Here is a 57212-nt window from a genome sequence, read left to right as displayed (position 1 = left end):
CAGCGACTTCAGGAGTTGCGCGCGTTCGACCGTAACCTTCATTGCACTACTCGCCCGATCCCCGAGAAAACTGAAGCGTTGGAGAAGCCGGGCGGCAGGACGCGCGCCACGGCACCGAAGACCCCTGAAAGCCGGATCATCCAGCCGATATGACCAAAGCCGTCAGGGTCGCGCAAGGTGGCGCGTAAAGCCATCCGTTTCAAGGGATTGGGGCGTGGTTCCCCACGATTTACAGGCAGAAATAAAGGCGGCCGCCGGGGCAGGGCAAAGGTCGCCGCCCCAGGCATGGCCGGGGGCGGCGGGAGGTGGGGGAGGAGACCTTAGGCGTTTATTCCTGAAGCTGGCGCTTCAGCGATTCCACTTCCTCGGACAGCGCGTTGTCCTTGGAAACCAGTGCCTCGATCTTGCGCACCGCGTGCAGCACCGTGGTGTGGTCGCGACCACCGAAGCGGCGGCCGATCTCGGGGAGCGAGCGCAGGGTCAGCGTCTTGGCGAGATACATCGCCACCTGGCGCGGCCGCACCACGTTGGCCGTCCGGCGCGAGGACAGCAGGTCGGAGCGGCTGACATTATACTGCCGTGCGACCACGCGCTGGATGTCCTCGATCTTGATCCGCTTCGGCTCCTGCGGCCGGATCAGATCGCGCACCTCGTGCTCCGCCATCTCCAGCGTCACCGGCCGGTTGTTGAGCTTGGAGTGCGCCAGCAGGCGGTTGATCGCACCTTCGAGGTCGCGGCCGTTATGGGTGATGGCGCGCGCCAGATAGGTCAGCACCTCCTCCGGCACGTCGAAGGTCGCATGATGGGTGCGGGCGGCTGCGACGCGCGACTTGAGAATGCCGTGGCGCAGCTCCTCGCCGAGCGAGCCCATCTCGACCACGAGGCCGCCGGCCAAGCGCGAGCGGACGCGATCATCCAGGCTTTCGAGATCCGACGGCGGACGGTCGGCCGCGATCACGACCTGACGGCCGGCGTCGATCAGCGCGTTCAGCGTGTGGCAGAACTCGGCCTGCGTCGACTTGCCCTGCAGGAACTGGAGGTCGTCGATGACGAGCACGTCGATGCCGCGCAGCGCTTCCTTGAAGGCGAGCGCCGTCTGCGTCTTCAGCGCGGCGACGAAGCCGTACATGAATTTTTCCGCGGTGAGATAAAGCACCTTGCGCTCGTTGCCGGAATTGCCGGCCCAGGTTACCGCCTGCAGCAGATGCGTCTTGCCGAGGCCGACGCCCGCATGGATGTAGAGCGGGTTGAACATCACGGGGTCGCCGCGACGGCCTTCGGCCACCTGGCGCGCGGCGGCATGCGCCAGCGTGTTGGAGCGGCCGACGACGAAGCTCGCGAAGGTCAGGCGCGGATCGAGCGGCGAGCCGCCGAGCGCGTCATGATTGGCGGAAACCGGCGCAGTCGCGGTGGAGCGAAGCTCGGGCGCAGGCGCGCGGCGCGTCTCGACCGGCGCCGGCGCTTCCTTCGGCTGCACCACGGGACGCACCGCGGAGCGTACGGTGAGATCGATGCGATGCACTTCCGGCATCTCGGCCTGCCAGCACGACAGCACGCGCTCGGCATAATGGGCCTGGATCCAGCTCTTCAGGAAGCGGGTCGGGACCGAGAGCCGCACGCTCTCGTCCTGCACGCCTTCAAGATCCATCCGCGCAAACCAGCTCGTATAGACGTCCTCGCCGACGTTCGAGCGCAGCCGATTCTTCACGCGTGACCAGCGATCCTGTTCCGATGTCGTCATCATCTAAAAGACTTTTCTCATGAGATTAGGTTTCATGGTGGGCGCCATGCAGAGTTCCTGCCAGGACTTCTGCACGGCGCGACCTCAAGCGAGTCCATCTCCAGGCAAGGCTCGACCGTTCGGCGGAAACGCCGCGGGTCAGATCAGCGATGTCAGGGATGGAGGGGTCGCGAGGTCAGCGCGTACTCTGCGCGCCGTCACACGTGGGAGGCTGGTCGCAGGACGGATTGGAAACGGCATCGTTGGACGATGAAACTTCAGTCAATACCGCGTTGAATCCGTAGGACATGATACCTCCCCGTCCTGCCGTGATCGCTCACGGCAAGGTCCTGCGTAAAAGAACTTCCGCGCCGTTTGAGTCCAGTCGCGGATGTCCTGCCCGTCTGTTCGTGTCGTTCGCTCGGCTTCGCCATCGCGCGTCGGGGTCGTCTCAAGACGTATCTCATGCGCTTGCCGCCAGCGGAATCGCGAAGATCCCGCTTGGAGACGTCAAGACAAAGAGCTACCGTTCCCATATTGCTATGGGTTGGGACCGACAATCGCTTTTTGAAGCGTCGCCTACGTGCACACCGCCGCCGATTTGCACGCTCGCCCCGTTTCCTAAACCGCGCTGGTCTCAAGATCGTGGGCGCCGCGAACGACTTAAGGAATACACTAAGCGGAAAGACTCGCAACGAAATTGATTCACACTTGAGGCATCAAAAAACTTGACCAGCGTTAACGCCGCGCGCGAGTTGTTCACAGCCTTGAGACCAAGTTTTTGGATTCGTGCACAGATTCGAAAATGCGGCGGCTCATGTGACAACGACTCCGCGACCGCCAAAAAATTTTTACAAAAGCGTCACGCACGCGCTGCACGGACGATTTTTCCAAATGCTTTGCGCCGCTATGTCGATAAGTGGTTAGCGAGTCATCGTTTTTTGAGTCGCGTTTCGCAGGGTAACTCCACGCGAAACATGTTCCGTGGAAACTACGGTGTGCAGAACTCTCGCGCGTGCGAATTCAACTTGAGCCCATGCCGCAGGGGTTTTTCGCAGCGCAGTGAAAGTTTCCGCTGTTGCAAAACGTCAGCAGTAGAACTACGGACGCAACGTCGCGGCGACGACAACATTCTTCCAACTGAAGAACTGGTCGCGCAAAGACCGCAAGCGTGAATTGTGACAGCCAACAAAAAGCCCGGCGTGAAAGCCGGGCTGATTGAGACTTGCGATGAAGACTTGCGATGTTCGCTTCAACCGATCGAATGATGCGATCGGTGTGCCGCGACCAGCTTGCTTGGCGCGCTTACTTGGCGAGCTTGGCGATCTGCGCGGTGAGGCGCGAGACTTTGCGGCTGGCGTTGTTCTTGTGAATGATATTGCGCTGGGCGGCGCGCATCAGCGCGGGCTCGGCACTGGCCAGCGCCTTGACGGCGGCGGCGCGGTCGCCGGTCTTGATGGCTTCTTCGACGGTGCGCACCGCACCACGCATCTGGGTACGGCGCGACTTGTTGACGGCGGTGCGGCGGGCGATCTTGCGCGTCGCTTTCTTGGCGGAGGTAGTGTTGGCCATGGTCTCAATGTCCTTTGCGGGTACCGGTCGCGTCTTGGTCGGGTAGCGCCGGCAGCTTGACCGCGGAATCGACGCTCGGATTTAGGGTGTTCGGTTGCTGGGCCGTTCCCGGAGCATGAGCGATGAGCCTTTCGGCTATCTCTGAGGCCCCAAAAGAGCCTGCAACTGCTCAAAGAACAGCGGCGGCAGGATTGCGCCCGCCGCCAGTTGGCGCCCTTATAGAGGGGGTCTTTGGCACCGTCAACGCTTTAGGGCTGGAAAAGCAGGCTCCTGGCGCGCCAGGAGGGGCCGTAACGCCCTGATGAGGTTGAATTTCTGCCGTCTCTTGGCTATTGGCTGACGGCGTTTGAACAGTGTTTCCTTGGGTCGTCCGATCGGGTGACCATATTGGGTGGGGCATGATCCGCGGCTTTTTCCGACTGATTGGCTTGTTGCTGCTGGCCGGCGGGTTCTTCTTCATGGTCTATGACGGCGCCCGCTGGGTGGCCGATCAGACCCTGCGCTTCACCCGGTTCGGCCAGTTCTGGAACGACATCAACCAGGCCAGCCAGTCGGCCTTCCGGACCTGGGTCGAGGCCAAGGCGCCCTGGCTCTGGACCTCGGTGATCCGCCTGGTGCTGGACCAGCCGGTTTTCGCCGTCCTCGGCCTGCTCGGCATTTTGCTGATGATCGTGTTCCGGCCGCGCAAGCCGCTGATCGGCTATTCCCGGGATTGAACTTCAATTCCCGCCGGGATTGATCTTCTCAATTCCCGCCGGGATTGATTGGACCAGCGCGCGTAACAACACTGCTGCATCCTGCGTAGAGACCTATATTCCCACCTGATCGCGAGCACGCCGCCCGAGCAACGAGCTCAGGCGTGCGACAGCTCGTTTCACGGAGACCCGATCATGCTGTTCATGCGCAAGTCCACCGCATTGCCTGATGCAGCCGACGCGCTGCCCGGCCGTGCGCAGGCCATTCCCACCGCGAGCATCCATTTCGTCAACGGCGCGAAGTTGCAGCCGCCTTATCCCGATGGCCTCGAGCAGGCCGTGTTCGGGCTCGGCTGCTTCTGGGGTGCCGAGCGCAAATTCTGGGAGCTCGGTGACGGCATCTATTCCACCGCTGTCGGCTATGCCGGCGGCCATACGCCGAACCCGACCTATGAAGAGACCTGCTCGGGCCGCACCGGCCACACCGAAGTGGTGCTGGTCGTGTTCGATCCCAGGAAGATGCCTTACGAGAAGCTCTTGAAGACCTTCTGGGAGAACCACAACCCGACGCAGGGCATGCGCCAGGGCAACGATGTCGGCACACAATACAGAAGCGCGATCTACACGTATTCCGATGCGCAGAAGAAGGCCGCCGATGCGTCGAAGGCGCTCTATCAGAAGGCGCTCAGCGCAAAGCGCCTGGGGGCGATCACCACCGAGATCGCACCGGCCGGCGCGTTTTATTTCGCCGAGGACTATCATCAGCAATATCTGGCAAAGAACCCCGCCGGCTATTGCGGCCTCGGCGGCACCGGCGTGTCATGCCCGATTGGTATGGGTGTGAGTGTGTAAGTGTAAGTCGTCGAAGCGACGCTGTGCTTACCCTCCCCTGGAGGGGGAGGGTCGATCGCGCGAAGCGCGAGCGGGGTGGGGTGATCTCTCCACTCGGGCACTGTTGGTCGCGGATGGACCGTCACCCCGCCCCGTCTCACATCTCGCTGCGCTCAATTTGAGCCGACCCTCCCCCTCCAGGGGAGGGTGCGACCGCCGCCGTGCACGCTCCCTCAACGCTTTATTAACCATAACCGGTGCAAGACTTGAGCTGTCTCGTTCCGAGGGATGGCTCCGGTGCCGGTTGCACGCGCGTTTCGATGGTCGATCCTGACAGTCTCCTTGGCAGCGTCCGCCGCGCTGACCCTGGGCGGCTGCATGCAGACCGCCGGCCCCGTCGCCTATGTGCAGCCGCGCCCCGATCTCGACGCCATGGCCTATGGCCAGCCCTACAGCGCACCGCGCCCGGTCGTCGTTGCCAACAGCGGCGGCGGCGCCATTGATGCGCTCAGCAATTCCTTTGCCTCGGGTCCCGCACCCGTTCCGGTCGCCTATGGCGGACCGGTGATGGCCGCGCCCGTGCGCTACGATGCCTCCTATCATCTCGATGCCGGCGACAAGCTGCGCGTCGTGGTCTACGGCCAGGAAGGTCTCACCAACAGCTACGCCATCGATGCCGGCGGCTCCATCACCATGCCGCTGATCGGCGCGGTGCCGGCGCGTGGCCGCACCACGGCGGGCCTTGCCGGTGAAATCGCCGCGCGCCTGCGCAACGGCTATATCCGCGAGCCTTCGGTCGCCGTCGAGATCGAGTCCTATCGCCCGTTCTTCATTCTCGGCGAAGTCGCAGCGCCCGGCCAATATCCTTACGTGCCGAACATGACGGTCGAGAGCGCGGTCGCAATTGCCGGCGGCTTCTCGCCGCGCGCCAAGCGCGACATGGTCACCGTCACGCACACCGAAGGCGGTGGCGCCATGCGCGCCGTCGTGCCGCTCGGCACGCCCGTCAGCCCCGGCGACACCGTGTTCGTCGGCGAGCGCTGGTTCTAGTTTTCTGTCATTCCGGGGCGCGCGAAGCGCGAGCCCGGAATCCATTCCTCCACCATCTCTGACGCCTGATGGATTCCGGGCCTGCGCCGCTTCGCGACGCATCCCGGAATGACGGAGGAGAGAGGCGCGCTCTATGTCAGATGCTTGGCGAAAAACGCCATGCTGCGCGGCCAGGCGATGTCGGAGCTCGCCTTGTCGTAGCTCGGCCGCTCGTCGCAATGAAAACCGTGCTGGGCGCCGGGATAGATGAAGACCTCGACGTCAGGCCGCTTCGCCTTGACGGTCTCGACGTCGGTGAGGGGAATGCCGGCATCGTTCTCGCCGAAATGCAGTTGCGTCGGCACCTTCGGCGTCTCGTCGGCAAAGCGCACGACGGCGCCGCCGTAATAGCCGATCGCAGCCTTGAGGCCGGACAGCCGCGTCGCCGCGACAAAGGCGATGCTGCCGCCAAGGCAAAAGCCGATGATGCCGACCGGACCGACGTTCTTCACTGCATCGATCGCGGCCTGAGTGTCGCGCAGCATCGCCGCCCAGTCCGGATTGGCGACGAACTTGCGCGCTTCGGCGATTTCATCCGGCGTATAGCCGGACTGGAAGCCCGGCGTGGTGCGGTCGAAGATCGACGGCGCGATCGCAACATAGCCTTCGCCGGCGAGGCGGTCGCAGACCGAGCGGATGTGATGGTTGACGCCAAAGATCTCCTGGATCACCACCACCGCGCCCTTCGGGTGACCTGCGGGATCGGCGCGATAGGCGCCCAGCTGGAAATTGTCCGACGCCGTCAGTTTGATGTCTTGTCCCACGCGGGTTGTCCTTCTTGGTTGATCGTTGATGCGGGGGCTCGCTGTGACACCTCACTCCCACATCCAGTTGTCGCCGTAATCCTCTTTCCATCCCGCCAGCCGTCCATGCCGGAATTGCAGGAACAGGCGGTGGCGGGACGGCACGAGGCCGCTGCCGCCGAGGTCGCGAAGGGCGAGATAGATCTCGTTGCCCGGCCGTCCCTTGACATATTGCAGGGGCTGTCCGAGGGCGCGCGCGGTCTGGTCCGCATCCATGCCGAATGCCAGAGGCGTGTTGTTCGACAAGGTCTCGACGAAGGGACGGCGCAGCGGCACCGTGCCGAACGGCTCGGCCTGCGCGGACGCCGCCAGTGAGAGAAGCGCTGCGCCCGCCGCCAGGATTATCCGTCTCATCGTCCTGATCCCTGTCCGACCGTTGATGCCGGCAAGTTCTTCAGGAAAGGCACCACCGCGTCAACAAAAGCCTTCGGCTGATCGATGTTGACGGCGTGTCCGGCCGCGGGGATCACGACCTTTTGTGCGCCGGGGATTTTTGCCGCCATGTAGTCCGACGCCGCCAGGAACGGGGTGTCGTCGGCGCCGACCACGATCAGAGACGGAACGTTTATATCAGGCAACAGCTCCATCACCGCGGCATCGCGCTGGGTCAGCATCCCCCGCGCGGCCAGCGCCAGCCCCTTGGCGTTGCGATGGCTCGCGGTGGCGCGCTCGCGCGTGGCCGCTTTCAGCACATCGAGGCCTTCGCGATCGAGCTTGTCGGCCGTGGCGAGCGCACGCGCGTTCCAGGCTTCGCGCGCGTCGTCCTTCTTGAAGCCGGGGCCTGTGTCGATGATCAGCAGCGCGCGCGTGCGTGTCGGATGGGCGCGGTAGAACGCCAGCGACATGTAGCCGCCGAGCGACAGCCCGCCGATGACAGCGTTGATGGCGCCGACCGCATCGAGGATCGCCGCCATGTCGCCGACGGTCAGCGCTTCGCTATAGGCTTTGGGATCGTCAGGGTAGTCGGACTGGCCGTGCCCGCGCATGTCCCACAGGATCAGCTGATGGTCGCGCGCGAGCGCCTCGACCTGACCGTGCCACATTGCCGAGGTCGAGGAATAGCCGTGCGTGAGCAGCAGCGGCGGCCCGTCGCCATGAACCTCGTAGTAGATGCCGACGCCGTCCCGATCGATCCTTGGCATTGTTTCCGCCTCTTTCTTCTTGTTGTTTATTCTAACCACAACGATGGTGCACCTTCTCCCACAAGGGGAGAAGGGAAGTCCGCGTTCGCGGAGACACCTTAGCTCGCTAAGTTACCTCGAAGAAACTGCCTCGCTGCGATCGGATGTGCGCGTAGCGCGTCGTCTTGTTGTGTCCAGTCGCTAACGTCAGCGCCGTTGTCGCAACGCACAACAGTCAGATATCGAGATAGTTTCGATCGATTCCAAATTGCATTTGCCTCTGCGCGCGAACGCGATCATTCTCGCGCGCAAGACGGACGCCAGCCCGGTGGGCGTCCGTCATATCAAGTTGCCGCCGTAAGCGGCTTCATGCACCGGCAGGGGAAGACGCCTATGCCAACGCTCACGATCAACGGGCGGAGTATGTCCGTGGATGCGGCGAACGACACGCCGCTCCTTTGGGCCATCCGCGAACAATTGCAGATGACCGGCACGAAATTCGGCTGCGGTGCCGGCCTGTGCGGTGCCTGCACCGTGCACGTCAACGGCGAAGCCGTGCGCTCGTGCCAGACCATGGTCGGCGACGTCGCCGGCAAGAAGATCACCACCATTGAAGGCCTTTCCGCCAAGGGTGACCATCCCCTGCAGAAGGCATGGATTGCCGAGCAGGTGCCGCAATGCGGTTACTGCCAGTCCGGGCAGATCATGCAGGCGGCGTCGCTGCTGGCGAAGAACGCCAATCCGACCAAGGAAGAGGTCGTGGCACATATGGACGGCAATCTCTGCCGTTGCATGACCTATTCGCGGATCCAGAAGGCCATCATGCGTGCGGCCACCGAGATGCGCACCGCATCCGCCGCCGGCAACGACCGGAGGCCCACATGAACAAGCACGTGAAGAACATCACACCCGAAACGACCGACCTCAGCCGCCGTTCATTCCTGGTCGGCACGGCCGCGACCGGTCTCGTGCTCGGCTATGCCGGCGTCCCCGGCATCGGTGAAGCGCTCGCTGCAGCGCCCGCCAATTTCGAGCCGAGCGTCTGGTACGCGATCTCGCCGGACGGCCTCGTCACCGTGACCTGCGGCAAGGCCGACATGGGCCAGCACATCGCCTCCACCATGGCGCAGATCGTCTGCGAAGAGCTCGGCGCGAAGTGGAGCGACATGCGGGTCAACCTCGCCTCCAACGATCCGAAGTTCAACGATCCGGTGCTCGGTGCGCAGATCACCGGCGGCAGCTGGTCGACCATGATGAACTTCGACGCGATGAGCCGGGCGGGGGCCGCCGGGCGCATGGCGCTGACGGAAGGCGCGGCGGCCGCCATGGGCCTGCCGCCTTACTTCAAGGACGAGCTGGTCGTGCGCGACTCCATGGTCATGCATCCAAAGTCCAAGAAGTCGATGAGCTTCGCTGACATCGTCAAGAGCGGAAAGGTGACCAAGACCTTCACGCCGGACGAGTTGAAGGCGATCAAGCTGAAGACGCCGGATCAATACACCATGATCGGCGTGTCGGTGCCGCAGATCGACATTCCCTCCAAGACCAACGGCACGGCCAAATACGGCATGGACGTGATGATTCCGGGCATGGCCTATGGCGCGATCGTCACGCCGCCGGTGCGCTACGGCGCCACGGTGAAATCGGTCGATGACAGCGAAGCGAAGAAGGTGCCGGGCTTCATCAAGGCCGTCACTCTCGACGACAAGACCCAGACCACGACGGGCTGGGTGGTTGCGGTCGCGAGCACCTATGCCAACGCCAAGAAGGCCGCGGCGGCGCTGAAGATCAGCTATGACGGTGGTCCGAACGCAAAGCTGTCGAGCCAGTCGCTGCTCGATGAGGCCAAGCGGCTTCAGAAGCTCGACGATTCCGGCCAGTTCTTCGTCAAGGACGGTGATGTCGGAGCCGCCCTCGGTTCGGCGGCCAAGGTGCTGGAGGCGGAATACACCACCAGCATCAACATCCACGCGCCGATGGAGCCGATGAACGCCACCGCGGAGTTCAAGGGCGAAATCCTGCACATCTATTCCGGCAACCAGTTTGCGACGCGCTCCGGCGCGATTGCGGCGGGTGCTGCCGGGATCGATCCGAAGTTCGTCGTCATGCACCAGATGTGGCTCGGCGGCGGTTTCGGCCGCAGGCTCGATGCCGACATGATGGTGCCGGCGGTGCAGGCGGCAAAGGCCGTGGGCAAGCCGGTGAAGGTGATCTACTCGCGCGAGAACGACATGACGATGGATTTCTCGCGTCCGCTCACCTATCAAAAAGTAAAGGCCGGCGTGGACGGCGACGGCAAGCTCGTTGCGCTCAGCCACGACGTTGTCTCGGCCTGGCCGACCCAACGCTGGGGTATCCCCGACTTCCTGTCGCCTTCGGTCGACAAGAAGGGCCCGCTCGACGCGTTCACGGTGAACGGTTCGGACTTCTTCTACACCGTGCCGAACCACAATGTGCGCGCGATCAAGAACGAGATGGCGCACAACGCCACCCCGTCGGGTCAGCTCCGCTCGGTGGCGCCGGGTTGGACCTTCTGGGCGGTCGAAAGCATGATCGACGAGATCGCGGCGGCGACCGGCAAGGATCCGGCGCAATTCCGCATCTCGCTGCTCGACGGCGCCGGCAAGAACGAGGGTGGCGCGCAGCGGCTGCGCAACACGCTGCTCGCTGCAATGGGCCTCGCCGGCTACGGCACCAAGAAACTGCCGAAGGGTGAGGGCATGGGCGTCGCCTGCGTGTCGTCGCAGGAACGTGCGACCGCAAGCTGGACCGCTTGCGTTGCGCACGTCGCTGTGGCGCCCTCGGGCGAGGTGACCGTGAAGAAGCTCACGGTCGCAACCGATGTCGGCACGCAGGTGCATCCCGACAACATCCGCGCCCAGGTCGAGGGTGCGGCGCTGTGGGGCCTGTCGCTGGCGATGTATGAGAAGGCGACGCTGAAGGACGGTGGCATCGAACAGACCAACTTCGATGGCTACAGGCCGCTCCGCATGAGCCAGATGCCGGAGGTCGCGGTCGCCGTGATCGCCAATGGCGAGAAGGCCACCGGCGTCGGCGAGCCCGCGGTGACGGTGGTGGCACCCGCCATCGGCAACGCCATCTTCAACGCCTCCGGCGCCCGCGTCCGGGCGCTGCCGATCACGGCGGAAGCCGTGAAGGGGGCGATGAAGGCGTAGACTGGGCTGCAAATGTGACGCGAGACGATCCGCCGGAGGGCCACCTCCGGCGGATTTTCTTTTTGGGGAGCCGCTTCCACACCCTCGCTGTCATGCCCCGCGAAAGTGGGGCATCCAGTACGCCGCGGCCTCTCGATTCCTGCCGCCGCGTCTCGGCGTACTGGGTCGCCCGGTCCTAGTGCGCAATTGCGCACTTGGCCGGGCGACGACAGCGGGGCTGAAATCCCCTTTGTCATCAGTGACTCGTCTACTGTGCATGGGGTTGTTTTCGCCGTTTGGCCGGAATCATGATCCGTAAAATTGCGCGCAATTCCGGTAGGTTCCGTTGAGCACACCTCTTAAGGGCCGGAGAACCTGATCCGGCTTAGGCTGACGCCAAATACACTCCCGTGCTTTTGGGGAAGCCATGAACGCGCCAGCCAAATCCGCCGCCAAACGCCGGCTTCTGCTCGCCTCCGACCGGAGCGATGCGAGCACGGAGCTCGCCAGCATCCTCAAGGCGGTCGGCGATGTCTCGACCGTGACGACGCAGGAGATCCCGGAGCAGCCGTCGCGCGATCTCTCCGGCCTCGTCGTCGACATCAACCTGCGTTCGCCCGAGAGTGTGCAGCGCGTGCGCAACAAGCTGCGCGGCGACGCCTATCGCGCGATGCCGCGGCTGTTCGTGCTGGCCGACGCGCTGCATCACGGCACCATGCAGGCCTGGGCGCTTGGCGCCACCGACACCATCTCGCGGCCGCTGCAGCCCGAGGCGATCCTGCAGCGCATCCGCGCCGCGTTTCCGGACACCGCGACCTATGACGCGACCGATCGCGGCAAGACACTCAACCGCGGCGTCGAGGCGGCGCATGCGGTGCTGAAGAAGATGTTCGAGAAGCTGCCGCTCGGCGTGCCCTTGACCTTCGACGACGTCATCGCCGCCGAGAACAAGATCCTGAAGGCGATCAAGCACTCCTCGCTGCGCGAATGGCTCACCACCGTCGGCTGCCACCATGTCGGCAGTTACAGGCACTGCTTGTTCGTCACCGGCTTTGCGGTGTCGTTCGCCCAGCATCTGGGCATGCGCGAGGACGACCAGCGTCGCCTGACCCGCGCCGCCCTGCTGCACGACGTCGGCAAGGCCTTCGTTCCCTCCGCGCTGCTCGACAAGGCCGGCAAGCTCACCGACGAGGAAATGGCCGAAGTCCGCCAGCATCCGCGCCGCGGCTATGATGCGCTCGCCGCGCAAGGCGGTTTCCCGCCGGAGATGCTCGATGTCGTGCTGCATCACCACGAATTCCTCGACGGCAGCGGCTATCCGAACGGCCTGTCGTCGAACCAGATCAGCGACATCGTGCGCCTGACGACGATCGTCGATATCTATGCCGCCTTGGTGGAGAAGCGGGCCTACCGCATGCCCTTCACGCACGAGCGTGCCTTCACGATGATGGAAGGCATGGGCGGCAAGCTGGACCAGCAGCTGCTGCAGGCGTTCCGGCCCGTGGCGCTGGGATCGTTCTGACAATTTAGCCCGTCATTCCGGGGCGCGCGAAGCGCTAACCCGGAATCTCGAGGTTCCGGGTTCGGTGCTCTGCACCGCCCCGGAACGACAGTGGTCACCCCACCATCTTCCGCAACTCGGCCTTCGCCACCTTCTCCAGGGTCGAGCGCGGCATGTCGTCGACGAGCCTGATCTCGCGCGGCACCTTGAAATCGGCAAGGCTCTTGCGGCAGGCCGCCATCACGCGGTCCTGAAGGTCCGGCGGCGCGCCCGCAACGCCGCCATGCGGGATGATGAAGACGACGGGCACTTCGTCCAGCATCGGATGCTTCTTCGCCACCACGGCCGCCTCGCGCACGCCGGGAACGACGGCGATCACCTGCTCGATCTCGGACGCCGCGACGTTTTCGCCGCCGACCTTCAGCATGTCCTTGGCGCGGTCGCCGAACTTGATGAAGCCGTTCTCCAGCCGTTCGACGCGGTCGCCGGTGAGGAAGAAGCCGTGCTCGTCAAAGCTCTCGCGCGTCGCCTTCTCGTTGTGCAGATATTCGGCGAACAGCGTGAGCCCGGGGATGCCCTTGATCGCGAGATTGCCGGTGTCGCCGACCGCGGTCGGCCGCCCGTCATCGTCGGTGATGCGGATCTGATATTCCGGCGCGGCACGCCCGATCGACATCGGGATGTTGGGCTGGTCGACTTCACCGATGATGCCGTGGGTAATGGTCTCGGTCATGCCCCACCAGCCGATGATCTTGACGCCGAACGCCGCAAAGGGTGGCGGCTCATTGATCGCCGAGCCCCAAAGGCGGAATTTGTGATCTTTCGGGATCTCCTGCTCGAGCAGGGCTTTCATGCAGAACGGAATCGTCGAGGTCCAGGTCGACCCGTGCTCGCGCGCCACGCCCCAGAATCGGCTCGCGGAAAAGCGCGGCTGGATCACGCAAGATCCTCCGACCCACAGCGTCGCCAGCATGGAATAGGCCAGCGCATTGGTGTGGAACAGCGGCAGATAAGTCTGGTGCACGTCGCTTGCATGCAAATCCTCATGCGCGGCGTTGATCTTGGCGCCCCACAGCGCATTGGCGTGGGTCCAGAGCACCGCCTTTGGGCGCGATGTCGTGCCGGACGTGTACTGCACGCTGCATGGCGCGAGTGGATCGGTCGCGCGCCTGGGGCGATCGGCGCTGTCGGCGAACAGCGCATCAAAACTGTCGCCGCGCGCGACCGCTTGCGCGGTCGCAGCGCCTGCGTCGTGTGACGTTACCGCCATCCAGCGAATGTTGCGGCAGTTCTGCGCGACGATCTCCGCATAGGCCGGTTGCGTGATCGCTGCGACCGCGCCGCAATGGTCGGCAAAATATTCGATCTCCGCCGGCGCAGAGCGGGTGTTGGTGGTCACCGCGATCGCGCCGAGCTCGACACAGGCAAACCAGGCCAGCAATGCCTCGATGCAATTGTCCAGGTGAATGAGCACGTACTCGCCCGGCCTCACGCCGCGCTTGACGAGCCCCGCCGCGAGCGCACCGACCCGCTCGTGAAACGCGCCATAGCTCCAGAGCCGCGCCGGCGCATCGAACGGCGCCCAGATCAGGAACGGATGATCACGGCGCACCTCGGCGCGCATCTTGAGCAGCCATGGCACGTCGAGCCCGTCGAACGGGCTTACGACACCGGCGTTAGTTTGTTGGATGGCCATGAATCCTCCCGTGCAGCCTGCATCTTGATGGCGGCTGGCTCTTGATGATTGCGTCTTCCTGCCACCGGATGGCGCCGGGCGCAAATCGGGAAACCCATGCGGTGGTGCGTGACCCGCGCGCTCACTCTCCGTCATGGCCGGGCTCGACCCGGCCATCCACGCCTCGCCGCACGAAGAACGTGGATGCCCGGGACAAGCCCGGGCATGACGATGGAGCGTGTGGCAGGTTGTGGGCTCGCTAATCCTCGTACGACGAAATCTCGATCAGGCTCCCGTCCGGATCCCGGCAATAGACCGAGCGCAGCGTGCCGCGGGCGCCTTGCTTGCGAACCGGGCCTTCCTCGATCGCGACGCCGTTTGCCTGCAAATGCGCCACGACTTCGTCCGGTGTGGCCGAGGTGAGGAAGCAAAGATCCTCGCTGCCGGCCGTCTGGTGGTCCGCGGTGAACCACTCCGCCTTGTCGGCGTCACGCGGGCGGACATTGATCTTCTGTTGACCAAATTGAAGCGAGGTCCGCGGCGCTTTGCCGCCGCCGGGGTCGAACACCCTCACTTCCATGCCGAGGATTTTGCGGTACCACTCGGTGGTAACTGCGACGTCGGCGACGTTGATGACGAGGTGATCGAGCGCCTGAACCTTCACCGGCATGCCTTATCCTTTCGTCGCCATGCGGCTCGCGCACTTTCCGCAAGTAGCAAGCTTTGTTACAACGCCGCCGACGCCGTTTTCAAGACAACCGGTCTTCAAGAACAACGCCTTCAAGAACAACACTGGGAGAATCCTTGAGATGATCACTCGCCGTACTGCGCTCGGCCTGCTCGCCGCCACTCCGCTTGCAGCCAGCCCGCTGTCGAGGGCTTTTGCAGCGGATTATCCGTCGCGGCCAGTGAAGTTCGTGGTGGGTTATCCGCCAGGCGGCGCCACCGACATCCTGGCGCGCTTGATCGGCCAGCGGCTGTCCGAGCGGCTCGGCCAGCAATTCGTGGTGGAGAACAAGCCAGGTGCCGGCAACAATATCGGCACGGAATCGGTCGTGAACGCCGAGCCGGACGGCTACACCGTGCTGCTGGTCAATCCGGCGAACTACATCAACGCGACGCTCTACGCCAACCTCAAGTTCAACTTCGTCCGCGACATCGCGCCGATCGCCGCATTCCAGCGCACGCCGAACGTGATGACCGTCAACAAGGACGTGCCGGCCAAGACCGTCGCCGAGTTCATCGACTACGTGAAGGCCAATCCCGGCAAGGTGAACATGGCCTCGTCAGGCAACGGCACTTCGGTGCATCTGTCCGGCGAAATGTTCATGGCGATGACCGGCTGCAAGATGCAGCACGTGCCTTATCGCGGCGCTGCGCCCGCGATCACCGACATGCTCGGCGGCCAGGTGCAGGTGATCTTCGACAACATGCCCTCGATCATTCAGCACATTCGCTCCGGCTCGCTTCGCGCGCTCGGCGTCACCACGGCACAGCGCTCGCCGCAACTGCCCGACGTGCCTACCGTCGGTGAGACCGTGAAGGACTACGAGGCGAGCGCGTTGTTCGGCATCGGCGCGCCGAAGAACATGCCCAAAGACCTGATCGCCAAGCTCAACAATGAGATCAACACGCTGATGAAGGAGCCCGAGATGACCAAGCGCCTGGTCGAGCTCGGCGGCGATCCGCTGGTCGAGACGCCTGAGGCGTTCGGCCAGCAGATCGAGGCCGAGACCGCCAAGTGGAAGAAGGTCGTCGAGTTCGCGGGCCTCAAGGTCGAGTAGCGATCTCGTGATTGAACTGGAATGGAGCCCTGCCGAAAGGCGGGGCTTTTTCTTTTGCGGGTTCATGCTTGACGACGTTCCGTTTGCGCTTATAGTAAACCGTATGGTTAAGTATCAGGATGAGACGCTCGATCGCACCTTTGCGGCGCTGTCTGACCCGACGCGGCGCGCATTGCTGGCTCGTCTTGGCGAAAAAGACAGCCTGTCCGTGAGCGAGCTGGCGGCGCCGTTCGCAATCTCGCTGCCGGCGATCATGAAGCATCTCGACGTACTCAATGATGCGGGCCTGATCGTGCGCGAGAAGACCGGGCGCACGGTGTCCTGCCGGCTCACCGCGCAGCCGATGGAGCAGGCGATGAACTGGCTCAATCGCTACGCACAATTCTGGTCCGACAGTTTCGACCGCCTTGCCGCCTTTGTGGAGGACAAACCATGGTCAACACAGCCGCCAACGCCGCCGAACGGACAATCGAAGGTCCGAGCCTCACGCTCACGCGCCGGCTCCGGGCGCGGCCGGAAAAAGTCTTCGCCGCCTGGACGCAAGCCGAGCAATTAGTGCAATGGTTCGGGCCGCCGAACATGAAGCCGGCGACGCTGAGCGCCGAGCTCGATGTCCGCGCCGGCGGCCGTTACCGCATCTCGTTCACGCGCGACGACGGCGAATATTTCGAGGCCGGCGGCATCTATCGCGAGGTCGTGCCGAACGAGCGGCTGGTTTTCACCTGGGCCTGGCATTCGACGCCCGAGCGTGAATCGCTCGTGACGATCACGCTGAAGCCCGACAGCGCCGGCACGCTGATGATCTTTCATCATGCCCAGTTCTTCGACGAAACCGCGCGCGACAATCATCAGCGTGGCTGGAGCTCGTTCTTCGACAAGCTCGAGAGCTTCGTCGCCTGAACCCTGTCAGAGGAGGATGCCATGCAGCAGCATCAAATCGTCTCGCGCGAGCAATGGGTCGCAGCTCGCAAAGCTCATCTGGCGCACGAGAAGGCGTTCTCGCAAGCCCGCGAGCGGCTGGCCGAGGAGCGCCGCGCATTGCCCTGGGTGAAGGTCGACAAGAACTATGTGTTCGACGGGCCGAATGGCAAGGTGACGCTCGGCGATCTCTTCAAGGGGCGTCCGCAGCTCGTGGTCCAGCACGTGATGTACGCAGCCGATTGGGACGCCGCCTGCAAGAGCTGCTCTTTCTGGGCGGATGGCTTCGAGCGCATGGTGCCGCATCTGGCGGCGCGCGACACGACGATGGTCGCGATCTCGCTGGCGCCGGTCGCAAAGCTCGAAGCGTTCAAGAAGCGGATGGGCTGGAGCTTCGACTGGGTGTCGTCAGGCGGCAACGACTTCAACTATGACTACGAGGTCTCGTTCACACGCGAGCAGATCGAAAAGGGCGTGCCGAAGTACAATTTCGGCACCACGCCGTTCTATGGTCCGGAGCTGCCGGGCATCAGCGTATTCTATCGCAACGAGGCCGGCGAGATCTTCCATACCTATTCGTGTTTCGCCCGCGGCCTCGACATGATGAATGCGGCCTATCAGTATCTCGATCTCACCCCGCTCGGCCGTCACGAGGAGGGCCTGCCCTATCCGATGGATTGGGTCCGCCTGCGCGACCAGTACGAGCCGCAAGCGAACGGCGCGTGCTGCCACGGGTGAGGGGGCGATAGGTTCACAGGGGTCGTCCTGGCGAAAGCCAGGACCCATACCGCGGAATCTATCGACGGCGCGTGATCTCAGTACCGAAGCCCCAGTCTTCGCCAAGCTCCTTCTTGGGGTAATGGGTCCTGGCCTTCGCCAGGACGACATCGGAGGATAAGGCTCGGTCTGCGGCCAGCTACTTCTTCGCGTCAGCCTCTTCCGTGCCCTTGCAGGAGATCAGCATCGTATAAGCCCGCGCGTTGCCGGCGATTTCGGGGGTCTTCAGCTCGCCCTTCGGCTCGGCCGTCTGGTAGGGCACCACCGAATTGTCGAGGAAGTCGCGCAGCGCTCCGGTCTTGATGGCGAAATTGATGTTCTCAGGGATGTCGCCGGTCAGCGCGGCAATGCGCAATCCGGGGATCTTTCCGGTGACCACGCCCACGATCTGACCGCTGGTGTCGAACAGCGGGCCGCCGCTATTGCCGGGCTGCACCGGCGCGCTGATTTGCAGGAAACGCGTGTCGTTGCGCATGCCGCTGAGCGAGCTCACGATCCCGGTCGTCACGGTGAAGTCCGACGTCAGCAAGCCGTGATAGGGAAAGCCGATCGCGACGACGGAATCGCCGGAGTGGAAGGAGCGATCGCGGATCCGGGCAAAGTCCTTGAATGTCGCCGTCACCGTCGGCTGCAACAAAGCCAGATCGTTGTTCGCATCGGCAGACACGACGCGCAACACCATCGCGGCTTCGCCGGTGAGATTGCCCTTGAGCTCGCTGCAACCGTCGATCACGTGGTTATTGGTGACGATGTGTCCGCTCGCGCTCACCACGAAGCCGGTACCAAAGCCGCTGCTACTCCTGGTCCCTTTGCCGGACTTGCCGGCTGGCGGTTGGCCTTGCTTGTCTGCGGTGGCCGCCGGCTTCGCCGCGCCCTTGGTGAAATCGCCGGCCTTGTCGAGCCCGTCGGCCTTCACCTTGGTCACGCAATTGGCCAATGCGGCGATCGCTGGCCCGGTCGACCTTAGGTCGAAGTTCAGGACAGCATGGCCGGCTGTCGCCACCATCAGGCTCGCCTTCTGAAACGTACGCACGACGTTGAGCGGCATGACGGCCGTGAGCATGTCGGGCCGGAACGCCGTTGCGAACAGCCTGGCTTGCTCCTGCCCGTCAAAGGTCACGTCGATCGCGGCGTTCTCGCCCGTGTTGAAGTGGTAGCTGGGACTCGCGAAGGCGAGCGACCATATGCCGGCGGCATTTTGGCTCACGACGAGGATGACCCCGTTCGCATAAGGCGCCGTCGCTGCGCAATGGGAGAAGGCGCCCGTCTCGTCGTTGCTGAAGGCGCCGCCGGTCCAGCCGCCGACATTGACGGTGCCAAATGGTCCTTTCGCATGCGCTGATCCAACAAGGCACACCAGCAGCAGAGCTGCAGCGACAGACGACCTCAACCACATGACTTTCCCCCGGAACGCTTGGGTCGCATCTTACCTGCGTGAGCCCGTGTGGCGCAACCGGCAGTTGTTCGCACAGGTCCTGCCCCCCGGCAAAGCGACTTTCAGGCTTGCCTTTGCTTTGTAATGCGGTATACTTTGCGATACAAAGTGACCGGGCAAGCCGGTCCGTGAGCGTGGGTGGAGCGGAGCTTTGGCGTTGCCGATGCGCGATCTCGACAAGGCACTGGCCGACATCGTGGCGATCCGCAGTCAGATCGCGGCCGGCACGGCGTTCCGCGGTTACGGTCCGGCGACGATGGCCGCGACCGGCGCGGTGGCGCTCATGACCGCGATCCTGCAGTTCTGGCTGCTCGGCGATCCCACAAGCGAACCGCTCGGCTTCTTTCTCGGCTGGTTCTTGGCGGCGACGGTGTCCGGAGCGATGATCTGGATCGAGATGCGTGCGCGTTCGCGGCGCCATCATTCGGGTCTTGCCGACGCCATGATCCACCAGGCCGTCGAGCAGTTCCTGCCCGCGGGCGTCGCCGGCGTTCTGCTTGCGGTGGTGATGTGGAAGTTCGCTTCCGAGACGCTGTGGCTGCTGCCGGGGCTATGGCAGATCCTGGTGTCGCTCGGCATTTTCGCGTCGGTCCGCTCGCTGCCGCGCAGCGTCGCGTTCGCCGGGGCCTGGTACTTCATCTCGGGCTTTGCCGTGGTGGTGCTGGCGAGCCGCACTCATATGCTGTCGCCATGGACCATGGGACTGCCTTTCGTGATCGGCCAGTCGGTGATGGCGGCCATTCTGTATTTCGCGTCCGGAGACAATGATGCCGAAGACTGACAGCGCGCCTTTCTCCTATGAAGGGCTCGACCGTGTGATCCACGAGAAGGCGAGGCTTGGCTTGCTGACCTCGCTGATGGCGCACCCGAAGGGGCTTGCGTTCGCCGATCTGAAGCAGCTCTGCGGCCTCACCGACGGCAATCTCAGCCGGCACCTCGCCGTCCTCCAGGAGGCAGGCCTCGTCGAGGTGACCAAGGGTTATGAGGGCAATCGCCCGCACACGACGTGCCGCCTGACCAAGACCGGTCGCCGCCGCTTTCTCGACTATCTCGCCGTGCTCGAACGGCTGGTGCGCGACGCCGCCAAGGCCGCCGGCCGCGAGACGCCGCAGCTCGGTCGTCTCGGCATTCTCTCGACCTGATCGTCCCCTTTTTTTGACCGGAGACTTTGCGATGCAAAGTGACGTCACGTCCCCCAACGAGAAGCTTCATGTCGGCATCATCATGGACGGCAACGGACGATGGGCGACACGGCGCGGCCTGTCGCGCGTCCGCGGCCACGAGGCCGGCGTCGAGACCATTCGCCGCATCGTCGAGGCCGCACCCAAGCAGGGCATCGGCACGCTGACGCTCTACGCGTTTTCGACCGACAATTGGCGTCGGCCCAAGGCCGAGGTCGCAGCACTGATGACGCTGCTGCGCTTCTATCTCGCCAATGAAGTGCAGAGCCTGGTGAAGAACGGCGTGCGGCTCAACGTGATCGGCCGTCGCGACCGCCTGCCCGACGGCATCGCCAACGCCATCGCGCGTGCCGAGGAGGCCACAGCTCATGGCAGCACGCTGCATCTGCGCATCGCCGTCGACTATTCGGCGCGCGATGCGATTCTGAACGCCGCGGCGAGGGCCGCTGCGCTGACCAGCCTCACCCGCGAGGCCTTCTCGCAGCTCGTCACCGGCGAGGCGGGCTTGCGCGACGTCGATCTCATCATCCGCACCTCGGGCGAGAAGCGGCTGTCGGACTTCCTGCTCTGGGAAGGCGCCTATGCCGAACTGCATTTCACCGAGCGGATGTGGCCCGAATTCGACGCCGGCGATCTCGCCGCCGCGCTCGCCTCCTTCCATGGCCGCGAACGTCGCTTCGGTGGCCTCCAGGCGATCATGCCCGAAGAGGTGCCTGCCCTTTCCCGAGCGTGACGCTGAGGCGGCGCAGAGCAAGCGCTTCCGCCACGATTTCCTGCGCTGTCATCAGGTTCGGTCGGGCGGAGGCATGCTCAAAAACCGCTGCATGTTTCCACAGATCGTGCTCTACTGCGATCCGCGACAGGAGTATGCGGCGATGCGCTCAGTCCTTGACTATTGCACCGGCGGAACGGAGCGGCAGGTTGCGGCCGGCACGCACCTTCTGACCGAGGGCGGCGCCTCCGGGCATCTCTATGTGCTGATGCAGGGCAAGCTCGAGGTGCTCAAGGGCGAGATGGTGGTCGCCACCGTTGCCGAGCCCGGTGCGGTGCTGGGCGAGATGTCCGTATTGCTGGGCGTGCCGCATACGGCCACCGTGCGGGCCTGTTCCGACGCGGTCGTTTACGAGTTCGAGGATGCTGCCTCGCTGCTCAAGCAGAAGCCGGAGCTCGCGCTGTTGCTCGCGCGCATGCTGGCGCAGCGGCTCAACGTCGCCAACACCTATCTCGCCGACCTCAAGCGGCAATATGCCGGCCACGGCACGCATCTCGCCATGGTCGGCGAGGTGCTGCAGAGCATGATCAACCTGCCGCCACTCGAGGTCTCGCCAGGCTCGGATCGGCAATCCGACCCAAGGATGTGAGCCATTCCGGCGGCTCCTCGATATAGGATGCCGGCCGCTTCAGCGGCGCGTTGAGATCGATCCACTGCGCTTCGCCGGCCGCCAGCCAGAACGCCTTGTTGGCATCCAGATCCAGCACGATGTGCGTCGGCGGCCGTCCCGGTTGCAGGCCGGCGTTGAACACCCAGGTCTGGCCTATCAGGTCGTACCATGAGCCGTCCCTGATGAAAGGCGATTGGTGCACATGGCCCGAGATCACCATCGCGGGCTGATATTGCATGATCCACTGCACCAGCTCGACGTCGCCGAAGAAGCGCTTGCCGCCCCAACTGGTCGGTGAATTGGCCGGCGGCGCGTGATGGGCCCAGATCCAGCGCTGCGGACGGTTGAGCGAGGCATCGTGCAGCTGGTCGGCAAGCCGCTGCTTCACCAGCGGTCCGTCCCACCACGGGCACACCGTGAACAGCGTGTCGCCGATGGTGAGATTGTCGCCGTCGCAGACGATGCCAAGCTCGCGCACCTCCGAGATCCAGCGCGAGATTTTCTCGCCCTCCGCATTGCGCTCGTCGAGATCGTGATTGCCGGAGCAGAGAATGACCCTGGTCTTTGCTGCGATCAGCGCAAGATACTTTTTCACCACCACGATCTGCGCGCGGAAATCCACCATCGAGCCGATGTCCAGCGCATCGCCGGCGAAGATCACGAGGTCGAATTGCGGCGCCGCGCTGACCAGCCAGTCGAGCTGCGGCAGCGAGTAGTGCAGATCGGCCACGACCAGGCAGCGCATTGAAAATCCGTCGAAGGGAGCGTGAAAATGTCAGGGAATTCCAAAATCTTATAGCGCAGGAAGCAGGACCTGCCACTGCATCAATCAAGGCAGCATGCTGCGGCGCATGACGTCGCGCAAGCGTCGTTAGCGCCGCAGGGCTGGACCAGATCGTTGAATTCTGCTGTCGTCAAGGGCCTTCAACGCCGGTGATCGCATGCCCTCCTTCAAGACCATTCGTGCCCGCGCCGAGAAGCGCAAGGGCGGCCCCAAGGCGCTCGACAAGCTGATGCCGGACAAGCCGGACCTGAAGCGGCTGGCCAAGCTTGGTGATGACCGTATCCTCGCCGAGATGACCAGGCGGGTGTTTTGCGCAGGCTTTGCCTGGAGCGTGATCGACGCGAAGTGGGACGGGTTCGAAGACGCTTTCCTGCGCTTCCAGCCGGCCAAGCTTTGCTTCCAGCCTGAGGATTATTGGGAGGGCCTGCTGCGCGATGCGCGGATCGTGCGCAACGGCGCCAAGATCATGTCGGTGCGCGACAACGCCGCCTTCGTGCAGGAGATCGCCAAGGAGCATGGCAGCTTCGGCAAGTTTCTGGCGAAATGGCCGCCGTCCAACGAAATCGGCCTGCTCGATCTGCTCACCAAGCGCGGCTCCCGGCTGGGCGGCAACACCGGCCAGATGCTGCTGCGCTTCGTCGGCTGGGACGGCTTCGTCACCTCGAAGGACGTCGTCGCCTGCCTGCGCGATGCCGGTCTCGACATCGCCGAAGAGGTCAAGTCGAAGGGCGATCTCGCCAAGGTGCAGGCTCAGTTCAACGCCTGGGCCGAGGAGACGGGTCTGCCGTACACCCATCTGTCACGCATCTGCGCGCTGTCGGTTGGCGAAATCAGCAGCGAGTAGCTGACCAGACGGTCAGCGCTCACACGATCGTGGAGATCGTGTGTTCCGCTCTGTCCGCGCGGCAGCCGCCATGCGCGATCACGAATTGGGATTTGCAGGAACATTTGTACGCAGCACCCGTTCGGGAGTTTGAGCCAGGCGATCAGGCGCAGGGAACACGTGCGCTCCGGCCAAAACCCTGGTTCATGCCACGAAACGCGAATGACAGAACGGAGCAGCCCATGAAGCTCACATCCGAACAAGTGAAGCAGACCGTCGACCAGCTCGGCGCCCAGGTGCTGCCCGACGAGCATCCCGCCATGTCTCAACTCAACAGCATGTTTGGAGAGCATACCTTCTTCGTCGACGAGATGGGCTTGAAGGTGCTTGAGCCAACCCCCTCGCTCAGCGCGGAGCGCGAGACCGGCGAAGTCGTCAGTCTCGCCGATTGGAGCGATGCGGATCTGACGCGGCTGATGGCGCACGAGCCCGAGCCGACCGGTGTGATCGTCGTGTTCGAGCATGTCAGGCACTGACACCGCACGATTGCTTCGCCGCGCGCATGCGGTCCGCGCCGCATGCCGTGGCCTCACCCGCGCCGCTCCGGCGCATAGTCGAGCGGCAGCACCGTCGTCGCCTTGATCTCCTGCATGACGAATGACGAGGACACGTCCGCGAGGGTGATCCTCCCGATCAGGCGCTGGTAGAGCCGGTCATAGGCGGCAACGTCCGGGATGACGGCCTGCAGCAGATAATCGACATCGCCGGTCATGCGGTAGACGCCGATGATCTCCGGAATGTCGCGCACGGCGTTCGAGAATTGGGCGAGCCAGGTCGCGCTGTGTTCGGTGGTGCGCAGCGCGATGAAGGCGGTCAGGCCGACGTTGATGCGGCTCGCATCGAGCAGTGTCACGCGGCCCTTGATGATGCCGTCATCCTCGAGCCGCTTGATGCGGCGCCAGCAGGCGTTGCGGGATAGCCCGGCCCGCTCGCTGAGCTCGTCCAGCGACAGGGCCGCATCATGCTGAATCAGGTTGAGCAGCTTGCAATCTGTTTCGTCCATTATCCCAATAATAGAGGATATTTTCGTCCAAATTCAACCGAATTAGCGCATTTGATGTGAGGTCTGGGACTTATTCCTGGTCCGAATCCCCTAAACATGGAGGCCAACCTCGCTTTGGAGCCTCGCATGCAAGCCACCCTGCACCGGCTGTTCCTGTCCCACCCGCAGAGTGTCGATGAATCCTATGGCGAGCATTTCCTGTTCGCGCTCGGCTTCGCGGCCCGCCTGTTCGGCGCCGCATTGGCGGCCCTGGTGCACGCCGTCATCCCCTGCCTGTTCGAGACCACCGCAAGCCGCATGATCCGGCAGATGCACGAGCGCATTGCGCGCCGCGGCCACGCGCTACAGCCGGCCGAGTAGCCGGCGGCCGGTTTCTGCCGTCATCCGCTCAGCGACCACTCCCGACAGTCGCAACTCATTCGAACGAATATCGGCCGAGAAATCGTGCGTCTGTCGCCCATTCATAGGCAAGCGCGCCGACGAAAACGCCGAGCGCTCCCATCAAGCCGATCAAAATAACAGTCAACAGGACACCGCTGAACTCGATCACGGAGTAAAGCTTGAACAGTGTCCAGCTGTGGCCGAAGACTCCGAAGGCGAAGAACGCCGCCTTTGCCGAAGCCGGACCGAATGGCAGTCCGGGGCGCAAGCTCACATACATCAGGCCGGCCCACAGCCCGACCATGAAGAGGGTCGCGTATTGCGGCGCCGTCACAGGGCGGGCGAACAGAGCCGCTGCCTGACCAAGGCTGCCCTGCAGCAGCAGAGCCCCGATGCTGTAGGCCGATGCGAAGCCGCAGGCTATGAGAAGAATGGCGAGCCAAGGCTTGCGGCTCGCACGCGCCGGTTCTGGATGGTCTCGACCTAGCGCCAGGCCGATCAACCACCCACCGAGTGCCAGTGCCGCAAGGTCCAGAGCACCATTCAGAAGCGCCTCGCCTGCCGTAGTGCCGAAAAGCGTAGCACTATTGAGGAAACAGAACGCCCACAACAGCCCGAGCAACACCCCGAAGGTGAGACCATTCCATCCGCTCCGGCCCGGCCAGCGCCGTTGCACCATCGCAAAGAACACCGCCATGAGAATGAGCGTTGCCAGTGCGTACACGAGTTGGGCTGCCTTGTGCGTGCCGGAGACGACGAACCAGCTTCGTTGCAGGCTTTGAGCCAGACCTTCCGGCGGGTAATAGTCCAGCGACGGAAGAACGAGCCTGATAGCGCCCCAGACGGCCATCGTCGCAATGATGGCAGCCGCCGTACGCCAAATCTCTTGTCTCACCGGCATGACCGCCCTCCGCCAGCATGTCTCCTGGCACGCTGGCTCCTGCCGCGTCTTGATTCGAATCAAGGACGTTGTTTCCGAGACGAGGAGCTGACGGGGTGCACTGGCCGATCATTGGTAGCCGCCTCTCACCGCAATCTCGTTGCTTCCACTGACGCGACGATCATAACCGGGCTTTGCCTCGGCGATCGCTTCGCCGTGGCGCTATGATGCCGCGGCCGCGCATACGGTCCGGTCCGACAGCAAGCGACGAACTGCGATGTTGCCCTACGGAGCCGAAAGCACGTTGCCGAAATATGCCAATTCTGGCATATTTCGGTCATGAAGGAGGTGCGATGGCACGGCAGCAACCGATCCGATGTTGAAGCATTTCCGGTCGACGCCCGCCGCGAGGCTGGGTAATCAATTGTTTCTGGTTCAGATCGGCGAAGAACCGTCCGACTGGAAGCCGATGACGTCTATCGGCCCTGGTGTTCGCGAGATCAGGGTACGTCAAGCGTCGGGCGCATATCGCGTCATCTATCTGGCGACCATTGGCGATGCTGTTCACGTCCTGCATGCGTTCCGGAAAAAGACACAAGCAACGGCCAAGCGCGATATCGACCTCGCCAGGGCACGACTCAGACAGATCAGGTGACCACGATGGCAAAGTCCGTATTTCACGACCTGTTCCCAGCGGAAGAAGCGGCCGAGCTTGAAATGCGCGCCAAGCTGCTCTCCGGGATCAATAAATGGCTGAGCAGGTCCTCTCTGACGCAAGTCGAGGCGGCGAAGCGCCTCGGCATCACTCAGGCTCGCGTGTCGGAGATCAAGAACGGAAAGATCAACCGGTTTAGCCTGAGCATGCTGGTTCGGCTTGCGGAGCGCGCAGGGCTGCGCCCCGGAATCAGATTCCAGAAGGCAGCATGAAGGCGCTGCCTGCGCCCACCATGAGGCCCGAGGAGGTGATGCGCAATCTCGCGCACATGTCGTCTCGTCACGTGCGGCTTTCGGCGGCTTGATGCGGTCTTCGCGAACGATCGGCCATGATATCGCGCGAAATCGTAAAGTGGCGCGCCATTCAGAACAAAACAGCGAACTCATATGTAATTGAAATACATATGTAATTTCTAGTCTAGTCCTTGAAGATTGCCCTACGTCTCGAAATGTATCGCGCGGATGGTCGCGTGAATTAAATTAGAGTTGAAGGTCGGCGCAGTTGGCCGAGATCCTTCAATACGGGACAATAAGCACCCAGGACCCAGATCTGATCGCCGGATGCGTGCAAACGACAGAACTCTCCTGCCGCATGCTCACCGTTCCTGAGTTGCTGCAAAAGCCTATCGTACTCGCAAGCATGGCTTTCAGTAGCGGGAGCAAACATAGAGTAGGAACGACCGGTCACTTGGTCGTCCAAGTAACCCATCAGCTGGAGAAACGATTGGTTGGCGCAAAGCACGATGCCGTCGAGATCGAGTTCGACGATCGCCTGGGACCGCTCAAGCGCTGCCAATTTGTGTCTAAGCAGCGCCGGCGCGACTTCACTCATCACTTATCGCCTCGTCGTCAACCATATCACTTAGGCCGCTCGCACCGTCTCCAGGAACTTTGCCACCTCTGATCGAAGTAGTTCAGATTGCTGAGAGAGCTCTCGGGAGGCATCTAGTACGTGTGACGCGGTCAACCCCGCTTCGCCAGCAGCGCGACTGACCTTTTCGACGCTTGTCGATACGCTCTGCGTACCATGCGAGGCTAACTGCGCATTCCTCGAAATCTCGCCAGTGGCTGCACTCTGCTCCTCTACGGCTGACGCGATAGCCGCGGACACCTCCGTCATGGAACGAATAACGTCGGTAATCTCAGATATCGCTTTGACCGACTCGGATGTCGAACTCTGAATATCCGAGACTTGGCTCGCAATTTCAGCCGTAGCCTTGGCCGTCTGCTCCGCCAGACCCTTGACTTCGGAGGCTACCACCGCGAACCCGCGACCAGCCTCACCCGCTCGCGCGGCTTCAATCGTAGCGTTCAATGCAAGAAGATTTGTCTGGGACGCGATGTTAGTAATCAGATCAACAATTGTCCCGATTCTCTGTCCAGCCGAAGAGAGTTGGTCGATCTTCCTAGCGGCATGCTCGGTGCCTTCGGCCGCCTTGCCGGCGATAGCAGCCGAATCGTTCACTCGCCGGCTGATCTCCGCAATCGAGCTCGAAAGCTGCTCGGCTGCCGCAGCCACCGCGTTTACGTTGGCGGTAGATTCTCCCGATGCGCTTGCAGCCATTCCCGACTCATCCGCCGTTAGGTTCGTCGCGCTCTGAAGGCTTTGAGCAGACGCTTGGAGTTCTGTCGCCGCGGATGCAACGATACTAACGACCCCACCGATCGCGCCCTCGAAATTCGTGGCAATCGTGTTGAGGGTATGGATGCGATCACGGCGGCCCGCCTCGATATAAACGGAGATAGCGATGTCCATATCAAGCATCGCGGCCCGGAGAATCGCCTTTTGAAGACTTGCTCTCTTTGCCCGTGTCTGGGTCTCAAAACGACCCACGGGCATCTTCAATGCGATTTCCTCGAGCAGATCCGACGCGAGCGCGTTGTAGCCTCCGATGTACCAACGCGGCTCAAGCCCCAGCTTGTTGTGAACTTCGCCAATCTTGTTGACAGACGCTTCATACGTTTCGTCGAACGCGCCGTCGAGAATGATTGCCCAATGCTTAAGTTGCATTTCCTTTGCGTGCATCATGTGCGCGCGATTGCGAAAGAACGCTGACGTCGATGGGTACTTCTCCAAGTGATCGTAAAATCCATCGAGAATTGATGGCATAACACTCAATACAAAAGCCTTTCCGCTCCTGAGCGCGGCAACGGCCTTGTCGTCGATTCGATGAAAGCGGATGCGCTCGGCAATCGTAGAATTGCTCATTCTATCGCTCCTGATGATGCGGAATTTTGCCGAGAATCGAGCGGCACGTTGCTTGCGCCTCTTCGATTTCGTCGATCATTTGCGCGTCCCGCTGAATGTATAGTTCGTTTTTAAGGGGAAGGGATTTTCGGGTCGCCTGGAGTTCGACCATTCTCGAATGCAGAAGCTCAAGCATCTGCTCAAGATCAACGAAGTTCTCACACAACTGAAATACGGAGGCGCGACTAGTCTTGACTTGCTCAGTCGGAAGGCTCGACGCGCGTCGTTCGCTACATGCGAAAGGTATTAGTTCACCCATGGCGTCCTCAGAATGTTTCTTACAAAAAATGGGGCAATCGCCAGTAGAAGAATTTAACCTGAATTCGTTGCCGGATCACAAAAGTGCGTATCGGAATCTTGCACCCCGTAGTTGCGCGGTGAAAAATTGTTCATGTTCTACTCGTCGTACTTTGCGACAAGACTATGCACTCGGGCGCGGTCGGGCTGACATCGGCTTCCGTGGCCGACGCAGCTCGTACTCCGCGGCATTTCTCTTCGCAGTGATTGCATTCGCCGACGGTGTGCGTGAGCTGTCTGGCACGCGCGCATAGCCCGCCGGCTTCCCCAGCAAGCCAATGCCATCTCGCAGCGAGATCAAACAACTCGGCTTGGACAACTGGTGGGAGAGATGCAGCACGAGCGTGCTTTTCAGTTTCATCAGCAATCAGTCTGAGGCGCGCAATTGTCGGGATCATGGCGTTTCTCCGAATGAGCAAATGATCATCGCGAAGAAGGTTTGAAGCAACTCCGGTCATTTACGTATCTCCGAAACGTAGTGAACGGTTGGCTTTACGAATCCGCAATCCGACGTTGTCACGACAATTTACGACGGACACTCTTGCGCAGCACCGGCTTGTCACGTAGGTCGATCCCAACAATTGGGGAATCGCCAACCCAGGCCAACGATCTGGCGAACGACTAAACTTTGCACGACTCCCAAGGCATGTTGGATATCATCCATTGTCAGCCTTCGTACATATCGGAATTTTGCAAACCGCTTCGCCGACGCGAAACCTCGCTATACGGGGTCACAATACCGCCGGACGACGAGTCATGTCTTATGCGATGCTGAAACAATCGCCGCATCGCAAATTGAAACGCTATGCTGAACCCGCCAAAATAATGCTTGTCAGGTCAATTCTGCTGATGCCCGTTGCATGTTAGCAGCCATGTCCGCGGTAACGATGCTCTGCTCTTCAACCGCTGCAGCGGTAGAAGCAATAAACTCATTAACCCCTTCTATCGCAGTCTTGATTGCAGTTAGGGATTCTGCGACATCACCAGCAACAGAATTGAGCGCATCGATCTCCGACGAAATCGTGTCAGTTGCCTGCTTTGCTTGATTGGCAAGGTTCTTGACTTCCGAGGCTACCACCGCGAAGCCTCGCCCAGCTTCGCCTGCGCGGGCCGATTCGATTGTGGCATTGAGGGCGAGCAGGTTGATTTGCCCGGTAATGCCGGCAATTAAGTCGACTATGCCCCTCATAGATTGGGCCGCCGCATTTAGCCGGTTCGCTTGACCGTCAGCTGCATCGACGCGACTGACTGCGAACTTAGAGTTCTCGCGCGACTTCGCCATGGTCTCGGAAATTTCGCGGATCGACGCGCTCATTTCCTCGCTGCCGGCCGCGACCGCGTCGATTAGCCCGCGCGCATTCTCGGCCTTCTTGCGGCCGATCGCGAGAGCAGTCGTATCGGTGGCATATTTGACGACTTTGTAAGGTCTACCGTTGAGATCGAGTATCGGGTTGTAGGAGCCCTGGATCCAAACCTCGCGGCCGCCCTTGGCAATGCGCTTGTATTCGGCGGCCTGGTATTCGCCTCGATTGAGCGCCTCCCAGAACTGGCGGTATGCGGCTGAGTTCTTTTCGTTCGGCTCGACGAACATTGAGTGGTGCTGGCCCTTGATCTCGGCCATCGAATAGCCCATCGCGCTCAGGAAATTCTGGTTGGCGGCACGGATCGTGCCGTCCATGTTGAACTCGATCACCGCCTGCGACTTCTGGATCGCGGCGAGCTGGCCGTCATTGTCGGCTGCCTTCATCTTCTGGGCGGTGATGTCGGTTGCGAACTTCACGACCTTGAACGGCTTGCCGGTCTCGTCGAGAATCGGATTGTAGCTCGCTAGAATCCAGATCTCGCGGCCACCCTTGGCGATTCGCTTGAATTCGGCCGCTTCGAACTCGCCGCGGTTCAGCTTGGTCCAGAGCGCCGCATAGGCCGCGCTGGCGCGATCCTCCGGCGTCACGAACATGCTGTGATGTTTGCCCTTAATCTCGTCGAGCGAATAGCCCATCGCGCCGAGGAAGTTCTCGTTGGCGGTGATAATGGTGCCGTCGGTCTGAAATTCGATGACGGCCTGCGCGCGGTTGACCGCAGCGATCTTGCCTGCATCTTCCATGGTCTTGATCTTGTACGCCGTGATGTCGGTAGCGAACTTGATGAAGGAGACCACCTTGCCGTTCTCGTCGAGCAACGGCGCGTAGGAGGCGTGAACCCAGACCTCCTTGCCGTTCTTGCCGAACCGCTTGTACTGCGTGGTCTGAAACTCGCCGCGATTGAGGCTCGCCCAGAAATCACGGTAGCGCGCGCTCTCGCGCTCGGCCGCGCTGACGAAGATGCTGTGATGCTTCCCTTTGATCTCCGCGAGCGAATAGCCGCTCATCTTCAGGAGATTTTCGTTGGCGTCGAGAATGGTGCCGTCGAGGGCGAATTCGATCACCGCCTGTGATCGGTCGAGCGCCTCGACTTCCGCGACGGCGTGCTTGACCTTCTTGTTTTGGAATATGGACATAAGTCGTGCGCCCTTTCCAACCAATTTCCAATCGAACAAATTGATCTTGACGCTATCTTGCTGAGCGAGCCGGCCATGAGGCGTGAAACGGATGGTGCGCTCACATCCGGATACCGATGCGTCAGGTCGATAATTTCGCCCGGATATCTGTTTAACTCTCAATCGTGGTGATAGTAGCTCGGGACTGTTAGCGAAGCAGAAACGTTTCTATCGAAATTTTGCAGAATTTTAGAAATAGCCAGAAAAATCAAGAAGAGCCTTCTCGATCGTTGAACGCTCCCCGCGATTGCTCTCCTAAAGTCCGCGGTTCGGTATTGCGTCGATCCTCTTTCGCAGCCTCTAGAGCCATTCGGGACCATTCTCTAGCCGCTGCTTGCCACTCCAGTATTGAGCGAACTTCACGGGACCGCTCCGCGTTTTCCTCACAGAGCCGTGCGTATTCCCGAAATTGCTCGAACCGGGTCAGCATGATGTTTAATCTTATCAGTTAGTCTGCGTTGCTCGTTGACACGGATCAACTCTGAAGCATCGCAGCATGCAGTGGATGCGTGTTACGGGTTCGTTGCCCGACGGTCAGATTCCAGATGATAGTTTTGGGTCCGGCTTGCGGTGCCCTGTCGTATGCGGCTCGATGAGATTATCGTGATAGTGCTTCAATCAATTCGAACTTAAGGCCTTCCGTAATCGTCAGCGGATCAAAATGCATCCACAGCAACATTGGGATTCGCCGCAAAGACAATCGCTCGTTGAACGGACCGACCTTTCGTAAACTGCCGAGCATGTCGGACATTTGGTGATGATCATCGGGGAATCGTAACTTCGATTCGTTTGAGGGCGTCAGGAGCCGAATACCGCAGGCCGGGAAAAAGTGGCAAGAGCCATGCAAATCCGAATTTTAAGGCAATCCCTCGCTCAAATTCGATAGCCAACTTGGTTAATTTTTTACTTTCCTCTGAGAAACTAAGGCAATTGAGCCTTGGAGGTCTCCCATGAACATTTCCGGCATTGCCTCGTCGTCGACTTTGAACGCCGTCTCGGGTGCGAGCTATGGCGGCCCGCCACGGCAGAAAATGTCGAACCTCTTTGATTCAATCGATACCAGCGGATCGGGAAGCATCACGCAGAGCCAGTTCTCGCAGGCCTTTCAGACCAAAAACCCTCCCGCCGTCTTCCAGAAGCAGGGAGCGGACGCGATTTGGTCTTCCCTGGATCCATCGGGTAGCGGATCGGTGTCGAAGCAGGACTTCGTTTCAACCATGTCCCAGTTGATGGCGTCCCTCCGCGCGGAAGGTACATCACAAGGTGGCTCGGCGTCGTTGTCAGCCAGTCTTCAGTCGCTAAATCAAATCGATTCCGTTTCGCCAAACAGCGCGCCGGGCAGCCTGGTCAACTACAGCGCCTGAAGCTCGATCGGCTCTGTACCTCCGAAGGCGCCTTCGGAGGTGACGACAAGGCAGCGGACGCCAAGCTGCTTAAGCCAGGTTACGCCTTGCTCGCCTTTGAGCATCGCAATGGTGGAGAGGCTTCCGGCGACGAGGCATCGATCTGAGATGATCGTTACTGACGAAAGCCCCTGAACAGGCCATCCCGTATGTGGATCGAGGATATGGCAGTACCGCCGTCCCTCGTATTCCAAGTATCTTTCATAGTCTCCACTGGTCGCGAGCGCTCCGTCGGTGATCGCCACCTTTGCGATCACCAAGTTCGGTTCGCGCGGGTGACGAATACCAATCATCCATGGCGATCCATCTCGTTGGGGCCCGATCACACGTATGTCCCCGCCCAAATCAACAAAACCGTGACGCGCACCGAGCGCCAGGCAGATTTCGGCAGCCCGATCAGCAGCAAACTCCTTTCCGAGACCGCCGAAATCGAGTTCTTGCCCGGCTTGCAAGAATTGCAGTCGCCCATCTGACAGCAAAACCCTGTCGAGCCCGATGAGAGGCAAGACCTCGTCGATCATTTTCTGGTCCGGCGGTCGCGAAGCGGAAAAATTCCAGACCCTGCGAAGGACGCCGGATGTGATGTCGAACCGGCCATCGCTCTTCGCGAGGCAGGCTTTGGCATAATCCACGAGTGCGGCGGTCTCCTCGTCGATTTCGACGCTCCCCCCATACGCTGCAGCCGCATTGATTCGAGAAAGCTCACTGTCGGCGCGGTAGCGCGAGAACCGTCGCTCAATTCGGACGACTTCGCCTTCTGCCACTTCGGCGAAACGCTCAAATTCGGCGACGGTATCAGCGTCAAAATGCACGCTGCAATCCGAACCCATGGCAAAGAAGCTATGGCTGAAGAGTGCCATGGCTCAGTATCGCCGTTGCGCGACGGCAAGCTGCTCGCCCGTCTGCAATCCCTGCGGGGTTTTCACCCATGAAAAGCCCTGGTCTCCCATTTCGTCGCCTCGGTCAAGAGCGCACGCATGTATGAACGATCGGAAGGCGCGTCGGTCAAAATCAGACGGAATGCTTGCCAGATTGAAATCGATCCCGTCGCATTTCGCAATAGAGTAAATCCGATAGCGATCGCGAGTACCTTGGCTCTTGATGGGCGCCGAGAGCGAGCGCTGTGTGGCCGAAAAAAGCCGTCGTTTACAGATTTCCAGCGAGGGCTATGCGACTATTGCGAACCACGTGCAATCTTGCGCCACGGATTATTGGTCGTGATCCGAGATTATTGACGAAGTGCACAATTGAGGGACGGATGAAAACTTGTCTTGTTAAACGGCCATCTACGTGAAGCTCATCGTAATCATCGCCGCCAACGCGCACATTGATGTGGACCGGCGCGAAAGCGCCGGGCAACGTGGCGGATGCGAGCAGAACCATGCGGAAGAGTTCGAGCGCCGACTAGCTGTCGCTTTCCGCTATGCGCCTGGTTCCGACCAAGAGGACACGACACTTACTACCTTCGCTGGCTATTTGGTGGAAGAACCCGCGATTTACGTATTTGGCAATTAGCTCAGATTGAGCTCGATCATCGATAAGCGCCGCCCCTTCGACGATGTTTTGCAAGCGGTAAGCGTAGATGTCTTTCCGATTTTAGGGGCGAATACTTCCCGGCGTTGCCGGTCGCGTTGTCGATTAGAAAGACGAATCGTGCAAGCAGCGCGCCCGAACTAATCCCGGTGACGAGATCGAAAGCAGGCCGATTGCCAGCGTCCCCCAACCGGCAAGCAGACCTGAGCCGAATGCACCGTCCTCGGCACCGCCTGATATTGAGAAAGTTCAGCGCACTCGCGGACGGACTAGACAACTCTAAAGCGGAATCTCGGCGGGCTTGCCGAAGGGCGAAGTCGGGAGACACTTCGTCTCCCCAATATCGGATCCCATGAAATCCTTCGGGTTTAATCCTCGCGTCGGCTTGGGCAGCTGATCTTGGCGCAAGCCGATCGTCGCCTAACCAAATCTGTGCGTTCTCGAAATTTCCTTGAGGCAGATTTTCCAGTGTATGCGCGGTACTCTAGACGACGAGACATTCCGGCAACAGATGAAGGATTGCCGCCGCATTTATTGACTCTTCTTTGCTGAATTCCGATAGGCATAAGTAGTTCACCGGAGGTGTCCTCCGCCTCGTCTAAAACTAGTTTGCGACGCTCGTCGAAGTTAGCGTTGGCAATGCCTGGCAGTCGCAAAAAGAATAATCCGCCTATTCTAATCTGCAAGGAATGCAGACGCGCAATGGACTACCTCGCGACACTCCCAAAGATTGCAAAGCTGCCAGCAGTGCATGCCTACAGGTGCCTGCCTTGCCGAAGAGTGGACGCGATCAATCTAGAGTGAGCTCAATGGGACGTTTGCGAAGCCAGATAGCCATCACAGCTGGCTTGCCTTGATCCGCGCCATTTGGAGACCGCGAAAGATAGCGGAGTGCTGAGCGAACAAAGCGTTCTTTGCCTCCCCTCCTCGCACTGGTCGATGACAGCTGTGGTCTTTATCACGAAATTTGCGAGCTGATTCAGGAGTTCGGTAATATGTCGGTCCGCAACTTCCCCGAAAAACCGACAAAGCTGGCTCGGTACGTTGCGGAAAACGACTCAGAACAATCGCGAAATTTTGACCAAAGCGGTTACGGACCGACGTCGAGCCGAATGAAACGCCAGAATGCGTCCCGTTTTGTACTCGCCCTTCTGAGCCGCACTCTCAACAAGCCAACAAACCGATTGCGAAGAACAGGCGGGCCACGGCGCCTTCCGCGGCGCCTGCATTTTCAAGCGCATCCTTCCACTAGCCTTCAACTTAGCGGTCCATTGGCCCCTGTCAGTCAAATGTCAGCTAAAATCCGGCATATTGGAACAACACCAGATCGAACGGTGTTCGTGTCGTCGGTGTCTAGCCCATTCCCAAGCGTGAATCGCGAGAAATGCAGGAAATGGCAGAATGGAGTGCAAGGATGGCCTCGCGCGCATCGCTCGGAGCCAGTCTGACAGGCGCAGCGATGACTGCGATGCTGGTCGCGTTTTGCACCTCGCCAGCTTCAGCGCTGAACGACGAAGATTGGGATACCTGCGCACGTTCCGCTGACCTATCATCTGATCGTCCCATCCGAGGATGCACGGCGATCATCTCCGCAGGCGAGCGGATTCTCGCCCAATTGGTCGCCGCTTACAACAATCGTGGGCTTGCCTTCAGGGCGAATGGAGATCTGGACCGCGCCATAGGGGACTACGATCAGGCTATTCGCTTGATGCCCGACCACTACGTCGCCATTAGCAATCGCGGCGTGGCGTTGATGGCCAAGGGCGAGTTAGACCGCGCGATCGCGGATTTTGACCAGGCGATTCGACTGAAATCGGACTATCTCGCAGCCTTTGGTGCCCGAGCAGCGGCGAATAGCCGTAAGGGTCTGTTCGACCGCGCTATCGCCGACCTCGACGTGGTCATCAAAGCAGATCCCAAAAATCAGGCTCTCATCCGCGAACGCGGGACGGTTAAGTCAAAAATCGGCGACGGGGTCGGTGCGGAAGCGGATTTCCGCCGAGCAGAGGCCCTGGGCTCCGGCAATACGGCCCCAGTTCGCCCGAAGTGACGCGCGCCCCCGATCTGACATGAAAGGCCGAAAGATCGGCAAAACTTCATCGATAGGGGACGTCGATCACGCCAAATTCCGAAACCGGCACGATCCAATAGACGACCCTAGACCCGACGAAGGCCGCCTTCAGTCGTTCGAGCAGTTCAGCCGCGGCTTGTACCTCAAGGATCGTCCGCACTATCAACTCGTCTGCATGTCCTTTGACCCGCTCGGCTGATGTCTGCAGTCGAACATCGGGACCATGTCCCGCAGCGTCCGATGCGGTGAAACCGGAAACAAGATCGCGTTGTTCGCTCAGATAGTCGAACAACTCGTCCCGGAATGATCGGCCGGCGATCAACGTCAGGCAGACAAATTCGGCACTCATTTGGCCCCCTTCACAATACCACCAAACCGGCGATAGAGGATTGGCAGAAGGATCAGCGTCAATGCCGTCGACGACAACAGCCCGCCAATCACCACGATCGCGAGAGGCCGCTGGATCTCTGATCCCGGGCCGGTCGCAAACAACAGAGGGATCAAGCCCAAAGCCGTGATGCTCGCCGTCATCAGCACCGGCCTGAGCCTGCGCTGGGCGCCGTCAATGACAATGCGCCCCTCCGGCACGCCATGAGCACGTAGCTGGTTGAAATAAGAGACCAGCACCACGCCGTTGAGCACCGCAATTCCGAGCAGCGCTATGAACCCGACGGACGCCGGAACCGAAAGGTATTCGCCGGTAAGCACTAGGGCAAACACGCCGCCAATCACGGCGAACGGGATATTGACGAGGACCAGCAGCGCTTGTCGGATCGAACCGAAGGTCGTGAAGAGCAGTACAAAGATCAGCCCGATCGCCACCGGCACCACGATCGAGAGGCGCGCCGCCGCGCGTTGCTGATTTTCGAACTGGCCGCCCCAGGTCAACCTGTAACCCTCCGGCAGGGGCAGCTCCGTGGCGACCTTCTGCCGGGCCGCTTCGACGAACCCCACCATGTCACGGCCACGCACATTGGCTCGCACAACGCTCATCCTATTCCCATTCTCGCGATTGACCAAAACGGGACCGTCGATGCGCTGAATGCGGGCGACTTGTGAAAGCGCGACGTGCTGACCCGAGGCGAGGGTTAGCGGCAGGCTGGCGAGCAGTGTCGGAGCCTCGCGCGTCGTTTCGCTGCCCCGAACCAGGATCGGCGTACGGCGCCCCTCTTCCAGCACCGTGCCGATCGTGCGTCCCTCGATCTGGGTGCGCAACGAATTGGAGATGACGTCTACGGTCAGGCCGAGCCGTCCCGCCTCCATCCGATTTACGGCGACCGTGTAATATTGGGCACCCTCGTTGAGTGTCGTGTAGACATCCTCAGCGCCGTCGATGCTAGACAAAATGGCGGACAGCTTGCTCGCAATCTCATTGAGCTTAGCGATATCAGGTCCGAAGATCTTCACTGCGACATCGCCGCGGACGCCGCTGATCATTTCCTGTACGCGCATGTCGATCGGTTGCGTAAAGCTGAGCGATAGCCCCGGGAAATTGGCGAGCACCTGCCGTAGCTCTTCAATCAGGGCAGATTTCTCGATTGTCTTCCGCTCTTCTGCGGGCTTCAGAACCAGGAACGTGTCGGTCTGGTTAGGTCCCATCGGATCAAGTCCGAGCTCGTCTGACCCGGTCCGGGCTACGATACTTTTGACGTCAGGGACCTTCGCGAGGATGGCTGACTGAAGTCGGGCGTTGATCGCAATCATTTCGTCCAGCTTGATCGATGGCAGCGCCTCGACGCTGACGATGATGTCGCCTTCGTCCATCGTCGGCATAAACGTCTTGCCGAGCTGGGTGTAGGCATAGCCGGCAGCAACGAGGGTCGCTATCGCCGCGATGATTACTTTACGCTCATTGTTCAGAGCCCAAGCAAGTGCAGGTGCATAAACCCGCGACGCGATCCGGATCAGCCACGGTTCGTGGTGCGACGTGCTCTTGAGGAGAAACGACGTGGCTACCGGAATAACCGTGAGCGCCAAGAGAAGCGAGCCACCGAGCGCAAAGATGATCGCGAGCGCCACAGGGATGAACAACTTCCCTTCAAGCCCCTCCAGCGTCAGTAGCGGCACGAATACGATCATGATAATCAGCACGCCCGAGGCGACCGGCTGGAGCACCTCGGAAACAGAGCGGTAGATGATATGGACGAGCGGGGCCGCTTTTCCCTGCGGTTCCTTGCTGAGATTGCCAACGACGTTCTCGACAACAACCACAAGCGCGTCGATCAGCATGCCGATAGCGATGGCAAGGCCGCCCAAGCTCATCAGGTTTGCCGACATGCCGACTATGCGCATGACGATAAGGGCGATCACGATCGCGAGCGGCAGGCTCAAAGCGATTACCAAGGAGGCGCGCCAGTTACCGAGAAACAGTAGGAGGAGGACGACGACAAGGACGGTTGCTTCACCAAGTGCGCGGATAACGGTACCAACCGCGCGGTCAACCAGCCGGCCACGGTCGTAGAAGACCTGGATGTTGACACTCCTAGGAAGCGATTGCTTGATCTCGTCAAGCCGCGCCTGCACATCGGACACGAGTTGGCGCGCATTGGCGCCCCGCAGCCCAAGAACAAGGCCTTCGACCGTCTCGCCGTGGCCATCCGCGGTGACAGCGCCGTACCGCGTCAGTGCCCCTAACTGGACGCGAGCAATATCCTTGACCCGGATCGGAACGCCATCTTTGGTATCGACGACGATTTGCCTGATGTCGTCAATGGTCCGAATGCTGCCTTCGATACGCACAAGAGCGCTGTCTTCGCCCTGATTGACACGGCCGGCGCCGTCATTGCGGCTGTTCGTCTCGATCGCGCGCCGAAACATCTCGTAGGAAATGCCCCGAGCTGCAAGCGCATCGCTGAGCGGAACAATTTCAAAAGCCCGGACATGGCCCCCGAGCGCATTGACGTCGGCCACTCCTGGTACAGTCCGCAGCGCCGGACGGATTACCCAATCGAGGAGACTTCGTCGCTCAGCCAGCGAGAGCTCCGCACTTTCGATGGTGAACATGAACATTTCGCCGAGCGGGCTGGTAATCGGAGCGAGACCGCCGGTCACCCCCTCTGGAAAATCGCGACTGATATTGGCCAGGCGCTCGGACACTTGGTTGCGCGCCCAGTAGATGTCAGTCCCATCCTCGAAATCGACTGTAACGTCGGCGAGTGCGTATTTTGTGGTTGAGCGCAGAGTTTTCTTGTTTGGCAGCCCGAGCAATTCAAGTTCGATCGGGACCGTGACCCGCTGTTCCACCTCCTCCGGCGTGAGACCCGGCGCCTTCATGATCACTTTGACCTGGACGGGCGACACATCCGGAAAAGCGTCGATTGGAAGACCAGGCAACAAGACTAGACCAGCGCCGATCAGCAGAAAGACGCCAAGAGCAACGAACAGCCGCTGCGAAAGCGCAAATGCGACAAGACGCTCGAGCACGACTAACCCGCCCCCAACTTCAGCAATATTCCCCGGAGCGCCGAAATGCCGCTGGTCGCCACTTCGTCCTTGTCGGTGATAGCACCGGAGACCACGACATGATCCTGATCCTCCTCGAGCAGAGTGACCGGCAGCAGGCGGAAACCGGATTGCGTTGCCACGAAGACCGAGGCCTGCTCGCCGCGCCGGATCAGCGCGCTGTAAGGGAGTTCCCAAGCGCTCTCCCGTTTGGAAACAAAGGAGATTCGAGCAGCAGCAGTTTGTCCCGGTCGCAAATCGCCTGAGTTCGGCACCTCTGCGCGGACGAGCACGGTTTGAGTGGCCGGATCGGTGGTTTCAGAAACAAGCACCACCTGGCCTGGGGTATCGTAGCCGTCAACCTCGACCGTCGCGCCTTGTCGAATGGCTTTGATGTTTGATGCGGGGACGGCGATCTCGACCCAAAGTGGCGAAAGCTGTGCAAGCTTGATCAGCGGTGCGGATTGCTCCAACCGCTGGCCGGGTGACACGGCGATATCGATGACCGTCGCCGGCCGCGGCGCGGCGACCGAAAGGGTCGCGCTGATCGCTGCCTCGCTGGTCAGTCTTGAGATTGACTCGTCCGAAAGGCCACTAAGGCGAAGCACCTGCCGACGCTCTGCGACCGCAATGATTGCCTGTCGAGCTTCCGCCTGGCTGGACTCAAGAACTCGTTGTGCGACCGCATTGCCTTGAAAAAGTTGAGTGTTGCGGTTGAGTTGCTGAGCAGCCAGGACCTCCTGCGCGACAGCGTGCAGATAGTCACGCTGCTGCGACACGAAACTCGGGCTCTCCATAATCGCGAGCGGCTGTCCCGCAATAACGCGGTCGCCCCGTGCCACTGAAAGGTTGGTCAACATGCCGGCCACGGGGGCGCTAACCACCCACAATTGTGGAGTAGGAATGACGATCTGAGCCGGATAAGGCAGTGTCTTGTCGGTCGGACTCGCAGCAGGATGAACCACGCGAACGCCAAGGCTGGTGGCTTGCTCAGCACTGAGTTTCAATTGGTCTTCAGCCAAAGATTTGGACGGCAGAGCAAGTAACGCTACCGCAATCATAACGCGCGTCGGGTTCAGCCACATTGACGCCGGTGAACTTAGATACATTGCGAAGATTCCATTGCAGCACCGAAGCGGGCAATTCGGGTGTCGCGATCAATTATTGCCGCTCTGTCGATCAGACGCAGGATCCCATCAGTCCCGTCCGTCCCTTGTAACGGGTGTACAGAATGGAGTGCTTCCGCGCGGCTGAATTATGCTGCGCCCTCACTGACCGGAAGCTGTTGATCCATGTCAGCAAATTGTAAGGTCGGATCGGCAATTGTGATTTTGCCAATCGCGCCTGCGCGGTGGCGGTCAGATGCGTAGGAGACCCGCCATGCTGCTGAAGAGCCTCGTTCTCGCGGCCACAGTGTTCGCACTTTGCCTGATAGGTTTACCCCCGTCTGCCTCGGCACGAGGGAGTACGGCGCAAGACCGATGGAATCCAGCGCACCTAGCTAATCTACCGCCGGAGTTACGACTTCAGGTGCGAAAGTGGGAGGCTATGTGTGGAGCCCCGATCGCTGCGGCACGGGGGTTTGCCCTTTACCTCACGACGCCCAGCACTCACTTCGTCGCTCTTCATTTCGACGATTTCCAATGCCGCAACAGAGAGGCTGTCTGTGATGTATCTGGGTGCCTGCACGAGGTGTACGTGGCAGTCCGAGGGCGATATCGGAAAGTATTGGCCTTACGGGCTCCCGACGTCCGGTTGGTGCGTGAATCAGACGCAGCTCTTCTGGAGATACAGGACCGCTCAGGCAGCGCACCACGTGTTCTCCGCTGGAGCGGGTCTCGCTTCGTGGCTCAAGCCCCGACAGTGAGCGATACGCCCAGCATTCGCGCTTGGTGAGAGCGGTTATGGAGCCGAAATGGTACATCTCTTTCGAGCCGACCATCCGCGAAAGGGACCGCATCTATCGGCGCGAAACCAGGACTTTTCCCAGTGAAGCTGAGGCGAAGGCATTTGCGCGGATGATCCTGGATCGCGCACTGCGCATTTCCGCTGGGACAATCAATCCTGTCAAACCAAAGCGGGTGATTGGATCCAAGCGAGGACTATTCGAGTGGCTGTCCGGTAGCTGATCGAGCGCATAGTCGGCTGATGCTACCCTTGAGACCTCAAGGGCATCGCGCTCACATCCGGATGCCGCGGAGCGATCGTCGCCTTCAACCCGCCGAGGTCCGATCGCGAGAGTTCCAATCCCCACTCGTACGCGTCGAGGACGTCTTGGACGATCGCAAGACCAAGGCCTGCGGCTCCTCCTCGCTCATCGAGGCGGGCACCGCGCTCGATAACGCGCGATAGGTAGATCGGCGCGATCCCCTCGCCGTCGTCTTCGATGACAAGTGATGACCGGTCGTTGTTGGCGGAGATGCGGACAAATCCGGCAGCATGTCGAGCACCATTCTCGATGAGATTGCCAAGTACCTCGGCGAGGTCGGTCCTATCGATCGGAAGACAAAGATCTTGTACGACGAGGTTCTCGAATTTCACGCCCCGGCCTTCGGGAGTCCGCACCAGCGTCGCTACGATTGACTCCACGAGCGGTTTCACGACCGCGGACGTTGCTGCGCTCCCCCTGGTGCGTCCGCGAGCCCTTGCACGTGCGAGTTCGCGGTCGACATGACGCCCCATGGTTTCGCCAACGGCCTCAATGTCGCTCGCGATGACGCGCTCGCCCCGTTCCCGTAGACGCGAGGCGTCTGCTGCAAGAGCAGCAAGAGGCGTCTTCAGCCCATGCGCCAGGTCAGCGGCACGACCGCGGGACCTTTCGATTTCGTGTTCCTGCGCATCGATCAGGGCGTTGACTTCTTCTACCAGAGGCTGGACCTCTGTCGGGACCGAGGACGGCAGATGGCGAATTCGCCCTGCTCTGATGTCGGCCACTTCGCTGCGCAGCGCGATCAGCGGATGCAAGCCGACGCCAACCTGGACCCAGGTCGCAAGGGCCAGGACACATCCAAGAATAGCGAGCGCAATCGAGAGATCCTTGGCGAACGCCGAACTTGCCTCCGAGACTCGCGACAGATCCTCGGCCACGGCAAGCCGAATTGTCACGGGCTTGCCGCCCGCGGAAAGCGTTATGGCTCGCTCGGCTACTAGCACCCGTTGCCCGCCGGGTCCTGCCGCTTCGTGCTGGTGGGTTTCGCCGGGTGAGAGCCGATCGGCCGGAAGTTCAACGGCGGAATCCCAGAGCGAGCGCGAACGAAGCAACTGCCCATGATCGTCGCCGAGCTGCCAGTATAGACCGGAAAGTGGATCCGCGAATCGCGGATCGACAGGTGGCTGCATCAACGCCAGCTTCCCCTGAGAATCGACGTCGATGTTCGAGAGAAGCTGCTTCAGATGGACGTCCAATTCCTGAGCCAAAGTGCGCGAGACATGGCGTTCGAAGAGGACGATGAGTGCAGCACCGGACACCGCAAGCGCGACCAGGATCGCGACGATCCCGCCCGCCACAAGTCGCAGCCTGAGCGAATGCCGATTCATGCGGGAGCCTCCGGCACCAGATAGCCGAAGCCGCGTCGCGTCTCGATTGCATCGGCACCGAGCTTCTTGCGCACTCGGCCGACCAGCACTTCGAGAGTGTTTGAGTCGTGGTCTTCCCCATGACCATAGACATTCTCATCGATCTCCTGCTGCGAGACGACCCGCCCGCGATTCCGGAGAAGATGGGCAACCAACCTGTACTCAAGCGGCGAAAGCGCGATCGGCACGCCTCGGCGCGTCACCTTCATTTGCCTCTCGTCCAGCGTGATCTCGCCCGCGGTTATGACCGACGAGCCGTGCCCCACCGATCGCCGTACAATGGACCGCAGCCGCGCCAGCAATTCCTCCATTCGGAAGGGCTTCGGCAGGTAGTCATCGGCGCCGGCGTCTATGCCATCCACCCGCTCGGCCCAGCTTCCCCGCGCGGTAAGGATGAGGACGGGCATGTGGCGGCCATTGGCCCGCCAGCGTTTCAAGACCGCGAGACCGTCCATGCCTGGCAGACCAAGGTCGAGGATGATGGCTCCATAGTCCTCGGTATCGCCGAGGAACCAGGCGTCCTCGCCGTTCGCGACCTTTTCGACCAAATAACCCGACCCTTCGAGCGTTCGCGAGACATCGGACGCGATCCGCCAGTCATCCTCGACAACAAGCACGCGCATCACTTCTCCTTCGTCCGTTCGACCTCGCCGGTGCCGGCATCAACGTGGATGACAAACAACCGCCCGTTTTCGTCGACCACGCGGAATTCGTACATCCAAGCTCCGGCTTCACGTTCCAGTTTCACACCGACGACCTCGCCGGGAAGCTTCCCCTTCACCACATTCAGAATTTCGACGAGCGTGCGAATCTCGCCAGCCGCGACTGCTCGTCGCGCATCATCGTGGTCGCGAGCGGACGCCGGCAGCCCACCCGCGCTCAAAAGTGCGACCGCTAGGATCAGGGTACAGGCTCGAGCCCAGCAAAAATCCATGGAGCAACTCGTCATCCGAAAGATATTGATGGCAGGTATCACATGACAAATCGCTGACTTGGCTCAACAGGCATCGGTCAGGCCACTTCTGGCAGATTCCCCGCATGGTGCCGTCGGCGACCGTCAGGAGATAATTATGCGCAAGATCGCCATTTTTACCGTTGCCGCAGTGACCTTCGGGGCGGCGTCCGCCCAGGCTGACAGCCTCGGCAAACCGTGCACGTCCGCCCCCCAGGCCCAATGGCTGCCGATAGCCCAGTTGCAGGCCAAGGTCGAGGCCCAGGGCTACAAGGTCCATAAGGCCAAGCTCAAGAACGCCTGCGGCGAACTCTATACGCTCGACAAGAACGGCAATCGCGTCGAGCTTTTCGTGGACCCGACCAACGGCCAGATCATCGGTCAGATGTAAGGGTTCGCACATGAGAACCATGAGCAACACGATCGGAGCCAGCTTTGCAATGCCGCCGGCCACGGTCAAGGTCTGGGATCCGTTCGTCCGGATCTTCCACTGGTCGCTGGCGAGCCTGTTCGTTCTGGCCTACGCCACCGGCGATGAGATCGAGCGGGTGCACGTCGCGGCCGGCTACGCCATCGCGGGCCTCCTCGCGATCCGCATCGTCTGGGGCTTCGTCGGCCCGCGGCATGCGCGCTTTTCGAACTTCGTTCGTCCCCCGCGCGAGGTGCTCGCCTATCTCCGCGATGTCGCTCTGCTCAGGGCTCCCCGCTACATCGGACATAACCCCGCTGGCGGTGCCATGATCATCGCACTCATCGTCGCGCTGGCCAGCACGTGTGCGACGGGCTACATGATGACTACGGGGGCCTACTGGGGCTCCAAGCTGATCGAACACGTTCATGAATTCCTGGCCAACCTGACCGTCGGCCTGGTCGTGGCGCATATCCTCGGCGTGATCATCGCGAGCTTCGAGCATCGCGAGAACCTGGCGGCCTCCATGATCTCCGGCCGCAAGAGATCAGCTGATTAGGCAGCTCACATCAAATCCAACCCGCAATCAGGAGCGTCTCTTTGCCAGCCACCCCTCACGTCGAAAAGCACTTCACCGCCTCCGAAAGCGTCCGTGACGTCGTGATTGGGATGGCCGACGGCTTGACGGTCCCGTTCGCGCTGGCGGCCGGCCTCTCGGCCGCCGTCACTAACACGGACGTGATTGTCACCGCTGGCTTGGCCGAAGTCGTCGCCGGCGCCATCGCGATGGGCCTAGGTGGGTATCTCGCTGCCCGCACCGACGCGGAACATTATGCTGCTGAGGAACAGCGCGAGCACCATGAAATCGATCACCTGCGCGAGCAGGAGATCGATGAGGTGAAACAGATTTTTCGCGAGTATGGCCTCGAAGGAGATGCACTGAAGTCGGTCGTCGGTGCGATAGCCTCAAACCGAAAGCGATGGGTCGACTTCATGATGCGCTTCGAACTGGGGTTGGAGCGGCCCGATCCAAGGCGCGCGCCGATCAGCGCCGCCACGATTGGAGGGTCTTATATACTGGGCGGGCTAATTCCGCTCGTGCCCTACATGTTCACCCAGAACATCGGGACGGCCTTACAAATCTCTGTGGCTGCGACCGGCATGGCCCTGCTTTGTTTCGGAGCCGTCAAAGGACACTTCACCGGCGTCAACAAGATCAAGTCGGCGTCGCAGACTCTGCTGGTTGGCGGGTTGGCCGCCGGGGCTGCGTACTGGCTCGCGCACCTCTTCGGGTAAGCGCGCATCTTCAGGTATTGAGAATGAGACGCAACGTCGTTTAATTCCATCTCAGTAGATTGCTCATCTCCAATGGCACACTTCGATTTGCGCTCCCGTTGGCAATTTCTGCTTGACAGTCGCGTGGAGCGGGAGCATTCGGACCAAATGAACTCGGAGTTCCGAGCTCATTTCAAACCAATTGAAACGAGAAATGGACAGCTACCCTAGTCGCTGTCCGGTGGGGCCAAGCCGGCTTCGTCGGACACAAACCCAATCAACTGGGACTGCTCCCGGCGTTACCCGCCGGGCGAGCACGCGCCGGGCCTAGCGTCCTGTCTGCTCGCCTTCCGGGACCGTCGGGCCGGTCCGGAGGTGAGCTATGAGCATCAACAACATCGTCTTTCTTCGCGGCAATGTTGCCGCGCCCGGACTCCACAGGGGTCGGGCGAACATCGTCATCCAGGACTGCCGCGCTGAACATCGCCGTAGCGCCGACGCATCGCGGCCGACAAATCGGGGCGTGCCCGTCATGGTCTGGCACACCAACCCGAAGAGCAAGCGCCCAGAATGTCGATGGGTGACGGAGCGCAGTGCCGCAACTGACGAGGACGTCAGTTGCCGCGATACCTTACATTGCGCCGCCTAGTTCACCTCTCTCCCCAGATCTGGATCCCGAAACCCTCCGCCGCACGAACGCCTGTGCGGCGGGGACGCTTTGTTGCGTCTTCGAGTCAGCATCCGGATCATCGCTCGAAACGACGAGACAACTGCAATGAATATCGAAGCAAGACATATCCTGAATGGCCGAGATCTGCGCCGTAACAAGCAGGTTTCGTCCGGGCTCCTCACTGAGCTCGCCGAGTGCGCGCCCGAGGCCGCTCTCACGCGGCTCGACACCACTCGCAGCGGTCTGCCTGGGGACCAGATCGAGGCGCGACTGCAGCAGTACGGCCTCAACGAGGTCACGCATGAGAGGCCGCCGAGCTGGTATGATCAGCTCTTCCACGCTTTCTTGACGCCGTTCAATGGCGTGCTGTTCACCGTCAGCATCGTATCGCTGTTCTCCGACGTGATCTTGGCCGCGCCGGAAGATCGCTCGTTCAGAACGATTATCGTCCTGATCTCTATGGTGCTGCTCAGCACGCTCTTGCGCTTCTGGCAGGAGTTCCGGTCGAACAAGGCGGCCGAAGAACTCAAGGCCATGGTGAGCTCGACGACGGCCGTCTTGCGCGCCGGCATGTCGCGCCCGCAGGAGATGCCGATTTCCAAGCTAGTTCCCGGCGACATCGTCTATCTGTCGGCAGGCGATATGGTGCCGGCGGATGTGCGACTGCTGACCGCGAAGGACCTCTTCGTCAGCCAGGCGATGCTGACCGGGGAATCCATTCCGCTGGAGAAATATCCGGTTTCCCCAGCCACCAAGCCCGCAAGCTTGTCTCGTGGCGCTCTGGAGCTGGAAACCGCCTGCTTGATGGGCACGAACGTGGTGAGCGGCACGGCAACAGCCGTTGTCGCCGCCACTGGCGATGCGACCTACTTCGGCGAAATGGCGCGGGACATCGTCGGGGGGCGTCCCCTCACCAGCTTCGACATCGGCATCAACCGGGTCTCATGGATGCTGATCCGCTTTCTGCTGGTGATGACCCCCCTGGTGTTCCTCATCAACGGGCTGGGCAAGGGCGCTTGGCTGGAATCGCTGCTGTTTGCGGTCTCCGTTGCGGTCGGCCTGACCCCAGAGATGCTTCCGATGATCGTGACTGCCAACCTCGCCAAGGGTGCGGTGATGATGGCGCGCCGCAAAAGCATCGTGAAGAAACTCAATGCCATCCAGAACTTCGGCGCAATGGACATTCTGTGCACCGACAAGACAGGCACGCTGACGCAGAACAAGGTGATTCTTGAGCGGCACCTCGACATTCACGGCAAAGAGGACAGCCAGGTGCTGGAGCTTGCCTGGCTGAACAGCTTCCATCAGACCGGACTAAAGAATCTGCTCGACGTGGCCGTCCTCGAATATGCCGAGCATGACCATCTGGTGGGCAAGGTTCAGCACTACCAGAAGGTCGACGAAATTCCGTTCGATTTCGTGCGTCGGCGCATGTCGGTGATCGTCCGCAACGGCAACAAGAATCTCCTGGTGTGCAAGGGTGCGGTCGAGGAAGTGCTCGCGCTGTGCACGTCCGCCGACGACAATGGCGCTGCGCCTGACGGAGTTGTGCCATTCACCGGCAATATGCGGCAAAAGGTACGCGCGATCACGACGGATCTGAACGAGGACGGCTTACGTGCGCTCGCGGTCGCCTACAAGGCGCTGCCGCTCGAAGAGCGCGCCTACACCGTCTCCGACGAACAAGATCTCGTCCTCGCAGGCTACGTAGCGTTCCTCGATCCTCCTAAGGAGACGGCGCGCGAAGCGATCGCTGCGCTAAGGGAACACGGCGTCATGACCAAGATCATTACGGGCGACAACGAGGTGGTGACCCGCAAGATCTGCAAGGAAGTCGGGCTTGCCGTCGATAAGGCCACGACGGGCAAGGACGTGGCTGCTATGTCCGACACCGAGCTTGCCGATACGGCCGAGCACGCCACCATCTTCACCAAAATGTCTCCGATGGAGAAGTCGCGGGTCATTCGGGCTCTCCAGAGCAAGGGCCACACTGTCGGCTATCTCGGCGACGGCATCAACGATGCGGCAGCCCTAAAGGACGCCGACGTCGGAATATCGGTCGATACCGCCGTCGACATCGCGAAGGAATCGGCCGACATCATCCTGCTCGAAAAGAGCCTCCTTGTGCTCGAGGAGGCGGTGATCGAAGGACGCAAGACGTTCGCCAACATCATCAAGTACATCAAGATGACGGCGAGCTCGAACTTCGGCAACGTCTTCAGCGTGCTGGTCGCGAGCATCTTTTTGCCCTTCCTGCCGATGCTGCCTATCCAACTGCTGATCCAAAACCTGCTCTACGATATCTCGCAGGTCTCGATCCCGTGGGACGACGTCGACGAGGACTATCTGAAGCAGCCCCGGAAATGGGACGCCACCGGCATTGCCCGCTTCATGATGTTCATCGGCCCGATCAGCTCGATCTTCGATATCGTGACCTTCATCGTCATGTGGCACGTGTTCGGAGCCAACTCGGTCGAGAAGCAGTCGCTATTTCAATCCGGCTGGTTCGTGGTCGGCCTGCTGACGCAGACGCTGATCGTGCACATGATCCGGACCCAACACATCCCGTTCATCCAGAGCCGGGCTGCCACGCCGGTGATCCTGCTCACCGCCAGCATCATGGCCATCGGCATCTACTTGCCGTTCTCGCCGCTCGGCGCCCACGTCGGAATGGTGCCGTTGCCGCAGGCATATTTCCCGATCCTGCTCGCAATCTTGCTGAGCTACTGCCTGCTCACGCAAGTGATCAAGCGCCTGTACATCCGCCGCTTCGATCAATGGCTGTAATCGTGCCGACCAGCAACACTTGGGAGCGTATCGGAGATCGTGCCAGACGCTACGCCGCGAGCTTAGTGATCCGCCTCGCTCGCGGCATACTGCTTGCTTCTCGACATCTGTATCTCGCCGGGCTGATCGACCAGGCCTGCGCAAAACGCGCCTATCGCCTAAGCGGTGATATCTGGAGGATCGCTTGGCATTTGATAAGTCCGAGAGGCCGCTAACGTCGATGGACTTGGTAAGCTCCTGTTCCAGCTTTTGGGCCTAACCCATGACCTTAAAGCCACGTTCCACTGTTTACGATGAGCCGTTTGTTGGTACTTTGTCACACGCGCATGCAAGAAGGAGAGCCGTTTCTCCGCTGGTTAAAGTACGACTTTGGATGGGCCGGTTGAACGAGATGAAGTGGATAAGCCTGACAAGCGCAGTTGCGGGGCTCGCCTTTGCCGTGCCCGTTGCAGCGGGCGCGGCCGAGTCCTATTCGACCAAGGCGCCAAAGCCCGAGTTCACGCAGTGGACCGGATTCTATCTGGGTAGTCATTTCGGATATGCTGGTGGTCGGTCCGCCTGGAGCGCGACCGACGGTTTGTCCGCAGCGAACGGATCTGCCGGCTTGTTCAGCTCCTATGACGCGTTCAAGGGTACGGGCAGCTATCTGTTCGGCCTACAGGGCGGCTACAATCTGATGTTGCCGTCACGCCTCGTGATCGGATTCGAGGCCGACTTTTCCGCCCCCAATACGATCGCGGGAGGACAGACGGTCACCTCCGTCTCCGGCGGCACCGCCAGCTACCGCGACACTGTCCTCGGCATGGGGACGGCGCGCGGCAGGCTGGGTTATGCCTTCGATCATTGGCTGCTCTATGCGACCGGCGGATTCGCCTGGTCCTATGATAGGCTGGAGCGGACCCAACTTGCGGGTACGCCACTGGTCGGCAACGCGGCCATCGGCACCGTCGATACGGCCTTGACATGGCGCCTCGGCTGGGTTGCCGGTATCGGAGCGGAGATGCCGGTCGCACCGCACTGGACCGCCAAAGCCGAATTCCTGGCTTCGGAGTTTGGTGATCATCGCAAGAGCCTCGCGGCCTCGGCGGAGCAACTCAACTCCAACCTTTCGGTCCAACGCCTCCAGGTCGGGCTCAACTATCAACTCGGGCCCGATCCCGCGCACACTGATGTTGCCGTAGAAGGCATTGCGCCCGCGGAGACGAACAATTTTGCCGTACATGGCCAGACAACGATCGTCACGCAATATGCGTTGCCGTTCCGCGCGCCCTATGCGGGCCAGAACAGCCTCTCACCCGATCAGGTGCGGGAGACCTTCGATGCAGACCTCTTCGTCGGCTTTCGCCCCTGGGACGGGGGTGAGATCTGGATCAATCCGGAAATCGACCAGGGCTTCGGCCTCAATGGGACGTTCGGGCTCGCCGGCTTCCCGAGCGCTGAGGCCTACAAGGTCGGATCTACGTACCCCTACGCGAGGATCCCGCGCGCGTTTCTGCGGCAAACCATCGATCTCGGCGGCGACGTGCAGAAAGTTGAGTCCGGGCCCATGCAGTTCGCGGGCTCTCAGACCAGCGATCGGCTCGTGCTCACCGTCGGCAAGTTCAGCGTCGTCGACATATTCGATTCCAACAAATACGCGCACGACCCGCGCGGCGACTTCCTCAACTGGACGCTGGTCAACACCGGCGCATTCGACTACGCCGCGGATGCTTGGGCCTTTACCTATGGCGTCGCGGCTGAATGGTACACCGGGCCCTGGACTTTCCGCGCTGGCGTGTTCGATGGCCCTGTGGTGCCGAACAGCACAAATCTCGATCCGGCCTTCGGCCAATTCCAGATGGTCGGAGAGGTAGAGCGTCGCTACGAGGTCATGGACCAGCCCGGCAAGATCGCCGTGACCGGCTATCTGACGCGCGCGCGAATGGGCAATTTCCAGGATGCCGTCGATCTCGCCAACCTGAGCGGCGCCGCGCCGGATCTCTCGCTCGTGCGTACGTACACGAGCAAGCTCGGAATTGCCGGCAACATCGAGCAGCAGATCATCCCAGGCGTGGGCCTGTTTGCACGAGCCGGTTACACGCCTGGCAGGCTGGAAGCCTACGCATTTACCGATGCAGATGCGACGCTCGCAGGCGGCGCCTCAATCTCGGGAAAATTTTGGAACAGGCCGAACGACACGCTCGGTATAGCAAGCATTCGCAACATGATCTCCGTAGCGCACCAGGCTTATTTTGCGGCGGGTGGTTACAGCGCGTTGATCGGCGACGGTCAGCTTCCGCATCCGGGCGCAGAGAAGATCATGGAAATATACTACACGCTTCCAATCGCGACCTGGATGCTCACCTTCGATTATCAGTTCATCGACAATCCCGCCTACAACCGCGATCGCGGACCGGTCTCGATCGTCGCCACGCGGCTGCACACGCAATTCTGATGCTTCTTTTTCCCGACGCCCCGATTTTCCGCTAGGATCGGTCCATCAAACGGACGTCCTTGCTGTACTGCGATGCGCAAACGGAAATTGAACGACCTCTTGCTCCTCATGACCGGCCTTTTGCTGCCAATGACCTGCTTCCAAGGCACGGCAAAGGCTCTCGGAAGTGCCGTTTCGCACGACGGGCCCTGGAACCCCGATCATATTGACCGGCTACCACCCGACGTTCGAAAGGCCGTTCTCCACAGCTGCCACGGGCACGCCCAAGCCGCACACTACTTTGCAACCTACCTCGATCATGCGCGGACGGTAAGGCTCCATTTTGAAAATTTTCGCTGCGATGGCGAGCAGAGTTTTCGTCGCGGTGACAATTGCCTGCATCAGGAGTTCATCGCATCCGGCGCGCGCTACCGGTTGGTGAAGCACTACTACGGACCATGCAACGACTAGGCGAATTCTCGCTTGCGCATTCGACTCGCGTTTCGCCTCATGCCACGGGGCCATAGCGCCGAATCAACTAGGCCGCCGCTTGGGCCGCCACGGCTTCGTAGATATCCTCTTCCTGGGCCGTATGCATGCGTACCAGCGTTTCGATCGCCTCGATCACTCGCTGGGCGTCCCGGACAAGATACCGATCGACCTTCTCCGACGGCAGATCGTCGACGATCCGATCGAGCAGGCGAGCAAGATGCAGGATCTCCCGATGGGCACGGCTCATGGCGGAGAGGCCGTGGCGTTCGCGCAGCACCTCGGCAAGCTTCGGATAGACGCTGTCCTCATCCTCGCGCTCGTGCCTGACCACGCTATTCTGAACAAGGCGCTGAGCTTCGGCAATCAGCGTTGAGGCGGATTCGGGCGTCGCATCGTCCAACGCATCGACGATCTTTTGCAAGCGGTCGAGGTCCTTGAACAAGGTCAGATGATCGTGATGCAGTGCCAGCCCCTGCTCCGCGCTGATGCGCGCGCCGCCCCCGGTGAACCCAGGGGTGAGTGCCCGTAGTGCATTCAAAATGACGGCAACGTCGATTACCTCTTGAACGATAGCTGCTGGCACCGGATCTAGCCAGCCAACGGTGGCAGCTACCATTGCCACCAAGGATAGACCCATGCCGACAACAATGCTTTGCAGGGCGATGCCTCGTGCACGCTGCGCGATGATTATCGCTTCGCCAACGCGATCGAGCCGATCGGCCAGTATCACGACGTCGGCCGCCTCGGATGAAGCGCTCGCACCGCGGGCGCCGAGCGCAACCCCGATGTCGGCGACGGCCAGCGCCGGGGCATCATTGATGCCATCGCCGACCATGATGGTCGGATGCAACCGCTGCTCGCTGCGCACCGCCTCGACCTTGTCCGAAGGGACACGGTCGGCCAGCACTGCGTCCAAATCAAGCGCTGCACCAATGGCCTGCGCTGCGGCTGCACGATCGCCGGTGACCATCACCATTCGCGCGATGCCCGCATCGCGCAGCATCCGGATCGCCCGCGGAGTGTCGGGCCGCAACTCGTCGGCCAGCAGCAGCGCACCGATTGGACGGCCGCCCACAGCGATGAAGACGATCAGCGCTGAACGCCATGAGGCGCGCCGTATCGCACGCTGCTCCCAAGGCGAAGGCTCGACGCTTGAGAGAACCATGTCTCTGGAGCCCGCGGTTATGCGGCGACCGCTTATCGAGCCACTCAGCCCGGTACCCATAATCTCCTTGACTTGCTCGGGCGCGCCTAGCTTGAGACCGCGATCGACGGCCGCAGCGACCACGGTCTTTGCCAGCACGTGGTGCGAGGCCTGCTCAAGCGATGCCCCAAGCCGCAGTACTTCGTCCGGATCCTCGCCGGGGGCGACCTCGACAGAAAGCAACCGTGCGCCCCCGACGGTTAGGGTACCGGTCTTGTCAAACAGCACCGTGTGCGCGCGAGCCAGCCCTTCTAGTGCACCTCCACCTTTGGCGAGGATACCGCGTCGGGCCGCTCGCGCCACGCCCGCGATAAAGGCCACAGGTGCAGCCAAAATAAGAGGACAAGGCGTCGCCGCAACGAGCACAGCAAGACTGCGCGTGAGATCGCTCGAGATTCGCCAAGCCAGGAAGGCCAAGGCAAGTGTCAACGGCAGAAGTATCAGCGCAAAACGGTCGGCCATCCGCACGAATGGAGCTTTCGCCGTCTGAGCGGCCGTCACCATGCGCACGATCCCCGCGTAGGTGCTCTCGCCGGCCGGCGCGGTCACCGCCAATTCGAAGGTCTCGCCGGCATTCAACGAGCCCGAAAGAACAGCCGTGCCGCGTGTCTTCTCGACCGGGATAGGCTCGCCGGTGACGGCGGACTCGTCGATGGTCGCCAAGGCCGTGCGGACGATACCATCCGCCGGCACGATCTCTCCGGCTCGCACCAGCAGAATGTCGCCGACTGCGACTGCTTCGACCGGAACCTCCTCGATCCGCTCGCCGGTCTTGCGATGGGCCCGCCGGGGCGCACGATCCACTAGTGAGCGGAGGTCGCGCTCTGCCCGCGCGATGGCGATATCCTCCAGAACATTGCCGCCGGAATACATCAGCGCTACCACGACGCCAGCAAGTGGTTGTCCCAGCGCCAACGCAGCGCTCATCGATAGCAGCGCAATCGCATCCACCCCGAGGCGGCCGCTTAGGAGATCTCGGATCATCGAGATCGCCAGCCCTCCGATGACGGGAGCCGTTCCAAGCTCCCACGCAACATCGGCCACATCAGGCCGGCCAGCCGCTCGCGTAAGAATGCCCGCTATTAATCCTGCAATCGCGATTGCCACCAGCGTCCATCGAAGCACTCGCTCCAACAACATAGCTCTGTTCCACATCTTGCGAATGAACCTGATCCGAAACCGGCTTCGCCGTTCGAGCAACCAATTGCGGTACAATAACAATTGGATCCGGAAGCCTCATGCGACCATGACTTGAATCAACCCGGCCGGGTTTTCGGCTTTGGCTCTTCCGCGATGCGCCTTCGTCGCGAGACCGTCGAGCATCCGCTCGGAGCGATGAAGGCACGCATGGGAGCGACGCACTTCCTGACCAAAACTCTCCCAAAAGTAGCCGCTGAGATAGCCCTCTCGGTTCTGGCCTATAATCTGACCCGAGCAATGAATATCCTCGGGATCAAGCCGCTCATCGCCGCGATCGCGGCCTGAAGTCGGCCCAGTTTTGGCTTCAAGGCTGACGGCCCTGCAAAGCCGTTTTTACACGGCCAAGACCCAACTCGGACATGTGGCCGTATAGCGCCCCGGTGCGGGCGGCGATGCCGGACAGTCCTCGGATGCCGTCGAAAAATGTCTTGATCAGCCTCTGCGTGACCATGATTAATGAGGTTAGAAATCGTTTTGGGGGCCTTATGAGAAAATTGCTTCTTATTTCTTTTGCGGTTGTTGCTGGTTTCATGATGCGGACTTGTCCGGCTACTGCACAATCAGCTGTCGACCTTTGTAACCGAGGCAATGTCGACGATGTGATCGCTGGTTGTAGTACAGCCATCAAACAAAAGCCGAACAGTCAAAACGTATGGATTGCCTATCACAATCGTGGCTCGGCCTGGAGCACCAAGGGCGACTACGACAAAGCTATCGCTGACTTCGACCAGGCGCTGAGGTTGAATCCCAATCTGGCCTCTTCTTACAGCAATCGCGGTCGCGCTTGGGCGATGAAGGGCGCCTACGACAGAGCGATCCCCGATATGAGCGCGTCAATTCGGTTGAACCCAACTGATGCGGTCGCTTACCGCAATCGTGGCACGGTTTGGCACTACAAGGGTGACGAGGACAAAGCGATCGCTGATTACTCCGAGTCGATCCGTTTGGATCCAAAGAATACGATGACTTACAGTGATCGCAGCACGGCTTGGTTAGGCAAGGCTGACTACGACAAGGCCGTCGCTGATTCGAGCGAAGCGATTCGGTTGGACCCGAAGAATGGGGTCGCCTACAGCAATCGCGGTCTGGCTTTGAGGCGCAAGGGCGACTACGACAAGGCGATTGCTGATTTGAGCCAATCGGTACAGCTGAATCCGAGGAATGCGATTAGTTACGCCAATCGTGGTGTGGCTTGGAGCTACAAGGGCGACTACGACAAAGCGATCTCTGATTTGGACGAGGCAATACGGTTAAATCCAGGACTTACAGCTTTATATAATCTTCGCGGCACGTTCTGGAACTTGAAGGGCGATCTTGACAGAGCGACAGCTGATTACCGAGAGGCTGTTCGGCAGAACCCCAATTACGCAGTTGCTCAGGAAAATCTACAGTTAGCTTTGGACAAAAAACAACGAGATGATTCGCGCAATTTGTCTGCCGCTGCAGCAACATCAAATGAGGTTGTGACGCCACCTGCTGGCTTACCTTCTGCTGGGAAGCGTGTGGCGCTCGTTATCGGCAACAGCAAATACAGAAATGTGCCAGCACTCGATAACCCAGCACGTGACGCAGAACTATTCGCACGAACGCTGCGTAGCGTTGGTTTTGACGAAGTGGTAATCAAGCTCAATCTATCTCGGGCAGAGATGATGGCTGCTCTTAAGCAGTTCGAAAACACTGCTAAAATGGCTGACTGGGCGGCCATCTATTTTGCAGGGCACGGAATGGAGGTCAATGGCGTCAACTATATGGTTCCAATAGACGGCCAAATGACAGACGAGAAAAGCATCTCAAATCAAATGGTCAATATGGAATATCTGCTGAATGCTGTTGAACCCAGCAACAAACTGCGATTGGTTATTCTCGATGCGTGTCGTAATAATCCATATGCAAAGCAGGTGGGTGTAGCGTCAAGCTCCAGAGGCATTGACGGGATTGGTTCCGCTGGCATTGGGAAGGGGCTCGGTCGTGTAGAACCAGAACCCGGAACACTGGTCGTCTATTCCGCGAAACATGGCGAATTTGCTCTTGATGGCGATGGCGTTAACAGCCCATTCGCAGAGGCGTTGGTTAAGAGAATAGAGCAGAAGCCTGCGATAGAGGTGAGAAGACTGTTTGACTTCGTTAGAGAAGATGTAGTCGAGGTAACACGTAAGCAACAGCAGCCATTTGCATACGGTTCCCTTTCCGCGAAAGATGATTTCTTCTTTCTCAGATGAGTTCAATGTTGAAGATTGTGGCGCCGCCTCTCCGATAATCACTAATAGTGATGTTGCCTCGCTGCCTGCCTACCAGGTTGGGACGACGCGATTTTCTAATCTGGTATTGATGCTGTGGACGGCTCCTCCACGGGCACGAGAGTGCCAAGGAGTGGGCGCCGTTTGAGGCTCCCACGATTCGGAGGAGCAGCCTATGCAGTCA

51 protein-coding genes and 2 pseudogenes (1 of these 53 running past the window's edge) are annotated in these 57212 nt (G+C 60.8%); 30 read left to right on the top strand and 23 right to left on the bottom strand.

Annotation, left to right across the window (positions count from 1 at the left end):
* The 3 genes from dnaN to rpsT all read right to left on the bottom strand — a co-directional run.
* Window positions 1–42, bottom strand: the start of a protein-coding gene (gene dnaN / locus M2427_RS25730) for a DNA polymerase III subunit beta (protein WP_280709599.1). It extends 1077 nt beyond the left edge of the window; 42 of the gene's 1119 nt are visible here — the first part of the coding sequence; it begins with the start codon at window positions 40–42; its stop codon lies beyond the left edge, outside the window.
* 286 nt (window positions 43–328) lie between these two features.
* Complete coding sequence (gene dnaA / locus M2427_RS25725; protein ID WP_280709731.1) at window positions 329–1741, bottom strand: chromosomal replication initiator protein DnaA; 1413 nt, start codon at window positions 1739–1741, stop codon at window positions 329–331.
* A 1284-nt stretch (window positions 1742–3025) separates the two neighbouring features.
* Window positions 3026–3292 (bottom strand): 30S ribosomal protein S20, encoded by a 267-nt coding sequence (rpsT, locus tag M2427_RS25720; RefSeq protein WP_028178125.1) that lies wholly within the window; start codon window positions 3290–3292, stop codon window positions 3026–3028.
* Between the two features lie 398 nt (window positions 3293–3690).
* Here rpsT and M2427_RS25715 point away from each other — a divergent pair, with 398 nt between their 5' ends.
* The 3 genes from M2427_RS25715 to M2427_RS25705 all read left to right on the top strand — a co-directional run bounded on the left by M2427_RS25715 (window position 3691) and on the right by M2427_RS25705 (window position 5868).
* Window positions 3691–4008: a hypothetical protein gene (locus M2427_RS25715; RefSeq protein ID WP_280709598.1), complete on the top strand. Its 318-nt coding sequence runs from the start codon at window positions 3691–3693 to the stop codon at window positions 4006–4008.
* A gap of 174 nt (window positions 4009–4182) precedes the next feature.
* Window positions 4183–4839, top strand: coding sequence for a peptide-methionine (S)-S-oxide reductase MsrA (gene msrA / locus M2427_RS25710; protein ID WP_280709596.1), 657 nt, complete (start codon window positions 4183–4185; stop codon window positions 4837–4839).
* 276 nt (window positions 4840–5115) lie between these two features.
* On the top strand, window positions 5116–5868 hold the full coding sequence (locus M2427_RS25705) for a polysaccharide biosynthesis/export family protein (RefSeq protein WP_280709595.1): 753 nt from the start codon (window positions 5116–5118) through the stop codon (window positions 5866–5868).
* 131 nt (window positions 5869–5999) lie between these two features.
* Here M2427_RS25705 and M2427_RS25700 read toward each other — a convergent pair whose 3' ends face one another.
* The 3 genes from M2427_RS25700 to M2427_RS25690 are packed head-to-tail and all read right to left on the bottom strand — an operon-like array spanning window position 6000 to window position 7852.
* Window positions 6000–6671, bottom strand: a complete 672-nt coding sequence (locus tag M2427_RS25700; RefSeq protein WP_280709594.1) for a dienelactone hydrolase family protein — start codon at window positions 6669–6671, stop codon at window positions 6000–6002.
* Window positions 6672–6722: 51 nt separating this feature from the next.
* The gene (locus tag M2427_RS25695; protein WP_280709592.1) at window positions 6723–7064 is read right to left on the bottom strand and encodes a hypothetical protein; all 342 of its coding nucleotides are present in this window, start codon (window positions 7062–7064) and stop codon (window positions 6723–6725) included.
* Window positions 7061–7852, bottom strand: coding sequence for an alpha/beta fold hydrolase (locus tag M2427_RS25690; protein WP_280709590.1), 792 nt, complete (start codon window positions 7850–7852; stop codon window positions 7061–7063). Before M2427_RS25690 ends, M2427_RS25695 begins: the two co-directional genes overlap by 4 nt.
* 372 nt (window positions 7853–8224) lie before the next feature.
* Here M2427_RS25690 and M2427_RS25685 point away from each other — a divergent pair, with 372 nt between their 5' ends.
* From M2427_RS25685 to M2427_RS25675, 3 genes are all read left to right on the top strand, one after another.
* The gene (locus tag M2427_RS25685) at window positions 8225–8716 is read left to right on the top strand and encodes a 2Fe-2S iron-sulfur cluster-binding protein (RefSeq protein WP_280709589.1); all 492 of its coding nucleotides are present in this window, start codon (window positions 8225–8227) and stop codon (window positions 8714–8716) included.
* Window positions 8713–11007, top strand: a complete 2295-nt coding sequence (locus M2427_RS25680) for a molybdopterin cofactor-binding domain-containing protein (RefSeq protein WP_280709587.1) — start codon at window positions 8713–8715, stop codon at window positions 11005–11007. The genes M2427_RS25685 and M2427_RS25680 overlap by 4 nt, the downstream gene beginning before the upstream one ends.
* A gap of 406 nt (window positions 11008–11413) precedes the next feature.
* Window positions 11414–12508: an HD domain-containing phosphohydrolase gene (locus M2427_RS25675; RefSeq protein WP_280709586.1), complete on the top strand. Its 1095-nt coding sequence runs from the start codon at window positions 11414–11416 to the stop codon at window positions 12506–12508.
* 94 nt (window positions 12509–12602) lie between these two features.
* Here M2427_RS25675 and M2427_RS25670 read toward each other — a convergent pair whose 3' ends face one another.
* Together M2427_RS25670 and M2427_RS25665 are read right to left on the bottom strand one after the other, a co-directional pair.
* Complete coding sequence (locus M2427_RS25670; RefSeq protein WP_280709585.1) at window positions 12603–14183, bottom strand: ATP-dependent acyl-CoA ligase; 1581 nt, start codon at window positions 14181–14183, stop codon at window positions 12603–12605.
* A gap of 238 nt (window positions 14184–14421) precedes the next feature.
* On the bottom strand, window positions 14422–14832 hold the full coding sequence (locus M2427_RS25665) for a VOC family protein (protein WP_280709584.1): 411 nt from the start codon (window positions 14830–14832) through the stop codon (window positions 14422–14424).
* Window positions 14833–14971: 139 nt separating this feature from the next.
* Here M2427_RS25665 and M2427_RS25660 point away from each other — a divergent pair, with 139 nt between their 5' ends.
* The 4 genes from M2427_RS25660 (at window position 14972) to M2427_RS25645 (ending at window position 17602) form a co-directional block, all read left to right on the top strand.
* Window positions 14972–15946 carry a tripartite tricarboxylate transporter substrate binding protein gene (locus M2427_RS25660; RefSeq protein ID WP_280709582.1) on the top strand — a complete coding sequence of 325 codons (975 nt, stop codon included), beginning with the start codon at window positions 14972–14974 and terminating at the stop codon, window positions 15944–15946.
* 103 nt (window positions 15947–16049) lie between these two features.
* Complete coding sequence (locus M2427_RS25655) at window positions 16050–16502, top strand: metalloregulator ArsR/SmtB family transcription factor (RefSeq protein WP_348521947.1); 453 nt, start codon at window positions 16050–16052, stop codon at window positions 16500–16502.
* Window positions 16502–16846: an SRPBCC domain-containing protein gene (locus M2427_RS25650; RefSeq protein ID WP_280709580.1), complete on the top strand. Its 345-nt coding sequence runs from the start codon at window positions 16502–16504 to the stop codon at window positions 16844–16846. The genes M2427_RS25655 and M2427_RS25650 overlap by 1 nt, the downstream gene beginning before the upstream one ends.
* A gap of 21 nt (window positions 16847–16867) precedes the next feature.
* Window positions 16868–17602 (top strand): thioredoxin family protein, encoded by a 735-nt coding sequence (locus M2427_RS25645; RefSeq protein ID WP_280709578.1) that lies wholly within the window; start codon window positions 16868–16870, stop codon window positions 17600–17602.
* A 178-nt stretch (window positions 17603–17780) separates the two neighbouring features.
* Here M2427_RS25645 and M2427_RS25640 read toward each other — a convergent pair whose 3' ends face one another.
* Window positions 17781–19037 carry a trypsin-like peptidase domain-containing protein gene (locus tag M2427_RS25640; protein WP_280709577.1) on the bottom strand — a complete coding sequence of 419 codons (1257 nt, stop codon included), beginning with the start codon at window positions 19035–19037 and terminating at the stop codon, window positions 17781–17783.
* A 202-nt stretch (window positions 19038–19239) separates the two neighbouring features.
* Between M2427_RS25640 and M2427_RS25635 the strand changes: the two genes are divergently transcribed.
* The 4 genes from M2427_RS25635 to M2427_RS25620 all read left to right on the top strand — a co-directional run bounded on the left by M2427_RS25635 (window position 19240) and on the right by M2427_RS25620 (window position 21618).
* Entirely contained in the window at window positions 19240–19857 is a 618-nt protein-coding gene (locus M2427_RS25635; protein WP_280709576.1) for a hypothetical protein, read from the top strand.
* Window positions 19844–20218: a transcriptional regulator gene (locus M2427_RS25630; protein ID WP_280709575.1), complete on the top strand. Its 375-nt coding sequence runs from the start codon at window positions 19844–19846 to the stop codon at window positions 20216–20218. The genes M2427_RS25635 and M2427_RS25630 overlap by 14 nt, the downstream gene beginning before the upstream one ends.
* Before the next feature lie 31 nt (window positions 20219–20249).
* Entirely contained in the window at window positions 20250–20990 is a 741-nt protein-coding gene (locus tag M2427_RS25625) for a di-trans,poly-cis-decaprenylcistransferase (protein ID WP_280709574.1), read from the top strand.
* Window positions 20991–21132: 142 nt separating this feature from the next.
* A complete protein-coding gene (locus tag M2427_RS25620) occupies window positions 21133–21618 on the top strand; it encodes a cyclic nucleotide-binding domain-containing protein (protein WP_280709572.1) in 486 nt (161 codons plus the stop codon).
* Here M2427_RS25620 and M2427_RS25615 read toward each other — a convergent pair.
* Complete coding sequence (locus M2427_RS25615; protein WP_280709571.1) at window positions 21557–22384, bottom strand: metallophosphoesterase family protein; 828 nt, start codon at window positions 22382–22384, stop codon at window positions 21557–21559. The genes M2427_RS25620 and M2427_RS25615 overlap by 62 nt on opposite strands.
* A gap of 196 nt (window positions 22385–22580) precedes the next feature.
* Between M2427_RS25615 and M2427_RS25610 the strand changes: the two genes are divergently transcribed.
* Both M2427_RS25610 and M2427_RS25605 read left to right on the top strand, forming a co-directional pair.
* The gene (locus M2427_RS25610; RefSeq protein ID WP_280709570.1) at window positions 22581–23267 is read left to right on the top strand and encodes a DNA-3-methyladenine glycosylase I; all 687 of its coding nucleotides are present in this window, start codon (window positions 22581–22583) and stop codon (window positions 23265–23267) included.
* 221 nt (window positions 23268–23488) lie between these two features.
* Window positions 23489–23782, top strand: a complete 294-nt coding sequence (locus M2427_RS25605) for a hypothetical protein (RefSeq protein ID WP_280709568.1) — start codon at window positions 23489–23491, stop codon at window positions 23780–23782.
* 53 nt (window positions 23783–23835) lie between these two features.
* Here M2427_RS25605 and M2427_RS25600 read toward each other — a convergent pair whose 3' ends face one another.
* Complete coding sequence (locus M2427_RS25600; RefSeq protein ID WP_280709730.1) at window positions 23836–24321, bottom strand: Lrp/AsnC family transcriptional regulator; 486 nt, start codon at window positions 24319–24321, stop codon at window positions 23836–23838.
* A 114-nt stretch (window positions 24322–24435) separates the two neighbouring features.
* Between M2427_RS25600 and M2427_RS25595 the strand changes: the two genes are divergently transcribed.
* Complete coding sequence (locus tag M2427_RS25595) at window positions 24436–24669, top strand: DUF6356 family protein (RefSeq protein ID WP_280709567.1); 234 nt, start codon at window positions 24436–24438, stop codon at window positions 24667–24669.
* Window positions 24670–24724: 55 nt separating this feature from the next.
* Here the strand turns inward: M2427_RS25595 and M2427_RS25590 are convergent, their stop codons facing one another.
* On the bottom strand, window positions 24725–25540 hold the full coding sequence (locus tag M2427_RS25590) for a hypothetical protein (RefSeq protein WP_280709565.1): 816 nt from the start codon (window positions 25538–25540) through the stop codon (window positions 24725–24727).
* Between the two features lie 369 nt (window positions 25541–25909).
* Here M2427_RS25590 and M2427_RS25585 point away from each other — a divergent pair.
* A pseudogene (locus M2427_RS25585) lies at window positions 25910–26225 on the top strand (type II toxin-antitoxin system RelE/ParE family toxin).
* Window positions 26226–26230: 5 nt separating this feature from the next.
* The gene (locus M2427_RS25580; RefSeq protein WP_280709729.1) at window positions 26231–26497 is read left to right on the top strand and encodes an XRE family transcriptional regulator; all 267 of its coding nucleotides are present in this window, start codon (window positions 26231–26233) and stop codon (window positions 26495–26497) included.
* 262 nt (window positions 26498–26759) lie between these two features.
* On the opposite strand, the gene M2427_RS25575 is transcribed toward M2427_RS25580, so the two are convergent.
* The 3 genes from M2427_RS25575 to M2427_RS25565 all read right to left on the bottom strand — a co-directional run bounded on the left by M2427_RS25575 (window position 26760) and on the right by M2427_RS25565 (window position 31326).
* Window positions 26760–27116: a PAS domain-containing protein gene (locus tag M2427_RS25575; RefSeq protein WP_280709564.1), complete on the bottom strand. Its 357-nt coding sequence runs from the start codon at window positions 27114–27116 to the stop codon at window positions 26760–26762.
* A gap of 30 nt (window positions 27117–27146) precedes the next feature.
* On the bottom strand, window positions 27147–28493 hold the full coding sequence (locus M2427_RS25570; protein ID WP_280709563.1) for a globin-coupled sensor protein: 1347 nt from the start codon (window positions 28491–28493) through the stop codon (window positions 27147–27149).
* 1168 nt (window positions 28494–29661) lie between these two features.
* Window positions 29662–31326, bottom strand: coding sequence for a PAS domain-containing methyl-accepting chemotaxis protein (locus M2427_RS25565; RefSeq protein WP_280709561.1), 1665 nt, complete (start codon window positions 31324–31326; stop codon window positions 29662–29664).
* Window positions 31327–32315: 989 nt separating this feature from the next.
* Between M2427_RS25565 and M2427_RS25560 the strand changes: the two genes are divergently transcribed.
* Window positions 32316–32729 carry an EF-hand domain-containing protein gene (locus tag M2427_RS25560; protein WP_280709560.1) on the top strand — a complete coding sequence of 138 codons (414 nt, stop codon included), beginning with the start codon at window positions 32316–32318 and terminating at the stop codon, window positions 32727–32729.
* On the opposite strand, the gene M2427_RS25555 is transcribed toward M2427_RS25560, so the two are convergent.
* Window positions 32717–33628, bottom strand: a complete 912-nt coding sequence (locus tag M2427_RS25555; RefSeq protein WP_280709559.1) for an FAD:protein FMN transferase — start codon at window positions 33626–33628, stop codon at window positions 32717–32719. The genes M2427_RS25560 and M2427_RS25555 overlap by 13 nt on opposite strands.
* Window positions 33629–34058: 430 nt before the next feature.
* Here M2427_RS25555 and M2427_RS25550 point away from each other — a divergent pair, with 430 nt between their 5' ends.
* Window positions 34059–34283: a hypothetical protein gene (locus M2427_RS25550; protein WP_280709558.1), complete on the top strand. Its 225-nt coding sequence runs from the start codon at window positions 34059–34061 to the stop codon at window positions 34281–34283.
* A gap of 1477 nt (window positions 34284–35760) precedes the next feature.
* Complete coding sequence (locus M2427_RS25545) at window positions 35761–36351, top strand: tetratricopeptide repeat protein (RefSeq protein WP_280709556.1); 591 nt, start codon at window positions 35761–35763, stop codon at window positions 36349–36351.
* Between the two features lie 46 nt (window positions 36352–36397).
* Here M2427_RS25545 and M2427_RS25540 read toward each other — a convergent pair whose 3' ends face one another.
* The 6 genes from M2427_RS25540 to M2427_RS25515 form a co-directional block, all read right to left on the bottom strand.
* Complete coding sequence (locus M2427_RS25540; protein ID WP_280709555.1) at window positions 36398–36721, bottom strand: DUF3240 family protein; 324 nt, start codon at window positions 36719–36721, stop codon at window positions 36398–36400.
* Window positions 36718–39795: a CusA/CzcA family heavy metal efflux RND transporter gene (locus tag M2427_RS25535; RefSeq protein ID WP_280709554.1), complete on the bottom strand. Its 3078-nt coding sequence runs from the start codon at window positions 39793–39795 to the stop codon at window positions 36718–36720. Before M2427_RS25535 ends, M2427_RS25540 begins: the two co-directional genes overlap by 4 nt.
* A 2-nt stretch (window positions 39796–39797) precedes the next feature.
* Window positions 39798–40922 (bottom strand): efflux RND transporter periplasmic adaptor subunit, encoded by a 1125-nt coding sequence (locus M2427_RS25530; RefSeq protein ID WP_280709552.1) that lies wholly within the window; start codon window positions 40920–40922, stop codon window positions 39798–39800.
* Window positions 40923–41964: 1042 nt separating this feature from the next.
* Window positions 41965–43350, bottom strand: coding sequence for a HAMP domain-containing sensor histidine kinase (locus tag M2427_RS25525; protein WP_280709551.1), 1386 nt, complete (start codon window positions 43348–43350; stop codon window positions 41965–41967).
* Window positions 43347–44012, bottom strand: a complete 666-nt coding sequence (locus M2427_RS25520) for a response regulator transcription factor (protein ID WP_280709550.1) — start codon at window positions 44010–44012, stop codon at window positions 43347–43349. Before M2427_RS25520 ends, M2427_RS25525 begins: the two co-directional genes overlap by 4 nt.
* Window positions 44012–44323, bottom strand: a complete 312-nt coding sequence (locus tag M2427_RS25515; protein ID WP_280709549.1) for a PepSY domain-containing protein — start codon at window positions 44321–44323, stop codon at window positions 44012–44014. Before M2427_RS25515 ends, M2427_RS25520 begins: the two co-directional genes overlap by 1 nt.
* A gap of 136 nt (window positions 44324–44459) precedes the next feature.
* Here M2427_RS25515 and M2427_RS25510 point away from each other — a divergent pair, with 136 nt between their 5' ends.
* The 6 genes from M2427_RS25510 to M2427_RS25485 all read left to right on the top strand — a co-directional run bounded on the left by M2427_RS25510 (window position 44460) and on the right by M2427_RS25485 (window position 51916).
* Window positions 44460–44732, top strand: a complete 273-nt coding sequence (locus M2427_RS25510; protein ID WP_280709548.1) for a PepSY domain-containing protein — start codon at window positions 44460–44462, stop codon at window positions 44730–44732.
* Window positions 44733–44742: 10 nt separating this feature from the next.
* A complete protein-coding gene (locus M2427_RS25505) occupies window positions 44743–45309 on the top strand; it encodes a cytochrome b/b6 domain-containing protein (RefSeq protein WP_280709547.1) in 567 nt (188 codons plus the stop codon).
* Between the two features lie 41 nt (window positions 45310–45350).
* Window positions 45351–46046, top strand: a complete 696-nt coding sequence (locus tag M2427_RS25500; RefSeq protein ID WP_280709545.1) for a VIT1/CCC1 transporter family protein — start codon at window positions 45351–45353, stop codon at window positions 46044–46046.
* A 361-nt stretch (window positions 46047–46407) separates the two neighbouring features.
* The gene (locus M2427_RS25495; RefSeq protein WP_280709543.1) at window positions 46408–46674 is read left to right on the top strand and encodes a hypothetical protein; all 267 of its coding nucleotides are present in this window, start codon (window positions 46408–46410) and stop codon (window positions 46672–46674) included.
* Between the two features lie 126 nt (window positions 46675–46800).
* Window positions 46801–49482, top strand: a complete 2682-nt coding sequence (gene mgtA / locus M2427_RS25490; protein WP_280709542.1) for a magnesium-translocating P-type ATPase — start codon at window positions 46801–46803, stop codon at window positions 49480–49482.
* A 391-nt stretch (window positions 49483–49873) separates the two neighbouring features.
* Window positions 49874–51916 (top strand): carbohydrate porin, encoded by a 2043-nt coding sequence (locus M2427_RS25485; protein ID WP_280709728.1) that lies wholly within the window; start codon window positions 49874–49876, stop codon window positions 51914–51916.
* Window positions 51917–52433: 517 nt separating this feature from the next.
* Here M2427_RS25485 and M2427_RS25480 read toward each other — a convergent pair.
* Window positions 52434–54731, bottom strand: a complete 2298-nt coding sequence (locus M2427_RS25480) for a heavy metal translocating P-type ATPase (RefSeq protein ID WP_280709541.1) — start codon at window positions 54729–54731, stop codon at window positions 52434–52436.
* A 153-nt stretch (window positions 54732–54884) separates the two neighbouring features.
* Here M2427_RS25480 and M2427_RS25475 point away from each other — a divergent pair.
* Both M2427_RS25475 and M2427_RS25470 read left to right on the top strand, forming a co-directional pair.
* Window positions 54885–55076 (top strand): annotated as a pseudogene (locus tag M2427_RS25475) (IS5/IS1182 family transposase); the annotation flags it as partial.
* Window positions 55077–55201: 125 nt separating this feature from the next.
* Window positions 55202–57010: a tetratricopeptide repeat protein gene (locus M2427_RS25470; RefSeq protein WP_280709540.1), complete on the top strand. Its 1809-nt coding sequence runs from the start codon at window positions 55202–55204 to the stop codon at window positions 57008–57010.
* Window positions 57011–57212: the final 202 nt, after the last annotated feature.

This window comes from Bradyrhizobium sp. BR13661 (assembly GCF_029892425.1).
Taxonomy (GTDB): Bacteria; Pseudomonadota; Alphaproteobacteria; order Rhizobiales; family Xanthobacteraceae; genus Bradyrhizobium.
This window is presented reverse-complemented; position numbering and strand designations above follow the sequence as displayed.

Excerpts from the sequence above, each read along its gene's own strand:
- dnaA (WP_280709731.1), bottom strand. The coding sequence starts at position 1,741 with ATGACGACATCGGAACAGGATCGCTGGTCACGCGTGAAGAATCGGCTG.
- rpsT (WP_028178125.1), bottom strand. The coding sequence starts at position 3,292 with ATGGCCAACACTACCTCCGCCAAGAAAGCGACGCGCAAGATCGCCCGC.
- M2427_RS25715 (WP_280709598.1), top strand. The coding sequence starts at position 3,691 with ATGATCCGCGGCTTTTTCCGACTGATTGGCTTGTTGCTGCTGGCCGGC.
- msrA (WP_280709596.1), top strand. The coding sequence starts at position 4,183 with ATGCTGTTCATGCGCAAGTCCACCGCATTGCCTGATGCAGCCGACGCG.
- M2427_RS25695 (WP_280709592.1), bottom strand. The coding sequence starts at position 7,064 with ATGAGACGGATAATCCTGGCGGCGGGCGCAGCGCTTCTCTCACTGGCG.
- M2427_RS25690 (WP_280709590.1), bottom strand. The coding sequence starts at position 7,852 with ATGCCAAGGATCGATCGGGACGGCGTCGGCATCTACTACGAGGTTCAT.
- M2427_RS25685 (WP_280709589.1), top strand. The coding sequence starts at position 8,225 with ATGCCAACGCTCACGATCAACGGGCGGAGTATGTCCGTGGATGCGGCG.
- M2427_RS25680 (WP_280709587.1), top strand. The coding sequence starts at position 8,713 with ATGAACAAGCACGTGAAGAACATCACACCCGAAACGACCGACCTCAGC.
- M2427_RS25675 (WP_280709586.1), top strand. The coding sequence starts at position 11,414 with ATGAACGCGCCAGCCAAATCCGCCGCCAAACGCCGGCTTCTGCTCGCC.
- M2427_RS25670 (WP_280709585.1), bottom strand. The coding sequence starts at position 14,183 with ATGGCCATCCAACAAACTAACGCCGGTGTCGTAAGCCCGTTCGACGGG.
- M2427_RS25665 (WP_280709584.1), bottom strand. The coding sequence starts at position 14,832 with ATGCCGGTGAAGGTTCAGGCGCTCGATCACCTCGTCATCAACGTCGCC.
- M2427_RS25660 (WP_280709582.1), top strand. The coding sequence starts at position 14,972 with ATGATCACTCGCCGTACTGCGCTCGGCCTGCTCGCCGCCACTCCGCTT.
- M2427_RS25655 (WP_348521947.1), top strand. The coding sequence starts at position 16,050 with ATGGTTAAGTATCAGGATGAGACGCTCGATCGCACCTTTGCGGCGCTG.
- M2427_RS25645 (WP_280709578.1), top strand. The coding sequence starts at position 16,868 with ATGCAGCAGCATCAAATCGTCTCGCGCGAGCAATGGGTCGCAGCTCGC.
- M2427_RS25640 (WP_280709577.1), bottom strand. The coding sequence starts at position 19,037 with ATGTGGTTGAGGTCGTCTGTCGCTGCAGCTCTGCTGCTGGTGTGCCTT.
- M2427_RS25635 (WP_280709576.1), top strand. The coding sequence starts at position 19,240 with ATGCGCGATCTCGACAAGGCACTGGCCGACATCGTGGCGATCCGCAGT.
- M2427_RS25630 (WP_280709575.1), top strand. The coding sequence starts at position 19,844 with ATGCCGAAGACTGACAGCGCGCCTTTCTCCTATGAAGGGCTCGACCGT.
- M2427_RS25625 (WP_280709574.1), top strand. The coding sequence starts at position 20,250 with ATGCAAAGTGACGTCACGTCCCCCAACGAGAAGCTTCATGTCGGCATC.
- M2427_RS25620 (WP_280709572.1), top strand. The coding sequence starts at position 21,133 with ATGCGCTCAGTCCTTGACTATTGCACCGGCGGAACGGAGCGGCAGGTT.
- M2427_RS25615 (WP_280709571.1), bottom strand. The coding sequence starts at position 22,384 with ATGCGCTGCCTGGTCGTGGCCGATCTGCACTACTCGCTGCCGCAGCTC.
- M2427_RS25610 (WP_280709570.1), top strand. The coding sequence starts at position 22,581 with ATGCCCTCCTTCAAGACCATTCGTGCCCGCGCCGAGAAGCGCAAGGGC.
- M2427_RS25605 (WP_280709568.1), top strand. The coding sequence starts at position 23,489 with ATGAAGCTCACATCCGAACAAGTGAAGCAGACCGTCGACCAGCTCGGC.
- M2427_RS25595 (WP_280709567.1), top strand. The coding sequence starts at position 24,436 with ATGCAAGCCACCCTGCACCGGCTGTTCCTGTCCCACCCGCAGAGTGTC.
- M2427_RS25590 (WP_280709565.1), bottom strand. The coding sequence starts at position 25,540 with ATGGCCGTCTGGGGCGCTATCAGGCTCGTTCTTCCGTCGCTGGACTAT.
- M2427_RS25580 (WP_280709729.1), top strand. The coding sequence starts at position 26,231 with ATGGCAAAGTCCGTATTTCACGACCTGTTCCCAGCGGAAGAAGCGGCC.
- M2427_RS25575 (WP_280709564.1), bottom strand. The coding sequence starts at position 27,116 with ATGAGTGAAGTCGCGCCGGCGCTGCTTAGACACAAATTGGCAGCGCTT.
- M2427_RS25570 (WP_280709563.1), bottom strand. The coding sequence starts at position 28,493 with ATGAGCAATTCTACGATTGCCGAGCGCATCCGCTTTCATCGAATCGAC.
- M2427_RS25565 (WP_280709561.1), bottom strand. The coding sequence starts at position 31,326 with ATGTCCATATTCCAAAACAAGAAGGTCAAGCACGCCGTCGCGGAAGTC.
- M2427_RS25560 (WP_280709560.1), top strand. The coding sequence starts at position 32,316 with ATGAACATTTCCGGCATTGCCTCGTCGTCGACTTTGAACGCCGTCTCG.
- M2427_RS25555 (WP_280709559.1), bottom strand. The coding sequence starts at position 33,628 with ATGGCACTCTTCAGCCATAGCTTCTTTGCCATGGGTTCGGATTGCAGC.
- M2427_RS25545 (WP_280709556.1), top strand. The coding sequence starts at position 35,761 with ATGACTGCGATGCTGGTCGCGTTTTGCACCTCGCCAGCTTCAGCGCTG.
- M2427_RS25540 (WP_280709555.1), bottom strand. The coding sequence starts at position 36,721 with ATGAGTGCCGAATTTGTCTGCCTGACGTTGATCGCCGGCCGATCATTC.
- M2427_RS25530 (WP_280709552.1), bottom strand. The coding sequence starts at position 40,922 with ATGTATCTAAGTTCACCGGCGTCAATGTGGCTGAACCCGACGCGCGTT.
- M2427_RS25525 (WP_280709551.1), bottom strand. The coding sequence starts at position 43,350 with ATGAATCGGCATTCGCTCAGGCTGCGACTTGTGGCGGGCGGGATCGTC.
- M2427_RS25520 (WP_280709550.1), bottom strand. The coding sequence starts at position 44,012 with ATGCGCGTGCTTGTTGTCGAGGATGACTGGCGGATCGCGTCCGATGTC.
- M2427_RS25515 (WP_280709549.1), bottom strand. The coding sequence starts at position 44,323 with ATGGATTTTTGCTGGGCTCGAGCCTGTACCCTGATCCTAGCGGTCGCA.
- M2427_RS25510 (WP_280709548.1), top strand. The coding sequence starts at position 44,460 with ATGCGCAAGATCGCCATTTTTACCGTTGCCGCAGTGACCTTCGGGGCG.
- M2427_RS25505 (WP_280709547.1), top strand. The coding sequence starts at position 44,743 with ATGAGAACCATGAGCAACACGATCGGAGCCAGCTTTGCAATGCCGCCG.
- M2427_RS25495 (WP_280709543.1), top strand. The coding sequence starts at position 46,408 with ATGAGCATCAACAACATCGTCTTTCTTCGCGGCAATGTTGCCGCGCCC.
- mgtA (WP_280709542.1), top strand. The coding sequence starts at position 46,801 with ATGAATATCGAAGCAAGACATATCCTGAATGGCCGAGATCTGCGCCGT.
- M2427_RS25485 (WP_280709728.1), top strand. The coding sequence starts at position 49,874 with ATGAAGTGGATAAGCCTGACAAGCGCAGTTGCGGGGCTCGCCTTTGCC.
- M2427_RS25480 (WP_280709541.1), bottom strand. The coding sequence starts at position 54,731 with ATGTTGTTGGAGCGAGTGCTTCGATGGACGCTGGTGGCAATCGCGATT.
- M2427_RS25470 (WP_280709540.1), top strand. The coding sequence starts at position 55,202 with ATGCCGTCGAAAAATGTCTTGATCAGCCTCTGCGTGACCATGATTAAT.